This window comes from Fusibacter paucivorans (genome assembly GCF_018390735.1).
Taxonomy (GTDB): domain Bacteria; phylum Bacillota; class Clostridia; order Peptostreptococcales; family Acidaminobacteraceae; genus Fusibacter; species Fusibacter paucivorans.
Genome location: NZ_JAHBCL010000005.1, coordinates 1 through 57,671, shown reverse-complemented (window position 1 = coordinate 57,671; position 57,671 = coordinate 1). Strand labels below are relative to the sequence as shown.

Annotated in this window: 47 protein-coding genes and 2 pseudogenes (1 of these 49 running past the window's edge); 43 read left to right on the top strand and 6 right to left on the bottom strand. The window is 43.1% G+C overall.

Features of this window, described 5'->3' with window-relative positions; all coding sequences use genetic code 11:
• From flgK to hpf, 15 genes and pseudogenes are all read left to right on the top strand, one after another.
• Positions 1 to 1,481, top strand: the 3' portion of a protein-coding gene (gene flgK / locus KHM83_RS03780; RefSeq protein ID WP_213235578.1) for a flagellar hook-associated protein FlgK. 172 nt of this gene lie to the left of the window's left edge; the window shows 1,481 of its 1,653 coding nt (coding positions 173–1,653); its start codon lies beyond the left edge, outside the window; its stop codon occupies positions 1,479 to 1,481.
• A 10-nt stretch (positions 1,482 to 1,491) separates the two neighbouring features.
• Complete coding sequence (gene flgL, locus KHM83_RS03775) at positions 1,492 to 3,090, top strand: flagellar hook-associated protein FlgL (RefSeq protein WP_213235577.1); 1,599 nt, start codon at positions 1,492 to 1,494, stop codon at positions 3,088 to 3,090.
• Positions 3,091 to 3,167: 77 nt separating this feature from the next.
• Complete coding sequence (locus tag KHM83_RS03770; protein ID WP_213235576.1) at positions 3,168 to 3,737, top strand: DUF6470 family protein; 570 nt, start codon at positions 3,168 to 3,170, stop codon at positions 3,735 to 3,737.
• 11 nt (positions 3,738 to 3,748) lie between these two features.
• Positions 3,749 to 4,192 (top strand): flagellar assembly protein FliW, encoded by a 444-nt coding sequence (gene fliW, locus KHM83_RS03765; RefSeq protein ID WP_213235575.1) that lies wholly within the window; start codon positions 3,749 to 3,751, stop codon positions 4,190 to 4,192.
• Positions 4,192 to 4,416: a carbon storage regulator CsrA gene (csrA, locus tag KHM83_RS03760; protein WP_213235574.1), complete on the top strand. Its 225-nt coding sequence runs from the start codon at positions 4,192 to 4,194 to the stop codon at positions 4,414 to 4,416. Before fliW ends, csrA begins: the two co-directional genes overlap by 1 nt.
• 162 nt (positions 4,417 to 4,578) lie before the next feature.
• A pseudogene (locus tag KHM83_RS03755) lies at positions 4,579 to 4,995 on the top strand (flagellin N-terminal helical domain-containing protein); the annotation flags it as partial.
• 1,812 nt (positions 4,996 to 6,807) lie between these two features.
• Positions 6,808 to 7,107 (top strand): annotated as a pseudogene (locus KHM83_RS20005) (flagellin); the annotation flags it as partial.
• A gap of 84 nt (positions 7,108 to 7,191) precedes the next feature.
• A complete protein-coding gene (locus KHM83_RS03745) occupies positions 7,192 to 7,440 on the top strand; it encodes a hypothetical protein (protein WP_213235573.1) in 249 nt (82 codons plus the stop codon).
• A gap of 109 nt (positions 7,441 to 7,549) precedes the next feature.
• Positions 7,550 to 7,939, top strand: coding sequence for a flagellar protein FlaG (locus KHM83_RS03740; RefSeq protein ID WP_213235572.1), 390 nt, complete (start codon positions 7,550 to 7,552; stop codon positions 7,937 to 7,939).
• 35 nt (positions 7,940 to 7,974) lie between these two features.
• Positions 7,975 to 9,894: a flagellar filament capping protein FliD gene (fliD, locus tag KHM83_RS03735; protein ID WP_213235571.1), complete on the top strand. Its 1,920-nt coding sequence runs from the start codon at positions 7,975 to 7,977 to the stop codon at positions 9,892 to 9,894.
• Between the two features lie 3 nt (positions 9,895 to 9,897).
• Positions 9,898 to 10,266 carry a hypothetical protein gene (locus tag KHM83_RS03730; protein WP_213235570.1) on the top strand — a complete coding sequence of 123 codons (369 nt, stop codon included), beginning with the start codon at positions 9,898 to 9,900 and terminating at the stop codon, positions 10,264 to 10,266.
• 12 nt (positions 10,267 to 10,278) lie between these two features.
• Entirely contained in the window at positions 10,279 to 10,755 is a 477-nt protein-coding gene (gene fliS / locus KHM83_RS03725) for a flagellar export chaperone FliS (protein WP_213235569.1), read from the top strand.
• A 92-nt stretch (positions 10,756 to 10,847) separates the two neighbouring features.
• Positions 10,848 to 11,024, top strand: coding sequence for a putative motility protein (locus tag KHM83_RS03720; protein WP_213235568.1), 177 nt, complete (start codon positions 10,848 to 10,850; stop codon positions 11,022 to 11,024).
• A gap of 414 nt (positions 11,025 to 11,438) precedes the next feature.
• A complete protein-coding gene (locus KHM83_RS03715; protein WP_213235567.1) occupies positions 11,439 to 11,858 on the top strand; it encodes a hypothetical protein in 420 nt (139 codons plus the stop codon).
• Positions 11,859 to 12,008: 150 nt separating this feature from the next.
• The gene (gene hpf, locus KHM83_RS03710; protein WP_213235566.1) at positions 12,009 to 12,539 is read left to right on the top strand and encodes a ribosome hibernation-promoting factor, HPF/YfiA family; all 531 of its coding nucleotides are present in this window, start codon (positions 12,009 to 12,011) and stop codon (positions 12,537 to 12,539) included.
• 216 nt (positions 12,540 to 12,755) lie between these two features.
• On the opposite strand, the gene KHM83_RS03705 is transcribed toward hpf, so the two are convergent.
• Entirely contained in the window at positions 12,756 to 13,094 is a 339-nt protein-coding gene (locus KHM83_RS03705; protein WP_213235565.1) for a type II toxin-antitoxin system PemK/MazF family toxin, read from the bottom strand.
• The gene (locus KHM83_RS03700; protein WP_213235564.1) at positions 13,088 to 13,327 is read right to left on the bottom strand and encodes an AbrB/MazE/SpoVT family DNA-binding domain-containing protein; all 240 of its coding nucleotides are present in this window, start codon (positions 13,325 to 13,327) and stop codon (positions 13,088 to 13,090) included. The genes KHM83_RS03705 and KHM83_RS03700 overlap by 7 nt, the downstream gene beginning before the upstream one ends.
• 257 nt (positions 13,328 to 13,584) lie before the next feature.
• Here KHM83_RS03700 and KHM83_RS03695 point away from each other — a divergent pair, with 257 nt between their 5' ends.
• The 9 genes from KHM83_RS03695 to tsaD all read left to right on the top strand — a co-directional run bounded on the left by KHM83_RS03695 (position 13,585) and on the right by tsaD (position 24,663).
• Positions 13,585 to 14,175: a DUF5317 family protein gene (locus KHM83_RS03695; RefSeq protein ID WP_213235563.1), complete on the top strand. Its 591-nt coding sequence runs from the start codon at positions 13,585 to 13,587 to the stop codon at positions 14,173 to 14,175.
• Between the two features lie 198 nt (positions 14,176 to 14,373).
• Positions 14,374 to 17,121 (top strand): preprotein translocase subunit SecA, encoded by a 2,748-nt coding sequence (secA, locus tag KHM83_RS03690; RefSeq protein WP_246542854.1) that lies wholly within the window; start codon positions 14,374 to 14,376, stop codon positions 17,119 to 17,121.
• 228 nt (positions 17,122 to 17,349) lie between these two features.
• Positions 17,350 to 18,469 (top strand): peptide chain release factor 2 gene (prfB, locus tag KHM83_RS03685; RefSeq protein WP_213235562.1). Its coding sequence is split into 2 segments (ribosomal slippage): positions 17,350 to 17,424 and positions 17,426 to 18,469, totalling 1,119 coding nucleotides; the frame shifts between segments, so codons are not numbered across the junction.
• Positions 18,453 to 20,747 (top strand): Tex family protein, encoded by a 2,295-nt coding sequence (locus KHM83_RS03680; RefSeq protein WP_213235561.1) that lies wholly within the window; start codon positions 18,453 to 18,455, stop codon positions 20,745 to 20,747. Before prfB ends, KHM83_RS03680 begins: the two co-directional genes overlap by 17 nt.
• A 14-nt stretch (positions 20,748 to 20,761) precedes the next feature.
• On the top strand, positions 20,762 to 21,925 hold the full coding sequence (locus tag KHM83_RS03675) for an amidohydrolase (protein ID WP_213235560.1): 1,164 nt from the start codon (positions 20,762 to 20,764) through the stop codon (positions 21,923 to 21,925).
• Positions 21,909 to 22,481, top strand: a complete 573-nt coding sequence (tsaE, locus tag KHM83_RS03670) for a tRNA (adenosine(37)-N6)-threonylcarbamoyltransferase complex ATPase subunit type 1 TsaE (RefSeq protein WP_246542853.1) — start codon at positions 21,909 to 21,911, stop codon at positions 22,479 to 22,481. Before KHM83_RS03675 ends, tsaE begins: the two co-directional genes overlap by 17 nt.
• Positions 22,462 to 23,157 (top strand): tRNA (adenosine(37)-N6)-threonylcarbamoyltransferase complex dimerization subunit type 1 TsaB, encoded by a 696-nt coding sequence (tsaB, locus tag KHM83_RS03665; RefSeq protein ID WP_213235559.1) that lies wholly within the window; start codon positions 22,462 to 22,464, stop codon positions 23,155 to 23,157. The genes tsaE and tsaB overlap by 20 nt, the downstream gene beginning before the upstream one ends.
• Before the next feature lie 26 nt (positions 23,158 to 23,183).
• Positions 23,184 to 23,639, top strand: a complete 456-nt coding sequence (gene rimI / locus KHM83_RS03660) for a ribosomal protein S18-alanine N-acetyltransferase (protein WP_213235558.1) — start codon at positions 23,184 to 23,186, stop codon at positions 23,637 to 23,639.
• On the top strand, positions 23,632 to 24,663 hold the full coding sequence (tsaD, locus tag KHM83_RS03655; RefSeq protein ID WP_213235557.1) for a tRNA (adenosine(37)-N6)-threonylcarbamoyltransferase complex transferase subunit TsaD: 1,032 nt from the start codon (positions 23,632 to 23,634) through the stop codon (positions 24,661 to 24,663). The genes rimI and tsaD overlap by 8 nt, the downstream gene beginning before the upstream one ends.
• 532 nt (positions 24,664 to 25,195) lie before the next feature.
• On the opposite strand, the gene KHM83_RS03650 is transcribed toward tsaD, so the two are convergent.
• Both KHM83_RS03650 and abc-f read right to left on the bottom strand, forming a co-directional pair.
• Positions 25,196 to 25,429, bottom strand: coding sequence for an acyl carrier protein (locus KHM83_RS03650; RefSeq protein ID WP_213235556.1), 234 nt, complete (start codon positions 25,427 to 25,429; stop codon positions 25,196 to 25,198).
• Between the two features lie 165 nt (positions 25,430 to 25,594).
• Positions 25,595 to 27,511, bottom strand: a complete 1,917-nt coding sequence (gene abc-f / locus KHM83_RS03645) for a ribosomal protection-like ABC-F family protein (RefSeq protein ID WP_213235555.1) — start codon at positions 27,509 to 27,511, stop codon at positions 25,595 to 25,597.
• Between the two features lie 360 nt (positions 27,512 to 27,871).
• Here abc-f and KHM83_RS03640 point away from each other — a divergent pair, with 360 nt between their 5' ends.
• The 3 genes from KHM83_RS03640 to KHM83_RS03630 all read left to right on the top strand — a co-directional run bounded on the left by KHM83_RS03640 (position 27,872) and on the right by KHM83_RS03630 (position 30,347).
• Positions 27,872 to 28,498 (top strand): redox-sensing transcriptional repressor Rex, encoded by a 627-nt coding sequence (locus KHM83_RS03640; protein ID WP_213235554.1) that lies wholly within the window; start codon positions 27,872 to 27,874, stop codon positions 28,496 to 28,498.
• A 149-nt stretch (positions 28,499 to 28,647) separates the two neighbouring features.
• Positions 28,648 to 29,826 (top strand): acetyl-CoA C-acetyltransferase, encoded by a 1,179-nt coding sequence (locus KHM83_RS03635; protein ID WP_213235553.1) that lies wholly within the window; start codon positions 28,648 to 28,650, stop codon positions 29,824 to 29,826.
• Positions 29,827 to 29,870: 44 nt separating this feature from the next.
• The gene (locus KHM83_RS03630; protein ID WP_213235552.1) at positions 29,871 to 30,347 is read left to right on the top strand and encodes a MarR family winged helix-turn-helix transcriptional regulator; all 477 of its coding nucleotides are present in this window, start codon (positions 29,871 to 29,873) and stop codon (positions 30,345 to 30,347) included.
• Between the two features lie 306 nt (positions 30,348 to 30,653).
• Here the strand turns inward: KHM83_RS03630 and KHM83_RS03625 are convergent, their stop codons facing one another.
• Positions 30,654 to 30,821 (bottom strand): DUF362 domain-containing protein, encoded by a 168-nt coding sequence (locus KHM83_RS03625; RefSeq protein WP_213235660.1) that lies wholly within the window; start codon positions 30,819 to 30,821, stop codon positions 30,654 to 30,656.
• Between the two features lie 380 nt (positions 30,822 to 31,201).
• Between KHM83_RS03625 and gdhA the strand changes: the two genes are divergently transcribed.
• From gdhA to groL, 16 genes are all read left to right on the top strand, one after another.
• Complete coding sequence (gene gdhA, locus KHM83_RS03620) at positions 31,202 to 32,542, top strand: NADP-specific glutamate dehydrogenase (RefSeq protein ID WP_213235551.1); 1,341 nt, start codon at positions 31,202 to 31,204, stop codon at positions 32,540 to 32,542.
• A 236-nt stretch (positions 32,543 to 32,778) separates the two neighbouring features.
• Positions 32,779 to 35,628, top strand: a complete 2,850-nt coding sequence (locus KHM83_RS03615; RefSeq protein ID WP_213235550.1) for an MSCRAMM family adhesin SdrC — start codon at positions 32,779 to 32,781, stop codon at positions 35,626 to 35,628.
• Positions 35,629 to 35,837: 209 nt separating this feature from the next.
• Positions 35,838 to 37,457, top strand: a complete 1,620-nt coding sequence (locus KHM83_RS03610) for a PucR family transcriptional regulator (protein WP_213235549.1) — start codon at positions 35,838 to 35,840, stop codon at positions 37,455 to 37,457.
• 6 nt (positions 37,458 to 37,463) lie between these two features.
• Positions 37,464 to 39,161 carry a LytS/YhcK type 5TM receptor domain-containing protein gene (locus tag KHM83_RS03605; RefSeq protein WP_213235548.1) on the top strand — a complete coding sequence of 566 codons (1,698 nt, stop codon included), beginning with the start codon at positions 37,464 to 37,466 and terminating at the stop codon, positions 39,159 to 39,161.
• Positions 39,154 to 39,894, top strand: coding sequence for a LytR/AlgR family response regulator transcription factor (locus KHM83_RS03600; RefSeq protein ID WP_213235547.1), 741 nt, complete (start codon positions 39,154 to 39,156; stop codon positions 39,892 to 39,894). The genes KHM83_RS03605 and KHM83_RS03600 overlap by 8 nt, the downstream gene beginning before the upstream one ends.
• A gap of 207 nt (positions 39,895 to 40,101) precedes the next feature.
• Positions 40,102 to 40,617 (top strand): hypothetical protein, encoded by a 516-nt coding sequence (locus KHM83_RS03595; protein ID WP_213235546.1) that lies wholly within the window; start codon positions 40,102 to 40,104, stop codon positions 40,615 to 40,617.
• A 48-nt stretch (positions 40,618 to 40,665) separates the two neighbouring features.
• Positions 40,666 to 42,279, top strand: a complete 1,614-nt coding sequence (locus KHM83_RS03590; RefSeq protein WP_213235545.1) for a carbon starvation CstA family protein — start codon at positions 40,666 to 40,668, stop codon at positions 42,277 to 42,279.
• Between the two features lie 188 nt (positions 42,280 to 42,467).
• On the top strand, positions 42,468 to 44,510 hold the full coding sequence (locus KHM83_RS03585) for a urocanate hydratase (RefSeq protein WP_213235544.1): 2,043 nt from the start codon (positions 42,468 to 42,470) through the stop codon (positions 44,508 to 44,510).
• 24 nt (positions 44,511 to 44,534) lie between these two features.
• Positions 44,535 to 47,318, top strand: a complete 2,784-nt coding sequence (locus tag KHM83_RS03580) for a BTAD domain-containing putative transcriptional regulator (protein WP_213235543.1) — start codon at positions 44,535 to 44,537, stop codon at positions 47,316 to 47,318.
• A 409-nt stretch (positions 47,319 to 47,727) separates the two neighbouring features.
• On the top strand, positions 47,728 to 49,398 hold the full coding sequence (locus KHM83_RS03575; protein ID WP_213235542.1) for a formate--tetrahydrofolate ligase: 1,671 nt from the start codon (positions 47,728 to 47,730) through the stop codon (positions 49,396 to 49,398).
• Positions 49,399 to 49,576: 178 nt separating this feature from the next.
• Entirely contained in the window at positions 49,577 to 50,878 is a 1,302-nt protein-coding gene (locus tag KHM83_RS03570) for an NCS2 family permease (protein WP_213235541.1), read from the top strand.
• Between the two features lie 89 nt (positions 50,879 to 50,967).
• Positions 50,968 to 51,882: a putative ABC transporter permease gene (locus KHM83_RS03565; RefSeq protein WP_213235540.1), complete on the top strand. Its 915-nt coding sequence runs from the start codon at positions 50,968 to 50,970 to the stop codon at positions 51,880 to 51,882.
• A 37-nt stretch (positions 51,883 to 51,919) separates the two neighbouring features.
• Complete coding sequence (locus KHM83_RS03560; RefSeq protein WP_213235539.1) at positions 51,920 to 52,780, top strand: DNA-3-methyladenine glycosylase family protein; 861 nt, start codon at positions 51,920 to 51,922, stop codon at positions 52,778 to 52,780.
• 41 nt (positions 52,781 to 52,821) lie between these two features.
• A complete protein-coding gene (locus tag KHM83_RS03555; RefSeq protein ID WP_213235538.1) occupies positions 52,822 to 54,039 on the top strand; it encodes an EAL and HDOD domain-containing protein in 1,218 nt (405 codons plus the stop codon).
• Between the two features lie 133 nt (positions 54,040 to 54,172).
• Positions 54,173 to 54,430 carry a co-chaperone GroES gene (locus KHM83_RS03550; RefSeq protein ID WP_213235537.1) on the top strand — a complete coding sequence of 86 codons (258 nt, stop codon included), beginning with the start codon at positions 54,173 to 54,175 and terminating at the stop codon, positions 54,428 to 54,430.
• 24 nt (positions 54,431 to 54,454) lie between these two features.
• Positions 54,455 to 56,080, top strand: a complete 1,626-nt coding sequence (gene groL / locus KHM83_RS03545; protein ID WP_213235536.1) for a chaperonin GroEL — start codon at positions 54,455 to 54,457, stop codon at positions 56,078 to 56,080.
• 317 nt (positions 56,081 to 56,397) lie between these two features.
• Here groL and KHM83_RS03540 read toward each other — a convergent pair whose 3' ends face one another.
• Positions 56,398 to 57,342, bottom strand: coding sequence for a methyl-accepting chemotaxis protein (locus tag KHM83_RS03540; protein ID WP_213235535.1), 945 nt, complete (start codon positions 57,340 to 57,342; stop codon positions 56,398 to 56,400).
• Between the last annotated feature and the right edge of the window lie 329 nt (positions 57,343 to 57,671).

The following is a 57,671-nucleotide window of genomic DNA, read 5'->3' as shown; positions in this document are numbered from 1 at the left end:
CACTGGGAACGGGTGTCGACGTGACTGCCGTGAAACAAGTGAGAGATGAGTATCTCGATAACAAATACCGTGAGGAAAATTCATCACTGGCAGAATGGGAAGCGCGGGCAGATGTGTTAAAGCAGATTGAAAGCATTTTTAACGAGCCTTCTGATACCAGTATCGGTGAACTTTTAGATGGTTATTACGAGGCGCTCCAAACACTCTCAACAGAACCGGAAAACTTAACGGCAAGAACACTGGTCAGGCAGACAACCATTGCATTAACAGAGGGTGTTGGCATTATTTCACAGTCCTTAAAGGATTTGCAGTCAGAACTCAATTTTCAGTTTAAAGAGTCAGTCGATCAGGTAAACAGCTATGCTGAGCAGATCGCACAATTAAATGAGACGATTTACAAAGCAGAATTGGAAGGCGGCAGAGCCAATGACTTGCGCGACCAGCGAAATGTATTAGTTGACAAGCTTTCGGAACTGGTGCCGGTTGACTATTATGAAGATGAACAAAATCGTTTTTTCGTGCTCGTAGGCGGTCATCAACTGGTCGCCCATTATCGAGCAGACAGCATCGAAATGATTGAGCGAACAGAAAAATTACACGAAGATGATGGTGACGGTCTTGTTGATATCAAATGGGCAGATGGCAATGATGTCAACGTTGATACCGGTAAGGTAGCGGGTCTATTGAGTATTCGAGATAATGTCGAAGGCGACAATAAGGGGATTCCTTATTATCTTGATCGATTAAATGAATTTGTCGACGTCTTGTCCAATACGATGAATGAAATTCACGAAACGGGCTTTGGACTTGACGGCTCGACCGGGAATTACATGTTTACCATTGACAATATGAGTACAGCGGAATATCAGCAGTATTTATTAACAGATGGCCTTAACGGCGGCGCGGCGCTTGACATTACCTCGTCGGTGATGGATGGTGTTGCCGCGTTAAATGAAGATGAACAGCAAAGTGCCATCAATGCGAACATCAAAGCCATTTTAGCGAATAACCCTGATTATAAGGATAAATCTGTTAAGCTCATCAATGGCAATTATTATGTGACAGATCGCGTTAAGGCAACTGAGATTACCATTGCTTCGGATTTAGAGGATTTAAATAAAATCTCAGCATCGGCAGATATTGAAGACATTCCAGGTGGGACGGATAAAATTCTCGAAATGGTCGCAACGCGTTATAACACGAGCCTCTATGATTGGGGGGCGCCGGAAGATTTTGTTAAATCGCTCGTCTCAAACTTAGGGGTCGATGCGGCACAGGCTAACAGAATGTTAAAGAATCAAGAATCCCTTGTGAATGAATATGAAACTTCCAGACAATCGGTACAAGGCGTTTCGCTGGATGAAGAAATGGCAAACATGATCAAGTTTCAATCGGCGTACAATGCAAATGCCAGAATGGTCAATGTTTACGATGAGATGCTGGATTTGATTGTCAACAGACTCGGAACATCGGGCAGATAGGAGTAATCGCATGAGAATAACAAATAGTATGATGATTTCAGACATGCTTTGGAACTCAAATCGCAATTTAAATTCACTTTCAAAATATCAAAATCAACTCTCATCAGGACAGCAGATTTCCAGACCGTCTGATGATCCGGTGGGGATTACTAAAGTGCTGAAGTATAAAACAGACATTCGCGCTGCAGAGCAGTACAGTGATAATATTACAACATCACTTGGCTGGCTGGAAGTCTCTGAGAGTTCCACGGACGATGTGAAGGAAATTCTTCAGCGCGTTAGAGAGCTTACTGTACAGGCGGCCAATGGCACCAACACGGATGAAGACACACAGAAGATTATGACAGAAGTAGAACAGCTAAGAGAAGAAATTATATCGCTGGGGAATTCCACGATCGCAGGCCGCTACATTTTTTCGGGACTGGAAACAGACGAACCGCTTTTTAATGATGATGGTACTTACAATATTGCAATGACATCACAGCGCGTCAAAGAGAAAAGCACCGTTAATTTTGAAGTTTATGTCAATGAAGTTATGGATGTTGCAACTTATCCAACCGACATCTTTGGCATAGGGGAAGATACGAGTTTTTATAATGGCCTTATTTCCTATGGCAGTGCAGAAACTACAGCCTCTACACGGAGTAAAATGGCTTTAAATGTTGATCTCACAAATGATTATGAAGTCGTTGGTGAAAAAATAGATATTGATATAAACAGTACAACCTATAGTGTGGATATGACATTGCTCGCACAGTCGCAAAATGATCCATTGACAAAGTCAGATATGCTCGCGGCAGTTCAAGGTGCTTCAGATGGCAGTGGCGGGGTTCTTTCAGATGTAGCAACGATTTATTATGACAATAATGATAAATTGGTCATTGAAGCGAAAGCTTACGGCAGTACCACGACAATAACGGATTTGAGTGCTTCAGCGGGTGTTACCGTTTCAGGCAACGTTACTGGTTTTGATGAAGGCATCAGTGTCTTTACAAGCGATGTCGCGTTGCACGATACGGATATCGCCAATGCGGAGGATGTCAGTACGCTTATGCTGACACTTAATGGCGAGCAAAAAGCGATCAGTGTTGATTTTTCATCACTTTCAACAGTGGCTGACTATGCTATAGCACTTCAAGCGGAAATTGATTCGCAATTTCCATCAAATGGAGTAACAGTAGCAGGTACAAATGGCAGCAACTTAACGCTTACCGTCGATGGTGCCGCAGATGGTTCCGTTAATACCTTGGAGGTTGATTATGTTGTTTCCAATGAAAGCAGTCTCATCAATGACTTGGATGAGCTGATTACAGCACTCGAAGCCGATGATTCAGATGCTCTTAGCAATATGATTGGCAAAATGGATGATAACTTAGATCAAGTCTTAACCGCTTTAGGTGATGTCGGTGGTAAGACAAATCGTATTGAATTCATCAGTTCCAGAGTTAAAGATAATATTATTACATTTACATCGTTGTTAAGTGATGTGCAGGACGTCGATATGGCACAGGCCATTATGTGGTACAAAAACCTTGAAAATGTTTATAAAGCCTCTTTATCGGTTGGTGCACAGGTCATCCAGCCTTCTTTAGTAGACTTTATTTCTTAAAAACGATAAGATAAGATTAAGGTTTATGTATGTGGGTATTTGCATGAATGCCATTTCGCTTGAAAGGAAGTGAAAGAATGCCTATTCAAATACAATCGACAAGAGCTCAGCTATCAGTTCAAACGGTCAATGCGTCACTTGAGATGCAAGGGAATGGCGGCCAAGTGCTAGCACTTGACACAGAGCGGGGATCGCTAGAAATGGAATCGACATCACCAGAAATTGAGATTGATCAAACGGCGTGCTTTGCAGAGTGTGGATTAAAAAATATTAAAGACTTCATGGCAGATTCTGTCGCATACGGACAACAAAAGTTTCAAGAAGGTGTTGCGAGAATTGTTGAAGATGGCAATCAGATGGCTTCGATCGAAAATAAAGCAGATCCCATTCCGGATCAGGCTATTCAGAATGCCTATACCATGTTTGAGCACGAGTTTAATTATGATGCCATTCCGAAATCGAGACCGAGTATTACCTTAAAAGAAGGGGATGTCAATTATCAGTATCAGCCAGCTAGGGTGAATAACCGTACGGTTTCGCGAAAAGTTGAAAATAATTTTACGCCGGGAAAGGTTGAAATCGCTGTTGCCGAGTATGGTAAAGTGACGATTTCATATGACTCATCCAGTCTTAGTTATCATATATAGGAGGGCTTGAAATGGAGATGAAAACAACACATTTGGGTACGATTCAATACGATGAGAGCAATGTTATCGTTTTTGAAGATGGAATCCCAGGGTTTGAAGATGAAAAGGATTTTATCATTGTTTTATCCAATGATCCGGAATTACCCTTTCACTATTTGCAGTCGATTAAAAGAGAGGCGATCTCATTTATGATCACGAACCCCTTTATATTTGTCAACCCGTATGACTTTGAATTGACAAGTGAGGTCGTAGAGCAGCTCGAGATTAAGAAACCGTCTGATATCTCGATTTACTCGATTGTTACAATACCAGAGGATCTGGAACGGACATCTATTAACCTCGTCGCACCTGTTGTTGTCAATAATACGAACAATAAGGCCAAACAAGTGGTTTTGCAGGATTATCCGATCTTTAAATATTTTATTTTTAAGGCTGATGGAAAGGATGAGATGTAATGCTGATCCTAACGCGTAAAAAAAACGAGAGTATCATAATCAATAACAATATTGAGATTCAAATTATCAGCATTGAAGAAGGTAAAGTGAAAATTGGCATTAACGCACCAAAAGAAGTGGCAATTCACAGGAGTGAAATTTTTGATAAAATAATGGAAAGCAATAAAGAAGCCATTGTCTCAAAAGATGCGAGATCGCTGTTGGCTGAAAAAATGAAAAAATAATGATAAAAAAGTAATTGTTTTTTTATGTTTAAGATAAAGTTTTTTCGGTAAATATCCGATAACTTATTTAGATAACCTTCTTGGAGGCGGCGGCCGCGTCTTCGAGGTTATACAATAAACCGGAAAGGATTCCGGACACATTTTTTCAAGGAGGAAAAAATTATGAGAATTAATAACAACTTGATGGCAATGAATACCCATCGACAATTAGGCATCAATTCAGAGGCAAGCTCGAAATCTATCGAAAAATTATCATCAGGCTACAGAATTAACCGTGCCGGCGATGACGCAGCAGGTCTTGCGATCTCTGAAAAAATGAGAGCTCAGATTAGAGGTCTCGACCAAGCTTCAAGAAACTCACAAGATGCAATTTCACTGGTTCAAACAGCTGAAGGCGCATTAAACGAATCACAAGCGATTCTTCAACGTATGCGTGAACTTGCAGTACAATCTGCAAATGACACCAATGAAGATGAAGACCGTACAGCGATTCAAAGTGAAATCGATCAATTGACTTCAGAACTCAACAGAATTTCTGAAACAACTGAATTCAACAAGAAAAAACTCTTAAATGGTGACTTGGCGATTACGGGTGATGGTAAAGCAGAAAAATCAGGATCAACAACCTTAGATACGGGTGTGACAGCGTTAGGTATTGAGAGCGATTCAAGTGCGTCAACAGGAGTTTACAATGTCGAAGTTACATCGTCAACTGTTGCACAGATTGAAGGAAGTATTTTAAATGGTGTTCATGCTGATGTTTCAGTTACTGCTGGTGCAACCGTTGATTTAGCTGGTGGTGCATACAAAGTAGCGATTACTGAAGATGTTGCTAAAACAATTTCTGCAGCTGTCGACACAAATAGTATTTATGATACTAGTGGCAACAATACGGCGGTTACCATTGAAGCTAATTCTGGCTTAGCAAATGAAGCTCATACACTAAGTGTCGTTAAAAGGCAAACGTCATCAGATAGTCTTAGTGGTTCTATTGCATTAGATGTATCGGGTGCTAAACTTGATGGTTATGATTCAGGTAGCTATACAGTTACATCAAGTAGAACATTTGACAATACAAAAGTTTCCGATAATTTAGCAGGTACTGGCGGCGGTAACCTTGACAATGATAATATAATTACCAACTTCCAAGTAGCTGATGGTGCAACGGCAGCTCAAGCGGATGCTTTAAACAATGGTTTTGATTTATCCGTTTCTATTGCTGATGATGGTACTACAAGTGGTATAGCCGAAATTACTTTTACAAACAGTGATACGGGTAATACCGTAATGATTACTACTGATAACCTTTCAAATGGAGCACAGACTATACAGCTAGATGGTATGAAGTTTGATGTGGATGTAGATAATTTGTTGAATGGGACTACTGGTGTTGGCACTGCAGGTGCAGTTGTCGTTGCTGCAGCTGATTATGATGGGGCATCATTAACCATCGCGTCAGATGCAGTTGAAGACGTAATTACTGTCTCTGATGGAACGAATACAGGAACTGCTTCTGCACTATCGGATAATACAGCAGGACAAGCGCTTAGTGTAACTGTGGGTACAGAAACGCTAGACTTTGTAATTGATCAATCAACTTTAACTTCTGGAGAAGTGTTATCTACGACAATTCAGAGTGAGTTTACAATTAGTCTAAGTGATACTTCAGGTCCGGCGCAAATTGGTAGTGACTTTGTAGTTACTGAGCTTGAACTTGCGGATCCATCTAGTGTGTCAAATATTTCTTTCGGCGCATCTGGTTTGCTGGTGGATTTAGATGCTACAGGGCTTTTAGCTCTATCATCTCAAGCTGCTTCATATGACCAAACGATCACGGTGGGTGAAAGTACCGAATACACAGCTCAATTACAAAATGCTGATGGTTCGACAATTGTAGGTGCTGGACAATTCGCTTTAACGGGTACTGGTGACGATGTTACAATTGATTTGGGCAAGGATGTTGTTTTAACTTATGATGAAGCTGACTTAGCTGAAGGTGATATTTTCTTTGGTGTTAATGACAACGTGACTGAATTTACATTTGATTTAACTGGTGCGGGCACAGCGTCTACGACTATTCAAGCTGGAGAAACAGCTGATTTTGGCAATGGTATTACTATGGATACAGATGATACTTTAGCTACATCAGCAGGTACAATAACATTTGAAGTTGAAAATACTACTTTAGATAATTCTGTCAACATGCAAATCGGTGCTAATACTGGTCAAAAGATTTCGATCGCGATTGATGATGTTGGTTCTGTTGCCCTTGGTGTTAGTGCTTCTACAGCAAGTGCTACCAATGCATTTACAGTAGACGGTAAAAACTATGTAGCGAACTTTAAAGCGGCGGCAACTGTCGAAGCTGATGGTGACGTTACAGAGTTTTCACTTGATATTTCAAGTTACGAAAACGCGACAGCAGCTGTGCATATTATTGATACTGCATTAACTTCAATTTCTGACCAACGTGCTAAACTTGGTGCAGTCCAAAACAGATTGGAACATACCATCAAGAACTTAGACACTTCATCAGAAAACTTGCAAGCTTCTGAATCTCGTATTCGCGACGTCGACATGGCAAAAGAAATGATGGAATACACGAAAAACAATATCTTGCAACAAGCTGCTCAGGCAATGCTTGCACAAGCAAACCAAGCACCTCAAGGTGTACTCCAATTATTAAGATAGTATATGTTTTAATACTACTAGGGGTCAGAGTCTTTTCTCTGACCCTTTTTATATCAAATGATTTAATTTTAGAAGAATAGCTGAATGTCTACAGGAAAGCGGGCCATATTGATGGAAGATCTTCAAAAACTTGAGCAATTACTTGAAGCAATAAAATTAAAACAGGCAATGTTAGATGCGCTGGAAGTGCGTCTTGTTGAAGCTAGAAATCTGGCAGTAATGGCAACAGCACCAGAGATGATAGAGATTGAAAGAATGAAGCTTCAAAAAGCATTTAACCAATTGATTGAAGAGATCAAACTTTTAGAAGCAGAGGCAACACGATATCAATAATGCAATTAAAGAATTATTGCATTAAATACATAAAGTTTTTTGAAGAATGTGACGATATTCTAGATAACAAGTGAAATGAGCTCAAGGAAGAGCGAAGGGAGTGAGCGTCATGAAAATCAATGGCATATCGACAGCACAGAGTATGAGCACGGAAGCGATTTCAAAGGATAGTAGAGCTGTCAGCCCAACTGAAAATGCCAATATTGAATCTGTGAATCCATCGGCAGATTCAATGATGCCGATTAAAGTGTCAGGAAATGAAGACGGTGGGATTAACGAGGATCTGCTGCAGAAGTCAGTTGATCAGGCAAATAAAAATTTACAGCAATATAACCGCTTTATTGAGCGGGAAGTTCATGAAGTCACTCATACGGTGATGTATAAATTGGTAGACAGTACTACCAATGAAGTGATCAGTGAATTTCCACCTAAGAAAATTGAGGATATGATCGCGAAAATGTGGGAACTTGCAGGTCTTTTTGTAGATGAGAAAGCTTAACCAGTGTTATCGACATTAGAAGGAAGTGAGTAAAAATGTCATCAGCTAATCGTGTATTAGGAATTGTTTCGGGTTTTGATACAGAAACACTCGTTAACGATCTAATGGAAGTTGAAAATCTAAAACTCGAAAAGTTAGAAAAAGAAAAGCAATATGAACAGTGGAAACAAGAGGGGTACCAAGAAATTGTGAGCATGCTCACTGAATTTCAATCGACATATTTTGACGTTTTAAATTCGGATACCAACATTACTTCTTCGTCTTCATTTGCTGAATTTGAATACAGCGTTCTCATGAATAATGAGCATACAAATATTGTTAATGTAACGGCTAATGGTGATTTGGCAGCGAGTCATCATACCATTAACAGTATTTCTCAGTTGGCGACAAATGATACATGGGCAGGCAATAAAGCATACTTAACGGGAATTATGTCTTCGGGATTTGATTTTAATAATATTGACACAGATCCTGGTGCCGAAGACTTAACTTTTTCACTTACCATTGGCAGGTCGACGAAAACGGTAACCATTGCCGGCACCGATGTTGAAAGTATGACTTCTTCCAGTGATCTGGTAGATGAACTCAATGCCTCCATTAAAAGTGCATTTGGTGATGATTATACAGATATCGTGAGCTTGACCGATACTGGGGAACTCTATTTTAATTTGCCTGCTAATCAACTGACGATTCTTGAAGGTGATTCTGCTAGTACATTGACGACACTTGGTATTACCAGCGGGCAGAGTTCGAATGATTATAAAGAAAAAAGCATGGGAGAACTCTTTGGATTTTCTGATGCGGCATTATCTGCTATTGAGATAAATGGTGTCAGCATAACGCTTGAAGCGGACGATACCATTAAAGAAGCATTAACAAAGATAAATGATTCAGATGCAGGCGTTGAGGTAAGATTTGACACGTTGCAGGATCAGTTTATCATGACGGCGAATAATGAAGGGACTGCCAATAATATCAGTATTGAAGATGGCTCCACAGCAGAGGTGTTCTTTAAATCATTATTTTCGGTGGATACGGATCTCGTAGATACTGATGGAAACGTTTCGAATATTGACTATACTGCCGGTCAAAATGCGAAATTGACACTTGATGGTGTTGATATCGTCATGTCAAGCAATTCATTTACGTATGAAGGTGTTTCATATGAGCTCAATGATACAACGACTGACCCAATTGATATTGAAATCGAACCAAACACTGATGCACTTGCTGAAAAAATGCAAAATTTTATTACGGATTATAATAATATTTTAGATCATATTGAAACAAAACTCAGTGAAAAGAAATATTATGATTATGAACCGCTCACTGCAGAGGAAAAAGATTCGATGAGTGACGAAGAAGTCGCGATGTGGGAATCAAGAGCGAAATCGGGCAGTTTAAGAGGTGCTTCAGAACTTCAAACCATGTTGACAAACTTCCGGAATGCTTTTATTGACAAGGTATCGGGAACGGAATTAACGCTTAATGATGTTGGAATCAGTACAACGGAATATTCAGATAAAGGGAAGCTCACGCTGGATAAAGATAAGTTTACAAAAGCACTCGAAGAAAACTATGATGAAGTGGTTAATTTATTCACGCAGAAGTCGGATTATGCATATACGGATTCTGATAATCGCGCTGGTCGTTATAATGAGAATGGATTAGGAAAGCGGTTGGAAGATACACTTAAAGACAATATTAGAACGACAAGGGACACTGAAGGGTATAAAGGCATCCTAATTGAAAAAGTTGGGATTGAAAACGACAGCAGTTACTTTGAGAATTACTTTACCCTTTCCTTGAACGATTATGACAAACGTATTGATGACATGATGGATTACTTGGCGGATAAGGAAGACCATTACTACGTGATGTTTGCCAACATGGAAGCGGCACTCTCAAAAATGCAGTCTTCTTATAACTCGCTTTTAAGTTCATTAGGGAGCTAATGTATGACAGCTGAAGAAGCACTAAAAAAAATTGTCAATCAGACCAAGTTGGCTCGTCGGGCACTTGCAGCTGATAAACTGGAAATAGCACTAGATGTTTTGGCTGAAAGACAGGCGGCAATTGAGACATTTACAGCTGAGAAACATGAAAAAACAGAAGCTGTTATGGCAGTATTAGAATTGTTTCGCGTTGAAAATGAAGCTTGTATGGCAGATATGATAGCGATGAAGCAAAAACAGGAAAGCATGATGATGAAGACAAAAGTGCAAAAACGAGATGTCCATTATGCCAACAAGGTTAATCAAAAGTATAAAATGGCAGAAGCATTTCTGGTTGGCAACACATTTGATTCATACAAGAAGAGGTATTAAGGAGGCTTTAAAATGGCAATTATGAACCCCTACAATTATGCAAAGCCGCGGCATTTCATACGATTGGAAAAAGAAGAAAAAGAGGAGAAAAAGCCAACGCCTTCTGTTGCCCACAGCACGGCAGCACAGGATCGAAGCGGACAATACATTGAAAACAAAGTGATGTCGGCAAAGCCTGAGGAGCTGACGTATATGCTCTATGAAGGTCTCGTCAAATTCATCAAGAAAGCCGTGATGTACCTTGAGATGAAGCGAATGGAAGACGTCAATTACAATGCACAGCGTGCGCAAGCCATTATTGATGAACTCAGATCGACACTTAACAAGGACATACCAATCAGCGACAGCCTTGACCAGCTCTATGAATACATGAGCTTTAAACTTGTCGAAGCCAATGTAGACAAGAATGAAATGGCATTTAAAGAAGCACTGGAAATTGCAGAAAACTTTAAGGAGACTTGGCGACAGGCGTTTGACCTTAAGGGTTAAGTTCAATGTTTATGAAAAGTTAACAATAAACAACTGTTTAATGTGGCGGTGTTGAGGTATAATAGTACTATACGGTAAGAGGAGGGATGATCATGAACAGCATAACTTCATATCAAACCCAGTACTTGAGTAGCTTAAAACAAGCGCTTAATATTTCGATGATGCAAAAGGCCATGAGCCGTGATGCCGAATCCGTTCAGAGTACCATTAAGGCAATGGAAGCGGCCACAGAACCTGGCAAGGGTCAGCATTTGGATTTGAAAATATAGTGAGTTTTGGATTTGAAAACAGTATTATTAATGCACATAACCGCGAATCTCTAAGGAGAAATTCGCGGTTTTTTATATGCAGAGAAAATGTGCTTAAAGCGATTGATCTTAGTCATTAAGTCAATCATATCACTTAAATCTTGCCTTTTGTTACCATAAGAGTATTTGATTGAAATTCAGTATATTGCAGCGAAGGATCAACTTAAGGTGGCGATGTCATCACTTTCGTCGTAAGGATTACTTGAGGTGTGAAACGTTTTTATATTTCCATGGTATAATGAGCATAATAATCACAAATATTTTCATGGACTTGGCTTCATAAGCTAATCTATTGTAATCGTAATACTCTAATTTGAATAATGCAATTTCCCCAAATAAGAGAAGCACCAAAGAAATCATGAGTGGAGGCAGAATATGTCAATTGATGTGCTGGAAGAAGTGCTGATACAAAAAATCGCTTTATTGGAGTCGACCATCAAAAATGTACATCAAGTCATCAAAGCGCAGGCTGAAGGTGAAGATGCGGAGGTTTTAATGACACAGGTTGAAGCCATCAAAGCGGCTCGCAAGCAAATTCATCAGCTGGATCTTGTTTTCCTGACGGCTTATGAACGCTTTTTGAAATCCGCTGAAGTTGATGCGCCTGAAAAGCTGCCAAAAGAGATTAAGCAGCAGTTTAAAAAGGCACAGCAGTCTATCGTACATATTCAAGATTTAACAGCGATTTTTTCATCAATGGAAGCATCATATGATGCGGCGGCAGAGGATATTCAAAAGACAGTAGCACAGCAGCGAAAGTTCGACAGTGCACAAAGAGCCTATCGACATAAGTAGATTTTACGGAAAAGGCTTAGAAGCCGCGAAAACAAAGGGTGTCAAAAACTGGCGCTTCATAAATTGTTCACAAAATCGCCACTAAATTTGATGTTATGTCCTCTCCCTTTCGGGTATAATGCTAATATCAATTTATAAGGGGATGAGTTTATGAAAGTAATCGTGACAGGAAGAAATTTAGTAATTACCGACGCAATAAGAAAACAAGTTACCGACAAGCTCAACAAATTCGATAAGTACTTTAAAAGCGATGTCGAGGCCCACGCTACTTTTACCACTCAAAAAAACAAACATATCGTAGAAGTAACCATACCGCTGAAAAACGGAACGCTGTTCCGAGCAGAAAGTGCAACAGATGACATGTATGGTTCAATTGATGAAGCGATTGATAAAATTGCCAGACAGATGAAAAAACATAAAACGAAAATTGAAAGACGTTTTAAAGGACATGAATCTATTAAATTCGAGTCAATTCCGGATGATAAGGACTTCAAAGATGAAGCTTCTATTGTCAAGACAAAACGCTTCCCTGTGAAACCAATGGTACCGGAGGAAGCTGTTCTACAAATGGAACTGCTCGGCCATGACTTTTTCGTATTCCTCAATGGTGATACCGAAGAAGTTAATGTGGTTTACAGGCGCAGAGACGGCGATTATGGTTTAATTGAGCCGTATCTGTAAAGCATAAAGCATTTGTCTCAAATCGGGTATTTTGAAAAAACGGTAAATTAAGAATTGAATATGGATTGAATCATAAGAGCAGGTGCAGATGCGCCTGCTCTTTTAGGTGCGTTTTTTCGCATCGCATAGGAATAATGTGTGACAGGAGCTATCGCTTTTTATTCCCCCATAAGACAGCAATTGGTCAAGTGCTGTGAAGTGTGGTTCAACATATTGTCACAATCGTTCGTTTTCAAACATTGCGTCTGCAATGTTAAGGATATTTTTCAGAAAGTCATCGCTGACAGTGTCACATAACGTATAGGCTCTGGCATTGAGATCAACAGACCGGATATGTTCCGTTAATATAAATCCTTTAATCGCCAAGTTGTCTTCAATTTTGATGTGAAGCGGAAAGCCGTTATCTGAACTTGAAATCGGTGCAACAATTGCAAAACCATTTGTATAGTGGATGAATTTCGAATTGCTTAATACAAGTGCCGGACGACGCCCGCTCTGTTCGGAACCACGTGTTGGGGAGAAATTTAACCAAATAATATCACCTTGTTTTACCATATCTCACGCCCTAGGGATTTGCCCCAGTCAATTTCAGTTGGTTTATAATTACCTGTGTAGTCACTGAATAGGGTATCAATAGACATGGTCTTTTTCACTTTGGTAAGAATCAACTTATCTTCTTCAATCTCTACATTGAGTTCATCATTTTCGCAAAGATTTAAAGCTTCTAAAATATCTTTTCTTAATATGATGCCTTTGCTGTTTCCCATTTTTTTTATGATAATAGACATACATCGGCCTCCTTCCGTACATACATGTATATACTTATTATACCATGAAAAAGCTCACACGGTATCTGTTTTTCATCATATTTCGCAAAGAAAATGATAATCCGCAGGTACGATGTGGGTTATCATCATGTGAAATGAAGTGAGACTTATTTATCAAATGGAATGTTACGCAAGGATGCTTATTTATGATAAAATATAATAGGGTATGATTTAGTTGAAGATTTTAATGTTGTGTGCATAAGGGAAGGGAGCACTACATGATTATAGAGGCAATACTCATTGGCTTTTTACTCGGTTTTTTTCGCAATGGACGACTAAATAATTTTGCAGATATGCGCTTTAAAGGAAGCGTGCTCATCGTGCTGAGTTTTTTTGTCTATATATCGCCGTTTGCACTGCGCATGATGCAGATAGATATGGCAATGCCTCAAATTCTGCCGTTTGCAGCGGGGATTATCGCGATGGTTGTGGCGCTTGTCAATCACGAAAAAGGTGGTGTCAAGCTCATTATGCTCGGCGGTGTCATCAACCTGCTCATTATGGGTATGAATCAATTTCGCATGCCGGTTCCCGTGTCTCGAATGGCGTCATCTGGTTTAGCAAGTTTGGCGGAATCCGTTGGTGCGGGCAGTGTTATCAATTATGTAGATATGGCAAACGCAAGTTTTTTAGCCCCTTATCTTGGCAAGATTATCGTCATGCCGGCTTGGTATCCGCTCAATCAGCTGATTAGCATTGGCGATATCATTATGAGTATTGGCATTATTCTGTTGGTGCAGGGGGAAATGATGATGTTTTCCTCAAAGCGGGGTGCCATGGTAACCTTCCAATATCATGTGAATAAATAGTGAAAAACCTTTTAAATGTGTTGCAAAACACCGCATAAAAATCAGCCCATCGCCTCGTGCGACAGTATCAAGGCTGATTTTGCTATGTGAAAGCATTGATTTACAATTTGTTTGAAAATTATCAAATAAGAGTGTGATATAATATGAATTAGAGCAAAATTCAGAAAAATCACTTCAACTGAAAGGATGTTATAGATTATGAGTCTGCTTAAACTCGTCTTCGGAGATCTCAACGAGAAAGAAGTTAAGAAAATCAGTAAGCGTGTCGATGCCATTGAAGCTTTGGAACCAAAATATCAAGCGATGGATGAAGAGACACTTAAAGCACAGACGCAGGTATTAAGAGACCGCCTCCAAAATGGCGAAACACTCGATGATATTTTGTATGATGCTTTTGCCGTTGTCAGAGAAGCGGCGAAACGTGTATTGGGGCTTAGAGCCTTTAAAGTACAGCTGCTCGGCGGTATCGTATTGCATCAGGGACGTATCGCAGAGATGAAAACCGGTGAAGGTAAAACCCTCGTCGCAACATTTCCCGTATACCTCAACGCCCTTGAGGGCAAAGGTGTTCACGTTGTCACAGTCAATGATTACTTGGCACAGCGTGATATGGCTTGGATGGGGAAAGTGTACCGCTACTTGGGATTGACAATAGGCTGTGTTGTTCATGGTGTTGAAGGTGAAGAACGTAAAAATGCTTATTTAGCAGATGTTACTTACGGCACAAACAATGAATTTGGTTTTGATTATTTGCGTGACAATATGGTTATGAATCAAGAGCGATTGATGCAGCGTCCGCTGAATTTCGGTATTGTCGATGAGGTCGACAGTATTCTCGTCGATGAAGCGAGGACCCCGCTTATTATTTCCGGTGAAAGTGCCAAATCAACAGATATGTACCGTGTTGCCGATATGTTTGCCAAAACGCTCAATGCAGAAGAAGATTTTGTAACCGATGAAAAGGCAAAGAGCATTAACTTAACAGATGGTTTAGTGGTCGATAAATACGGGCAGCAGGAAGAGGGCAGTGAAAATCGGAATGGGGTTGCTAAAGCAGAAAAATACTTTGGCCTCGATAATCTTTCCGATCCTAAGAATATGGAGTATTTGCATCACATCAATCAGGCAATCCGTGCGCGTTTCCTCATGAGACGTGATGTTGACTACATCGTTAAAGACGGTGAAGTGATTATCGTCGATGAGTTTACAGGTCGTTTGATGTACGGTAGACGCTATTCAAATGGTTTGCATCAGGCAATTGAAGCCAAAGAGGGAATCGAAGTCCGAAAAGAATCCCAGACTCTGGCGACGATTACCCTTCAAAACTATTTCAGAATGTATAAAAAACTTGCCGGCATGACGGGTACTGCCAAAACAGAGGAAGAAGAATTCCGCCATATTTACAATATGGACGTCGTCGTGGTACCGACCAATCGCCCAATCCAGAGACAGGATTTGGACGATGGGATTTATAAAAACCTCAATGGCAAATTTAACGCCGTGATTGAAGATATTGAAGCCAAACACAGTGAAGGACGCCCAGTACTCGTGGGGACTATCAGTATTGAAACATCGGAATACATTGCCGGGCTCTTAAAGAAAAGGGGCATTAGACATGAAATACTCAATGCCAAACAGCATGAGCGCGAAGCTGAAATTGTCGCTCAGGCAGGGCGATTGGGCGCGGTTACCATTGCGACCAATATGGCGGGTCGCGGTACTGACATTATGCTCGGCGGTAATCCCGAATTCATGGCAAAACGTGAGCTGACAAAAAAAGGCTATGATGAGTTTGTCGTCAACAGTGTAACGAGTCCTGTTTTGCCGGATGTTCCGGATATTGAAGAGGCTAAGGCACTTTACGATGAACTCTATGCCAAATTTAAAATAACGACAGATGAAGAAAGCGACAAGGTAAAAGCTGCCGGCGGTCTTCATATCATTGGTACAGAGCGTCATGAATCAAGGCGTATTGACAATCAGTTGCGCGGTCGGGCCGGCCGCCAGGGAGACCCGGGCTCATCTCAGTTTTACATTTCTTTTGAAGATGATCTCATGAGACTCTTCGTGAGTGACCGTGCGAAATCCATCGTCGAATCGCTTGGTATGGAAGAAGATATGCAGCTTGAAAACAAGATGCTCTCCAAAGCCATTGAAAATGCACAGAAAAAGGTAGAAGGCCGTAACTTCGGTATTCGTAAACACGTTCTTCAATATGATGACGTTATGAATAAACAGCGTGAAATCATCTATGGTGAGCGCAACAGGGTGCTCCATGGCGACAATATTAAAGAGAATATTGTCAGTATGATTGACAAAGTCATTGAACGTGCGATTCCAATGTATACAGATGGTTATAAATACCCTGAAGAATGGGATCTTGAAGGGCTCTTTACGTATCTCGCGGCAATTTTCCTGCCAAAAGGTGACGTTGTCATCGATAATATCGAAACAATGACAGTGGAAAAACTTCATGAAATACTTTCGGAAAAAGCACAGGAACTCTATGCTGTCAAGGAGACGGAAATTGGCCCTGAGCGGATGCGGGAAGTGGAACGCGCTATCCTGCTCAGAGTTGTCGATATGCACTGGATTGATCACATTGACGCCATGGATGACTTAAAGCAGGGGATTGGCCTGAGAGCGATCGGTCAGCAAGACCCGGTTATTGCTTATAAGATGGAAGGTTTTGAAATGTTTGACGAAATGATTGCCAACATTCAGCAGGAAACCATCAAAGCACTCTTCCACGCGACGCTTCAAACGGATACCGAACGTAAACGCGTTGCTGTTATTACAGGGACTTCCGGCGGTGATCAAGCGCAGTCAGGCGGAAAAAAACCGTTTAAAGCAGATAAAAAAGTGGGCAGAAATGATCCTTGTCCATGTGGCAGTGGCAAGAAGTACAAAAAATGTCACGGCATGTACCCAGACGCTAACGAATAACAACAAAAGGTCAGCATGCTGACCTTTTTTTAGGTCATTCGTCAAATTTTTTTAAACCATTCGGTCAAAAATAGAGGCGGCGATCCTATAACAAGCGATCATGACCACATAGAAACAACATAGAATCAACATGGAATCAACCGTTAATGAACATTCATTAACAGGAAATTAATCATAAACAACATGGTACAAGCAACTCACCATAATTTTTATCCATAAGGGGGCAATATGATTATATTAGAGCGGCTTTCCCGCGAGATCAAAACAATAAAGACGAAAATCGTCGAGCTCGAGGTGTCTCTTTGACATCGCTAAAATGAAGCGATACCTAGAGGAAATCGAATTTAAAATTGCGGCACCCGACTTTTGGGATGACAATGAAAAGGCGCAGGGACTCTTAAAACAGCAGAAGAGCTATACACAGGAAATTGAAAATTACCAACATTTGTTTAACCAAGTCGAAGACCTTGAGGGGCTTTGTGAAATGGCGATGATGGATGAAGATGATTCGCTGGAACAAGAGCTTATGCAAACCTATGAAGTGATATCCGAAACCTATGAAAGTCTTTATCTAAAAACACTCTTAACCGGTGAGTTTGATCACAATAATGCGATCGTTGCCATTCATGCGGGTTCCGGCGGGACAGATGCTCAGGACTGGGCAGAAATGCTGCTGAGAATGTACACGCGTTGGGCTGAACAGCACGATTACACGGTAAAGGTTTTAGACTTGCAAGATGATACCACTGCGGGGATTAAAAGTGCAACGCTAATGATTGAAGGCGTCAATGCCTATGGTTTTCTGAAATCGGAAAAGGGTGTACACCGCATTGTGCGCATATCACCTTTTGACGCATCCGGTAAACGCCACACTTCTTTTGCGTCGCTGGATGTTATGCCGGAACTCGATGACAGTGTTGAAATTGACATCAATCCGGTGGATTTAAAAATTGACACCTACCGTTCATCCGGCGCTGGCGGCCAGCACGTCAACACGACGGATTCGGCTGTGCGCATCACCCATATGCCGACAGGTGTCGTGGTTCAGTGTCAAAATGAGCGTTCTCAGATTTCCAACCGGGCAACTGCGATGAAAATGCTCATGGCCAAGCTCATTGAACTGAAAGAGCGCGAACAAAAAGATCGCGTTGAAGACCTTGCAGGTGACTATTCTCAAATAACATGGGGCAGTCAAATACGCTCGTATGTTTTTCATCCGTATAACATGGTCAAGGACCATCGTACCGGCGCGGAAGTCGGAAATATTCAGGCGGTTATGGACGGCGATTTAGACTTGTTCATCGAAGCCTACTTGAAAGGAAGTCGAAAAGATGACACAGATCTATAGTCAGCTCGCCACTGAACTCAAATTAAGTTTAAAACAGGTTGAAGCAACTGTTGGCCTGATTGATGAAGGCAATACCATTCCCTTTATCGCCAGATACCGCAAGGAAGTGACCGGTGGAATCAGCGATGAAGTCCTGCGCGATTTTGATGATCGTCTGAAATACCTCAGAGGCCTTGAAACGCGAAAAGATGAAATCATTAAGATCATTGACGAACAGGGTAAATTAACGGAAGCACTTGAAGCTGAAATTAGGAAAGCCACCGTATTACAGCGCGTTGAAGATTTATATCGTCCTTATAAACAGAAAAAGAGTACGCGTGCTTCAAAAGCTGTGGAAAGAGGATTAGAGCCGCTCGCCGATATTATTTGGGAACAAACGTGTGAGACGACAGATCTCGATGCAGTGGCGGCACCCTATATTAATGCAGAAAAAGGCGTTGAGACGACAGCTGATGCATGGGCAGGCGCCATGGATATTATTGCCGAACGCATTTCAGACAATCCGGATCATCGCGAAGCGATTCGATCGCTGAACATGGTGCATGGCGTTCTGACCTCCGAACACATTGACGGTGTTGAAGACACCGTTTTTGAAATGTACTATGATTACAGCGAGGGCGTTTCCAAAGTGGCGAATCATCGAATCTTGGCCCTTAACCGTGGTGAAAAGGAAAAAGTGCTTCGCGTTAAACTCATGAGCCCAGACGAACAGATTATCACTTATCTAAAAGATGCCGTTATTGCCTCAGAGCAAGCTACGACTTCAGTATACCTTCACCGCGCCGTGGAAGATGCTTATAAACGGCTGATCAGTCCATCCGTTGAGCGTGAAGTTCGCAATAGCCTGACGGAACGCGCAGAAGAAGAAGCCATTCAGGTGTTTGGCAAGAATACAAAATCACTGTTGCTCATTGCACCGGTGAAAGATGTGCGCATTCTCGCCATTGACCCAAGTTTTCGAACGGGCTGTAAGCTTGCGGTACTCGATGAGACGGGCAAACTGTTGGAATATGCAACGGTGTACCCAAATGAACCGCAGAATAAAGTCGCTGAAGCGCAAAAGAAAATGCGTACACTTATTGAAAAGTATGATGTCAACATTATTCCAATCGGCAACGGCACTGCTTCTAGAGAAACGGAAAAAGTGGTTGCAGATATGATTGCCGAAATGGATCGTGAAGTTTACTATACCATTGTCAGCGAAGCAGGGGCTTCTGTTTATTCAGCGTCAAAGCTCGCAACAGAAGAATATCCGGATATTGACGTCTCCATCAGAGGGGCTATTTCCATCGGCAGACGCCTACAGGATCCGCTCGCCGAATTGGTGAAGATCGATCCGAAGAGTATCGGCGTTGGACAGTACCAGCATGATGTCAATCAAAAACGACTGGAAGCACAGCTTGGCAGTGTCGTTGAAGACTGTGTCAACAGCGTCGGTGTCGACCTCAATACGGCAACGCCTTCATTGCTCAGCTATGTATCCGGCATCAATGGAACACTGGCTAAGAATATCGTTGCCTACAGAGATGAAACCGGTAAATTTACGGCGCGCGCTGAACTGTTAAAAGTGAAGCGACTCGGTGATAAAGTGTTTGAACAGTGTGCTGGTTTTCTGCGTATTTCAAAAGGGGCGCACCCGCTTGACAATACGGCGGTGCATCCGGAGAGTTATGATGCGACCATGCAGTTGTTAAAAACGCTTAACATTGATCTTACTGCGATAGCAGAAGGGGGTGCAGCTAATATTGAGGAGCGCATTGTCGAAATGGGCGAAGCACCTGCGCCGAAAGCGACGTTGAAAGGACGGCATCAGGGATTTGAAGCGCTTAAAGCACTTAAACAGCCTGAGCGTTCGGATGCACAAGTCAGAGGCGCTCGCCTGAAAGATGGCTATGAAAAGCTGTCTAAAGCGTTGGGAATCGGCATACCTTCTCTCCGCGATATTGTAGAAGAGTTGAAAAAGCCGGGACGTGACCCAAGGGAAGATATGCCGAAACCGATCTTTCGATCCGATGTCCTCAAAATGGAAGACTTGAGACCAGATATGGTATTAACGGGAACCGTGAGAAATGTCGTCGATTTCGGTGCATTTGTCGATATCGGTGTCAAACAGGATGGGCTCGTGCACATTTCTGAAATCTGTGACCGCTTTATTAAACATCCGATGCAGGTACTCTCCGTTGGTGATACTGTAACGGTTAAAATTTTAAAAGTTGACCTGGTGAGACAAAAGATTTCCTTAACCATGAAAAATGTTGCCGGAGCAAAGCAATCATAAAGGAGGCTTGTACAATGCTCGTCATTCAAAATGCCACCATCTATACCATGGTTGGCGATATTATCCAAAACGGTACAATCTGCATAGCAGACGGTAAAATTACGGATATAGGCACACAATGTGAGTATCCGGCAGATTCAGAGATTATCAACGCTGAAGGGAAAATGGTTTTTCCTGGATTTATAGATGCCCACTGCCATATTGGCATGTGGGAAGAGGGGATTGGCTTTGAAGGTGCTGACGGCAATGAAAAAACCGATCCAATAACGCCGCATCTTCGGGCGGAAGATTCCATTAATCCCCGTGATGAAGCGTTTCGCAATGCGGTCTGCGGCGGTGTAACCACTGCGGCAACTGGACCGGGTAGTGCCAACGTCGTGGGCGGAACCTTTGTCGTAATGAAGCTTCACGGCGATCGCGTCGATGATATGATTATAAAATCGCCGCTGGCGATGAAATGTGCCTTTGGCGAAAATCCAAAGCGGAATTATAACGAGCGCCATCAGACCCCCATGACGCGCATGGGAATTGCAGCTGTACTCAGAGAATTGCTGGCAAAGACGAAAGCATATGAAGCAAAAATAGAGGCAGCACAGGGTGATCTAAGTAAAATGCCTGCCTATGATATGAAACTCGAGGCGATGCGTCCGGTCATTCGCAAAGAAATGCCTTTAAAAGCACATGCACATCGTGCGGATGATCTTTTCACGGCGATTCGCATTGCGAAAGAGTTTGATTTGGATTTGACTCTGGAGCACTGTACCGAAGGGCATCTCATTGCATCACATTTGGCGAAGGAGGGTTACCCGGCGATTGTCGGTCCTTCTTTTGGCAATAAGTCAAAATTTGAGCTGAATCAAAAAACTTTTGAAACAGCAGATGCGCTTTATCGTGCAGGTGTTAAGATCGCCATCATGACAGACAGTCCTGTAACACCGCTGGAGTCGCTTCCGATGTGTGCGGCACTTGCGCATAAGGCTGGATTGCCGATGATGGAAGCGCTGAAGTGTATCACCATTAATCCTGCGGAGATTTTGGGCGTTTCAGATCGCGTGGGGTCTATCGAAATAGGAAAGGATGCCGATGTCGTCATTTGGGACGGACATCCGTTTGATTTACAGGCGTCGGTAGCATATACGATTATCAATGGTAAGATTGTCTATGAACAAACAAAATGAGTATAAAGAACAAAAAGGAAACAACGGCCATAAGGAGCATAACAAGCATAACAAACAGGAAGATCATGATAAAAGCAAAATGTGCCCCGAGTGCAACGAGATTACGATAACGGTCGATACACTTGAAAAGACTGTTGAGCTGGCGTCGATTTTTGCTGAGACGATAAAACCGGGGGATATTCTGTGTCTTTCAGGTGATCTCGGCGCCGGCAAGACGACTTTTACACAGGCACTTTGCAAAGCACTCGGTGTGACGGAACATGTCACCAGTCCGACGTTCAATATCATGAATCAATATGAAGGCAGGCTGCCGATTTATCATTTTGATGTCTATCGCATAGCGGAACCGGATGAAATGTATGAAATCGGTTTTGACGAGTATTTAAATGGCATGGGAGTAAGCATTATTGAATGGGCGCCGCTCGTTGAAGTGCTGATTCCCGAAGATGCCGTTTGGATGATTATAAAGACGACGGGTGAAACATCGCGAACGATTTGCTTAAGGGGACCGTCTGAAAAACTGGGGAGGCTGACGCATGAAGTTATTGGGCATTGATACATCGACACAGACGGCGAGTGTCGCCATCTTTGAAAATGGCAACATATTAGGTGAAATGCTGCTCAATACGCCACTGACGCACTCTCAGAAGCTAATGCCGATGGTGGAGAGCTTGATGGCGCAGCTGTCGCTTAAAATAAAGGACCTTGACGGTTATTATGTGACGACGGGGCCGGGTTCCTTTACGGGTGTTCGGATTGGTGTGAGTACTGTAAAAGCATTTGCACAGGCGCACCAAAAGCCCATTGTCACCATGAGCAGCACAGCGCTTTTGGCACTGGGCAACCTTCAACACGAAGGCATTATCGTATCACTGTTAGATGCTAAACGTGAAAATGTATACGGTGGTATTTATCGCTCTGACGGCACTGAACTCGAAACCGTGTACGAGGGCATAGCCACACTGGCAGAAGTCCATCAGATGCTTGAGACGGATTTTTCTGCCGAACGCATTCTCATCGTCGGTGAGGCGACGTCTATTTACCCTGATTTTTTTGATACGATGATCAGTATGTGGAATAAGAACAATTATTTATTTGGTAAACAGCGCCATAATATTATCAATGCAACGAGTTTTTGCCATCTGGCGTTTGAAACGGCAGAACATCATACTTATCTTGATATTACGGCAAATTATATGAAAAAATCTCAGGCTGAGCGTGATTTAAAATAGTTTATAAAGAATTTGGTGAACGTGTTATGAAAATTGAAATTAGAAGAATGGCCTATGAAGATCTTGACGAAATTATGGAGATGGAAGTTAAGTCATTCAGTACACCATGGTCGCGGAAGGCCTTTGAAAATGAACTCGTCAACAATATGCTGGCAGTCTACTATGTAGCAACCTATGAAGGCAAGTGCATCGGCTATGCCGGCATGTGGCATGTCATGGATGAACTCCATATTACCAATGTCGCCGTCCATCCAGACTATCGGGGACATCATATTGCCAATTTGCTGATGGAGGCATTGATTGCATTTGGCGATTCAGATGCCTATGTCGGCATGACGCTGGAAGTGCGCGTCGGCAATTATGTGGCCATACACTTATATGAAAAATATGGATTTACAAAGCTGGGCATTCGAAAGGGTTACTATCAAGATAACGGCGAGGATGCAATGGTAATGTGGAAGGAGCTCAAGAAAAATGCCTAAAGAAATTTATACACTGGCAATTGAAACGAGTTGTGACGAAACGGCATGTGCCATTTTAAAAAACGGTCGAGAAGTAGTTGCGGGAACTGTTTATACGCAAATTGAGCTGCACCGAACCTTTGGCGGTGTCGTTCCGGAGGTCGCATCCAGGAACCATCTTGAAAAAATAGCACAGGTGATTGATCAATGCCTTGAAAAGGCGGATATGGCGTTACAAGAGGTTGATCATATAGCGGTTACTTATGGACCGGGGCTCGTCGGTGCGCTGCTCGTAGGGCTTTCAACAGCCAAGGCGCTGGCTTTTGCGCTGGAAAAGCCGCTTATACCCGTACATCATATTGAAGGGCATATAGCGGCGAACTATATTGCACATCCTGCACTGGAACCACCATTTATCAGTCTGGTGGTATCGGGGGGGCATACGCACCTAGTCGAAGTAACGGACTACACAACGTTTAACGTGATCGGACAAACGCGTGATGATGCGGCGGGGGAAGCATTTGACAAAGTAGCGAGGACATTGGGGCTTGGCTACCCCGGCGGACCGGAGATTGACCGCGTGGCACGCGAAGGCAATGCGCAGGCGATTGATTTTCCGAGGGCAATGCTGGAAAGCGGCAGTCTGGATTTTAGTTTCAGCGGACTCAAGTCGGCAGTCTTAAATTATTTAAACAGCTGCCGTATGAAAGGGGAAGCAATAAACGTACCGGATGTGGCAGCCAGTTTTCAGGCGGCAGTAACGGAAATTTTAACAATCAAGGCGATGGAAGCGTTGAAAGAAACAGGTCATAAACAATTGGTGCTCGCAGGCGGCGTTGCTGCCAACAGCGATTTACGCCAGAGACTGTCTGCTGCATTGCAGAAAAAAGGATATGCCTTTTATTATCCGCCGCTCAATTTGTGCACGGACAATGCTGAGATGATTGGCTGTGCCGGCTATTACAATGCCATGGCGGGTGTACGAGGTGATATGTATATTAATGCAGTCCCGAATCTTAAAATAGGGAGTAAAATGGGGCAGTAGCCCCATTTACTTTTTTAGGTGAAAAAACAGGATAATCGATAAAAAATGATGTTATGTAAAGCAGTCTTAAAATGGCAAGAAGCTGTTCAAAGAATGATACAATTGTGCATAACTCTGTGGATAGTGTGGAATATTCTGAATTTTTGGGCATCTAAATTCACAGGCAATGTGGATAAACTGATGAAAAGTTGTGGATAAGCAGCATGTTTTGTTGATAATGCTGTATACGTGTGTATATCTTTTCCAGATTACGGCTTTGACAAAGGGTTACATAATTTATGGCTTGATTTTGTATAAAAATAGATGGGGTGCATAGATGTGACAATCGTATGATGAATAGCTGTAACTGTGGCAGTTGAGAGATGAGGCGATTGTCACGATCAATAGCGGTATAACAACGACATAGCAGCGGCATAACAGCGGCATAAAAAAAGAATCCCGGCAATGGGATTCTTTTGAATTGTTCACATATGCTTGATGATGCTTATAAAAGCGCACCGATGTTTACAGTAAAGAACTACGCTGATAAGTATTAGGCGTCAACACCTTCGCCGCTGAGGTAGTTGATAATGTCTGCAATGCAGTTGAAAGATTCTGCGATTTCATCGGGAATGTTTACTTCAAATTCATCTTCAATCGCCATGATGATATCCACCGCATCAATTGAATCAATATCCATGCTGTCAAAAGCCGAGTCCATTGTGACTTCACTTGGCTCTATGACTCCAAGTTGTTCGACAATGATGGCTTTTATTCTTTTAAACATAAGAACCTCCTAAATAAGTAAAGATTGTGATATTAAAGCGCACATAGGACACTTTCCCCTAGAAAATAATTGTATAATGTCGGTCGTCAATTTTAATTATAAAGAAAATCGCAGATTTGTCTATAATATTTTTAGGATATGTGACCTAGAAAAATGATGAAAGGTTTACTCATTTTCTTCAAGCAGCTGCTCCAGATCCTGATAGAGTGCTTCAATTTGGACTGTTTGATTGGCGATATCGTCATTGACGGCTTTCGCCTTGTCACTGTCTGAAAAGACGGCTTCATCACATAGTGCGAGCTGTAATTCGTGTAGGTGCTCTTCTGCTTCATGAATAGCTTCTTCAAGCGCTTCAAGTGCCTTTCGCTGTGCCTTTGCCTCTGATTTTTTTGCCTTTTCACGACGGGCGATTTCACGCTGTTTTGTTTTGGTGATTTGCGGTTCGGGAGTGGGTTCTTTAGACAGCCATGCCGCTTCTTCAAGCTTTTCCAGATAATAATCATAGTTGCCCCAATAGCTGTTAATCCCATCAGGGGTTAAGTCAAAGATTTTCGTGCAGATTTTATTGAGAAAATAGCGGTCATGGGAAATGGCAAAAAGTGTGCCGTCATACGCAGTGAGGGCATCTTCCAGTGCTTCTTTGGCCATTAAGTCCAAGTGGTTGGTAGGCTCATCGAGCAATAAGAGGTTATCGCCGCTCAACATGAGCTTTAAAAGTGAAAGCCTGCTCTTTTCGCCGCCGCTAAGGTCGGGAACGCGCTTTTCAATATCGTCACCACTAAAGAGAAAGGCGCCGAGCAGTGTTCGGGCTTCAGTTAGCGAAAGCTGTGGATAGGCATCATGAATTTCACTGAGAACCGATGAATCGTTTGACAGGTTGCGAAGTTCTTGATCATAGTAACCCGGAACGACGTGATGCCCCATTGTGATTGCACCTGTATCTGCTTCGAGCTGTCCTAACAGGATTCGAAAAAGTGTGGTTTTGCCAACGCCGTTAGGACCGATGAGTCCAATCTTTTCACCGCGGTATATTTCAAAGGACGCATTTTGAAAGATTTGGTGTTCGCCGTATGATTTGGCGATGTTTTCTGCAATCAGTACTTCGCGTCCGCTTTGCGTATTGCTTTGCAGATGGATGGTAAAGTGTGACCTAAGCAGGAGGGGGCGATCAACGCGCTCGACATGTGCGAGCCTTTTTTCTCTGGATCGGGCGCGCTTTGCGAGCTTTTCCGTGCCGCGTTCTTTATAGCTCTTGATTAGCGCTTCTTGCTTTTGAACGGCTTTTGTCTGCTGTTCATACTTTTTTAATGCCGCTTCGTAGTTGCTTTGTTTAACCTTGAGGAACTGAGAGTAATTGCCGGTATACTCATAGAGCTGCTTGAATTCGATTTCATATATTTTGGTCGTGACTTGATCCAGAAAATAACGGTCATGGGATATGATAATCACAGTGCCGTCGTATTCTTTTAAATAGGTCTCAAGCCATTTGATTGCCTGAATATCCAAGTGGTTGGTCGGTTCGTCAAGCAGTAGAATATCAGGCTGTTTTAACAGCAGTCTGGCGATACCGACACGGGATTTCTGACCGCCGCTGAGCTGGTTGACGGATTTGTGATGTGATTCCAGTTCAAAACCAAGGCCGTTGAGAACACCGTGAATCCGGCTGTCGACTTCATAACCCGATGCCTGGTCAAAAGCTTCCTGAAGTGCGGCGTACTGTTTGAGCAGTGCATCTGAATCATTTGGTGTAGCAGCCGCCAGTTCCTTTTCAAGTGTACGCATTTGGCGTTCGATATTGAGAACATCTTTGAAGACTTCGAGACAATATTCAAAGGCGGAAAGATGCATGTCAATCGTCGTGTTTTGCGCCAGATAGCCGATGGTCATCTCTTTCGAAATAAAGAGATCGCCGCTGTCTCGTGAAGACTCTCCGGTTAAGATGCGCATAAGCGTTGTCTTGCCAGCACCGTTGGCACCAATTAAACCGATGCGATCGCCTTTAGAGGCGGTAAACGATATATCTTCTAAGATGGTATCAATACCATATGATTTCGATATGTTTGTACAGGATAGTGCGATCATAAGCACCTCATTTCTATTTAAAATGGATAAATAATGAAAAAAAGATAAATAACGATAAATGACGAAAAACGGTAAAAGCCTTATCGTCGTAAACCTGCAAAGGCAGAGGGCAACGCGTTTTTCCAGAGCGCCGTGCCTTGTAAAAGGGGGCAATCAACTGCAAATGACCGTGCTGCGCTCATGGTGTCTAGAAGTATTATAACAGACGAATCCCAGTAAAGGCAAAGGGAGAAGCGATTGTTCGAAAAGATGTACATTTAGTGCGCAATACCTTGTTATTAATTTGACATATTTTTTCTTGAAATGTATAATCTTATCAAAAGCTTGTGAGGATCGACAAGTTGAATCAAGAGGTGGTTTATGAAGGAAAAGAATATCTCTTTGGCCGTTATTCGGCGTTTGCCGAAATACCATCGGTACTTGAAAGAGATGCTAGACAATGACATTAAGCGTATTTCATCAAAAGAACTGAGTAAGGTGATTGGTTTTACAGCCTCCCAAATTCGACAGGACCTCAATAATTTTGGTGGCTTCGGCCAGCAAGGCTACGGCTACAACGTCGAAGACCTCTATGAGGAAATCGGCAAAATATTGGGCCTGACCAGAGACTATAATGTTATCATCGTAGGTGCCGGCAACTTGGGCCAGGCACTTGCCAATTACTCAAGTTTCGGAAGACTGGGCTTTAAGCTCAAGGCAATGTTTGATATCAATCCAAAGATTGTCGGATTGACCATCAAGGACATTCAGGTTCTGGATATGGATACATTTGAAACATTTGTGAACGAGAACAATGTTGAAATCGTTTACATATGCACAAATAGGGATGGTGCGCAGGATGTGGCGGACCGTATATCAAAGACGAATGTCAAAGCAATATGGAATTTTGCGCCAGTCGATTTAAAGGTGCCTGAAGACGTGGTCGTGGAGAATGTGCACTTAATTGACAATTTACTGACGCTCTCCTATTTTTTAAAGGAGAACTAAGGCATTAAAAATACGTGTACTTTTAAGACAAGGGATTGCCTTGTCTTTCTTTTTTGTTTTTGGTAAAATAAAATTAGGGATTGTCACACTATATTAAGTGATCATAAAAAGATAAAAGCGATCACACTAAAATTGGGAGGTAAAACACAATGAAAGAAGTTGTAATTGTAAGTGCTGTTAGAACCGCACTCGGTACATTTGGTGGTTCACTGAAAGGTGTTAAGCCGGCTGACTTGGGTTCAATCGTTATGAAAGAAGCGCTTGAAAGAGCAAAAGTAGCACCGGATCAAGTTGACGAAGTCATCTTTGGCTCAGTGCTCCAAGCAGGCTATGGCCAAGGTGTTGCACGTCAAGCCTGGGTTAACAACGGTTTTCCGGTTGAAGTACCTTGTACAACGATTAACATGATTTGCGGTTCAGGTCTTAAAGCGATTTCTATGGCAGCTCAAACGATTATTGCAGGCGATAACGATGTTGTTATCTGCGGCGGTACTGAAAACATGAGTATGGCGCCATACCTCGTACCATCTGGCCGTTGGGGTCAAAGAATGGGCGACGGCAAATTCTATGATGTTATGGTCAACGATGGCTTGACAGATGTTTTCAACAACTACCACATGGGTATTACAGCTGAGAACGTTGCTGAAAAATACAATGTAACACGTGAAGATCAAGATGCTTTTGCTTACGAATCACAAAGAAGAGCGATTGCAGCTAGAGATAATGGCAGATTTAAAGATGAAATCGTACCAGTTGTCATCCCGCAAAGAAAAGGCGATCCTGTCGTTTTCGAAGTGGATGAACATATGAAAGATACAACACCTGAAAAATTGGCAAAACTCAGACCTGCTTTCAAAAAAGAGGGGACTGTTACAGCCGGTAATGCATCAGGTATTAATGACGGTGCGTCATGCGTACTCGTTATGAGCAAAGAAAAAGCTGAAGAACTCGGCGTTAAACCATTATGTACAATCGTATCATTTGCTTCTGCGGGGGTTGATCCTTCAATCATGGGGATTGGTCCAATTCCTGCATCTACGAAAGCGCTTGAAAAAGCGGGTCTTAAAGCAAGCGACATGGACCTCGTTGAAGCAAACGAAGCATTTGCTGCTCAGGCAATTGCGGTTGTTAGAGAAATGGGATGGGATCCTGCAATTGTCAACGTCAATGGCGGTGCGATTGCATTAGGTCATCCAATTGGCGCTTCAGGAAACCGTATCTTTGTTACATTGCTCCATGAAATGATTAAGAGAGATTCTAAATTAGGATTGGCAACACTCTGTATCGGCGGCGGTATGGGTGAAGCGTTAATCGTTAAGAGAGACTAACACATCGAATTGATGCGTTTATATCTCACAGAGGCAAGCGTTTAATGGCAAATTATCGAAAAGAAATTGCACATATGCTCGACCGGATGCTAATCAAAGTGCTTCACCAAGATAAAGCGGGATTTTATAAGAAAGCATTGAGTGTTAAACTCAATCTGCTTGATTTGCTTATTTTGAGACGGCTTGATGAAATTGGTATGATGAAACTCAGCGATATGGTTAGCTATTTGGAAGTTGATCGCAACGTTTTGACCACCTCTTTAAAGCGACTGCAAAGTGTTAATCTGATCTGTAAACGAACGGATACTGTAGACGGCAGAGGTCAGATTATCGCACTTTCTGAATATGGAGAGCAATTTGTCAAAGCGCTCAGCGAAGCCTCTCAGTCAGAGATGGATTTTGTCCTGCGGGACATCACTGTTAACGAAGAAAAGGCAATCCTAAAGTTCTTGAGTAAAATCGTACAGTATCATACAGATAAGTATGAGCTCGACGTATTTGATACAAAACAAAAATATTGAATCACAACGACGGTATCTTGGATACCGTCGTATTTTTATGAGCGAATGTCAGAATGTGAATATATATACGACCACGATAAGCCGGTCAAAACAATCGGGAATCAAGTGCAAGATCAATAGTTATTCGAATTTAGCGTGTGAAATAGAGAAAAATTGAGAATCGATATAAAAATTTTAAAAAAAAAGTGATGATAAAACTGAAGGGACAATGACTTACGGTGCCAATTATCTGTCAATAATACAGTATGTTTATGCAAAAAAATAACCTGACATGCATAAACATGCCAGGTTATCTAGTTTTTAGTCTTATTCTGCTTGAGGTGCATCTACTGGGCAAACATTTGCACAAGCACCACAATCGATACATTCGCTACTAATTACATAAATGCCATCGCCAGCTGAGATTGCACCTACGGGGCATTCAGCTTCACAAGCGCCACATGAAATACAAGAATCTTTAATTACGTACATGATAGTTCCTCCTTTATTGATTTGCAGTTCCTAAGAACTTATTTATAAATCTATGATACTCAAAAAAAATGCGAAACAAAACTTTATTTGTTAAAATATTCTCGAAAAATGCTAAATTAGAATGATAATCATTATTAATGTTCAAAGTTAAGAAAAAAACCGTAGAATTGAAGAAAAATTGCATCTAAATGAAATAAAACTTGCATGATGGGTTAGTATAAGAATTATTTATTGCAATTGTGTCGAAAAATATATACAATTTTGTTCAGATTTGCGTTACACTATAGTTGAAGAACGGTTAGTATTGACGTTTGAGCGGAACCATAAAAAGATGTCAATTGGAATCGTTCTAACAGGGCAGATCATTAAAGGAGATGTATGAGATGAATTACATTGAGACGGTATTTGAACAAGTTAAGCAACGCAATGCTAACGAACCTGAGTTTATCCAAGCAGTTGAGGAAGTATTCAAATCTCTGGTACCGGTAATTGAAAAACATCCGGAATACGTAGAAGCCAATATACTGGCGCGTATTGTCGAACCTGAGCGTCAGATTATTTTCCGAGTGCCTTGGGTAGATCGCAATGGCAAGCTCCAAGTGAACAGAGGCTTTCGCGTTCAGTTCAACGGCGCCATCGGTCCTTACAAAGGTGGCCTTCGCTTTCACAAATCCGTTTATATTGGCATCATCAAATTTTTAGGATTTGAACAAACGTTCAAAAATTCACTGACCGGCTTGCCAATCGGTGGCGGCAAAGGCGGCTCCGACTTCGATCCAAATGGCAAAACAGATGTAGAAGTACTGCGTTTCTGCCAAAGTTTTATGACGGAGCTCTATCGTCACATTGGACCAAATGTAGATGTTCCGGCTGGGGATATCGGTTGCGGCGGTCGTGAAATCGGCTATTTATTCGGACAGTATCGACGTATTCGCGGTGCTTTCGAAAATGGTGTTTTAACCGGTAAAGGGCTGTCTTATGGCGGGTCATTGATTAGACCGGAAGCAACAGGTTTTGGCGTCACCTATTTCACACGTGAAATGCTGAAAGCCAATGGCGAATCTTTTGAAGGCAAAACAGTTGCACTCTCTGGGTTCGGTAATGTTACTTGGGGAACAGCACGTAAAGTAACGGAGCTAGGTGGTAAAGTCATTACAATTTCAGGACCGGATGGTTATATTTTGGATGAAGACGGTGTCGTCGGCGAAAAAATTGACTATCTCGTAACCCTTCGAAACAGCGGTCAAGATATTGTTGAGCCATATGCTGAAAAGTTCGGTGCTAAATTCTTTAAGGGCGAGCGACCTTGGGGCGTAAAAGCAGATATCATGATTCCGTGTGCGACGCAAAACGAAATTCACTTGTCGCATGCTGAACAAATCGTTGCCAATGGCGTTAAATTTGTCTGTGAAGCTTCCAATATGCCTTGCACCAATGAAGCGGTTGCCTATCTTCAGGCAAACGGCGTCATCGTAGGGCCTTCAAAGGCAGCAAATGCAGGCGGTGTTGCAACATCCGCACTGGAAATGAGCCAAAACTCCATGCGCCTTTCTTGGACAGAAGCAGAAGTGGATGAAAAACTCGATCAAATTATGACGAATATTCATAAAATGGCATCTGAGACAGCTGCAGCATATGGTTTAGGCTACGATCTTGTCGCAGGCGCCAATATCGCCGGTTTCTTAAAAGTGGCTGATGCAATGTATGCACAAGGTGATTATTAGGCATTTAAGTGTGCGAAGCAATTTAATAAGAAATAACAAATAACTTTTAAGGGTTGTTGTGCTGCTGGAAAAAGCGGTGCAGCAGCCCTTTTTTAGGATAAGGATTCATCGAATCATGATAAAGACATGGCATTTGCCACAAATACAGCTTAAAACATGGTAAAATAGGACCAATTAATTGTATGCACAATAAAATAAGGCAATTGCCTTAAAGATCAAAAGGGGAGGGTTTTAACATGTTTAAGATGAAGCGACGTTTGGGCATTATGTTGCTGATATTCACATTGGTTGCCACAGGTTGCAGCACGACGACTTCAAAGACAACAGACAAAACACCCACTGATGAGACATCAATAGAACAGACAACGGGAACCATGATGGAAAATGTCGTACAAGTTGATTATTTTAGTGATTTATTTGCTTTGGATGACATGTCGAATGCAGATATTGCTGAGATGCTGGCATCCGAGTCGTATGAGGATTTGATTGCGGCAAGTCCATTCTACACATCGACGATTTTCAGCATGCAGTTTGAAGATCGGCAGTATTTTGAGATGCGAAATGCAGCAATTGATGAGACGATTGATACCGGCAATCACATGTATGAAGCCGGACAAAAGTTGACGCCAACCGTAGAGGTAGCGCAAGAAATAGTTATGGAAGCCTATGCCGATAAAGCAGAGGGTGAACCGGTAATCGCTGCGTATTACGAGACGATGCTGAATGATTACAGCGATGAAATGCTTTATTTATCACTGTTAAAGTCTCAGATTGACGGATTGGATACGACATCGGATGATCCTTATACAGATGCGTGGCTTTCATATATGCGGTTAACCAAACAAAATGATTTTATCACACGTGAAATTGCATGGATCGCGCGAATTGTTCAGGATGCTGTCCTCCTGCGTGATGCTTATCCAAATGAACTGCATGATCTTGAAGACGAATTGGTTTCGCTAAGTGCCAAAGAATCGGCTATTACGACACTAATGGATCAGCTCGATGAGATATTATCGCGATTGGATGCACTGGATAAGGCAGACGCTTATGCGACGATTTCACTGCTTAAATATTTGGAAAATTATAATGTCACTATTCAGCCGTCAATTAGGGCGCTGACGCCTAGGGAAGGGCTTGATGCAGACGCCGTTGAACTGGCGGTTTCGACAAATGATTATATGATCGAGAGTATTCGACTGATGGGGGCAACACTCGTCGATCACTATCAGCTAGACGAGCGGTATGCGACAGGTAAGAAGCAGACTGGGATGGGTGCGGCTTCACTGACAAGTGCTGTGTTTATGGCGGCAACAAGTGAAGATGCGACTTCTGAAAGTGCGCTTGACGATGCAAAAGCGACACTTAAAAAAGCGCCTAAAAAAACAGAGCCCCCGGGATTTTTCAACGTGATGTACAATGCGATCCGCAGAGTGCCCGGCATATTAATCGAAAAAACGAGTACCGCGGTCTATAAGCAGGCGTTGAGTTACTATGCGGATGATTATGGCCTCGATGAAAGTGTTTTTGATGAAGATAAAGTGAGAGCAGATAAAGAAGCTTATCAACGCATTCAAAACGGAACAGCCGGTTCAGAGTCGATTCATAGTGCACAGCAGTACATTACCAGTGCAGAAGAGAGTGTTGGCAAGCTGTCAGATGCCATGCTGGGAAAAGACAGTACACTTTCTAAAGTGATTAAAGGCAGCTCGAAATTTGCCATCGGCTGTTTTACAGGCGCCTCAAAATCAATGTTGACGCTGATGGATCCAACGGCATCAGCTGGAGATCTCGCGAAAGCTTCTGTCGATGTGACACTTGCTGCAGCAGGCAGTTCAAAGACTGTTGAGAAAATTTTTAAGGCGGGCAAGAGCAAGGTGCTGTCATTCTTTGGCTTTAAAGCATCAACGGCGACAGCTGTCAAAGAAACGACGAAAACACTGCTTGGCAAAGCGTCTAGCTTTCTCTCTAAAGCCAAAAATACGGCGGGGAATTTCATCGAATCCGCGATTGGCAGCGTCAATAAGACATCTAAGTTTGGGAAGTTTATTTCAGGTGCCGGCGAAATCTTGTCAAAAGCGACGACAACAGTCGCCGAGAGCAGCAAGAAGCTCTTTACGAGTATGGTAGACAGTACGAGCAAAATCTACAAAACTTTTACCGGCAAGATGGGAACACTGGCACAGAAAACCGTTGAAAATGAGAGCTTGATTGGCAAGGCCGTCGGCAGCAGTTACGGCGAAGTCCTCGAAGGTTATGTGAAGGGTTCCGTCTACGATAAAATACCGACATTCGTCAATTCGACGCTATCGTGGGTGAAATCAGAGACAGAAGCGGCTTCCGCAGCTGATGCTGTGAAAAGCGATGATTCGAGCCTAAGTGATGCCGCAGAAGCTGCTGCAATGGATGCTTTAGAAGCGATGGCGTCAGATGCAGCTGAGGCAACGTCAGAATCAGTCGAGGCAAACGATACTGTGGATGATACAATTTCAGAAGAAGGTGTGATATCGGAAGCGGGTGATTCGGGTACTGTGGCTGACGAAAATCCAGAAGGCGAAAATCCAGATGTTGAAGAGAGCAATGCAGAAGACGCGGATGCCGATAATCGGGAAGAGGAGGATGCTGCCGCATCAGACGCAGATGAATCAACTGATGCTGATTCAACGGAAGATTCAACGGAAGATTCAACGGAAGATTCTCAGGCGGCAGATAACAGCTCGGTCGATGATTCGACAGGCGATGCAAGTCTTTACTATGGAACCTATCAGGGAGCCTTTCAGCCGTCGAATATTGCAGGGATGGCCTTTGACTTCAATGCCTCTAATTCATCTTTTACCATGACGGTTGCCGAAAACAAAATTACCATTACCACAGCGTTTGACAGTCCGATGTTGGAAGGCGACACGATGACGTTCAGCCAATACAGCATTAACCCGACTGGCAAGATGACATTAACGCGCATTGATGATGAAGGCGATAAACAAGTCATCAATGTTCAGTTTTCAGATGGGCATAAAATCGCCGGTACAGTGACGCTTTACGATGGCAGTGCCGCAATGGGTGACCTTAAATTCAGCGGTCAGTGATTTTTAAGAAAATCAATAGAAAATCAAAAAAACGCGTATTTGCAAATGATGATTTTAATTAGATTGAAAAGCCAGTGTACGACGCTGTCATAGAGCGTGTGTAGGCTGGCTTTCTTTGTGTAATAAGCACAAAGGACAAATGTCAGTTGTTAAAATTTCACACAGAATGTATAATGTGATTATAAAAAAGTAATAAAGAGGGATCCGTTTTGAAGAATGAAACCATAGTTTACTTAAACGAAATTCTCGCGTTGCCGCTCTTTGAGCATTGCCGAGTCGTCACAAAAGAAGCGCCGCTTTCTCAGTGTGCAACCTCCATTAATGTCATGCTTGACAAAGAAATTGTCGAATGGCTCGGCAAGGATCAAATCCTGCTGACAACGGGTAAGGTGGTCGAAAAGCTTTCTGCTGAAGAACAGATTGAATTGTTTCGCGCCATAAGGAGCAAATCGGTCAGCGCTGTTTTCATCAAAATTTCACCTTACTTGCCCGCATTGCCGGGATCGGTGATCGAAACCTGTAATGAGATCGGTCTCGTCATCGTTGACCTCGATTACGATGTCACATTCACGAATATTTTTTCTCACGTCTACGAGCTGATGTTCAATAAGCAGTCGGCCGTTTTAAAACGTGTCGAAAACCTGCATCAAGACACCATGCAGGTCGTTGTCAGCGGCGGTGGTATTGAAGATGTTTTGCGAAGCGTCCATAAGACCATCAGCGTTCCCGTCTTCGTCAGAGATTATTATTTTGAGAATACTTATTTCGTGAAATCAGCATTTGCCGATGATTATACGCTATTGTACGAAAACATTGAAAACGTCCACTTTGAGGGTAAGAACGGCAAGCTTATACACGATACCGTACCCTATCGGGGACGTGAGATTGAACGGCTTATGGTGCCGATTGTCGTTAAGAATCAGGTGTATGGTCATCTAGTCGCTTATGGGACCAATCAGAGTATTTCAAATTATGATCAGCTCGGTCTCGAATCGACATCACACATTGTCGCGCTTGATTTCCTAAAAAAAATATCCGTCCACGAAGTCGAAAATAAATATAAACTCGAGTTCTTTGATGATCTTATTTCGCTTGACGAAGACCGTCGCGCCAAGGCGATAGAACGTGCTGGGAATTTTCGTTTTGTTGAAAATGCGCAGTACGCCATGCTCTGTCTCCGACTCGTCGGCAAGAATCAAACGGAAGATCAAATGCGCGTCGTCTATCTACTGGAATTAATCTGTAAAGACATGGGTCACGCTTACCTCATTTTGAATAAAAGCGAGTGCATCTATGTCCTGGTCATGCTCAAGGAAGGTGAAGGCGTTGCGCTGACAAAGCGTTATGCAACTTATATTTATGATGTTCTAAAAGGAAAGATGAAAAAACATCAAATAAAAATCGGCGTCGGTAGAATTGTCAAAGGTCTGCTCAATGCTCATAAGAGCAAAGTTGATGCCTATAAGGCGCTGGAGGCAGCGGCAAATTATATGCCGAAGGATGTCGTCTTTTTCGAAGAAATGGGCGTCTATAAAATTTTGTCTCAAAGCAGCATTAGGCAGGAGCTCGAACATTTTGCCGAAGAAGTTTTGGGTAAGCTCGTCGCTTATGATCAGCGTAGGGATACAGAACTCATCAAAACGCTCGAAGTTTATTTTACCTGCAACGGCAATTTGAAGAAAATGTCTGAATCGCTCTATACACACTATAATACGATCCTCTACCGCCTCAACCGCATACAGGAAATCATCGAATTGAGCCTCGATAATGAAGAACATCGCTTTGCGATTCAAACAGCACTAAAAGTTAATCTCATATTAAAGGAGTAACCGGTCATGTTAAACCTTCTAATGGCATTGATTTATCGCGTTGGCCTAATCATTATGATAGGACTCGTTTTTTCTAGGGCAAAATCCTTTGTTAATATACTTGAAAAGAAAGCTTTGACGCTGAGAGATAAGTTGACCATCTCTATTTTATTTGCCCTTTTGAGTGTGCTGGGAACGTATACGGGGATTAAATACAATGGTTCGATTGTCAATACGCGCGTTGTTGGCGTCGCAGTTGGCGGCCTTTTAGGCGGCCCATTCGTCGGGATGCTGGCAGGCCTTATTTCCGGCGGACATCGTTACTTGATTGATATCGGCGGCTTTACAGCGCTTTCATGTGGTATTTCGACACTTACGGAAGGTTTTATTGCGGGACTCTTAAGCAAGGCATTTCAAAATTCACATAAAAAGATCGCATTTGCACTGGTAACGGGGATTGTTTTAGAGGCGCTGCAAATGCTGATTGTCATTCTCGTTGCGAGGCCAATAGATGCGGCGGTGGAACTCGTTCGCGTCATTAGCTTTCCAATGATTCTCGTTAATTCGATTGGCATTGCCCTCTTTCTCATGATTATAACCAATATTCAAAGTATCAATACACTGCAAGCTAGGTATCGTTCACGCCAGGCATTACTCATTGCCGATAAGACGACAGAGGCGCTGCGCGCAGGTCTTAATGAGTCAACTGCGCAGGTTACAGCAGAATATATCTTAAGTTCAACTGATTTTGATGCCGTCTCTATTACAGACCGTTACAAAGCATTGGCGCATGTTGGCAAGGAAAGTGATCACCACTATGCGGGCAGAGAGATTATGACGCAGATTACGAAAAATGTTCTGAGAACCGGTGAAATTATGACGGCTTATTCAAAAGAGGAAATCGGATGTCCTCAAAAGAATTGTCATTTGCAGTCTGCGGTCATTGCACCGCTGAAAGACGGCGAAATTATTCTCGGCACCTTAAAGTTCTATCGTGTGACGCAAGGGCTTTCAGATGTCGATGTTGAAATTGCCAGAGGATTGTCCAATCTACTCTCGACACAGCTTCGCGTGACAACGCTGGAGGCGCAGTCGAAACTCGCACTCAGTGCAGAGATTAAAGCCCTTCAGGCTCAAATTAGCCCACACTTCTTTTTTAATACACTCAATGTGATCAGTTCGCTTATTCGAACGAATCCGATGCGCGCCCGTGAAGTTCTCATGGATCTCAGCAGTTATCTCCGAAATAATATGCAGTCGCTCAAAGGCGAAATTTACCTGCGCGATGAAATTATGCATACAGAAAAATTTCTGAAAATAATTCAAGCGCGTTTCGGTGACGGCATCGTTTTTGAATCGGATATTCAAGTGAATACAGAGATAAAAATTTTGCCGTTAATTATTCAGCCGATTGTTGAAAATGCTGTTTTACACGGTATTATTCCGAAAGGGAGCGTGGGAAAAGTGACGCTCAGCGTCTATCGGCAGCAGGAAGATCTTATTATCAATATTGCCGATAACGGCATTGGGATGCCGGAAGAGAAACTACATGAAATTCAAAGAGAGGGTGTTCAGGACTCCATTGGGATCAACAATGTCAAACAGCGCATCAAAAAGCACTTTGGAGATCGAGGACACTTTCAGATCGACAGCCATCTGGGTGATGGTACTGTTGTGACGTTGACTTTCCCATATCAACAGGAAATGGAGGTAAAACATGCTTAAATGCATCGTCATTGATGACGAAAAACCGGCCGCGGACGAGATGGTCTACATGCTGTCGCAATTTGAAGATGTAGAGGTCGTCGAAACGTTTACAGATTGTATGACATTTGTTTCGGCCATCGAGAAGTACAGGGGACATATTTTATTTTTGGATATCAATATGCCTAAAATATCAGGTTTGCTCATTGCCGACCACATTATTAAAAACAACATCCCCATTCGAATTGTCTTTGTTACGGCTTATGATACATACGCCATTAAGGCTTTTGAGGTCAATGCGGTTGATTACCTGCTTAAACCCGTTGAAAAAGAACGGTTGGCACAAACAATTGCCAGATTGGCAGAAGGTGTCAGCGAAGACACGGTGAATCTAAAAGCCATGGTTAAAGATTACAAGCAGCACCAACAAGTAATGAGCCTCTATCGGGACGGTATTTTGAAGCCGATTAAGTACGAAGATATTTCGCTCATCTATTTTGAAGATCGAACGACGCATTTTATTACCAAGCATGGGCTGTATTCGTGTAAGAAAAATCTGTCTGAGCTTGAAGATATTCTTTCGGAGAATTTTTTCAGATGTCACCGAGCTTATATTATCAATCTGGATTGTATTGAATCCATTGAGCCGTGGTTCAACAATACGTTTATGGTCGTCGTCCGAGGACATAAAGAACAAGTACCGATCAGCCGAGGGAATGTCAATGCGTTTAAGGAAAAGATGCACATCTTTTAGGCGCTAAAAGCGAACCTTTTGTGATAAACAAGCTTCATTGGGTATCATTCGTTTGAATGCCGTTTCTTAGGCACGCATAATGCATTTCAAACGTGAATATTTACAATTTGTTCATAAAAGGGCCTATTTTTTGACCCATACGATAAGATGACCTTAGATAGGCATCGTGTCTGCCAACAATCAGTTAGAGAGATAGGAGTGATGGTTTTGACCTATACGGAGATCAGCTTTGGCGCATATTTGCGTGACAAGCTCGAGGCCTACTATAATCTGTTCGATGAAGCGCCAATGGCGTGCGACTTCATGGCTGTCTATAACCAGCGCAATGCAGCATTTGCACTGAAAAAAGAATTTGAATACTATGCCTTTGAGAACAACGAAGTCATTTTGTATACCGAATGTGACGACATGCAGTCAGTTGATATCGACATTTTATCAGCTCAGATTGATGCAACACACCACGAAATGGTCGGACGCAATGAAGACCACATGTCTTCAAGTATTTATCTGGTTTACACCGTTAAGGCGTTTCCGGATGAAGAGATGCTTAAAAAAATCAAGCGTTTTCGGTATTATAAAAGCTTCAGGTGGGGGCTTGAAGGGTGGCTGAATGTTGGGCTGATCGTCATTAATGAAGTTTCTGGAGAGGGCATTTCCAATCGCTTTGGTAAGAAGGAAATGAAGCGTTTGCTGAACCTATTCGGGAAATTCAAACAAAATTGATTGAATGCCAAATGGCTTCAATAATAAATTTTGGGGAGGAATAATGAAATGAATGCAATTTTTCTAATCCTTATTTCCGTGGTCTTATTCTTAATCGCTTACACTACTTATGGCGCAAGTCTCGCTAAAAAATGGGGTATTGATGAATCCATCAAAACACCTGCTCACCGCTTAGGTGACGGCGTTGACTACGTACCGGCAAAAGCACCCGTACTCTTAGGGCATCACTTTTCATCCATTGCCGGTGCAGGCCCAATCGCAGGCCCAATCCAAGCTGCAATCTTTGGCTGGGTGCCTGTATTCCTTTGGATCATCATCGGTTCCATCTTCTTTGGTGGCGTGCATGACATGGGGGCGCTTTTCGCTTCTGTCAGAAACGATGGGAAATCCATTGGTGAAGTTATCCATGCAACGATCGGTGACAAAGGGAAAAAATTATTTGCCGTATTTGCATGGTTGACACTGTTGCTCGTCGTTGCAGCATTTACCAATATCGTTGCCAATACTTTTGCAACGGTTCCGGCAGCGGCAACATCTTCACTGCTTTTCATTTTACTCGCAATCGTATTCGGTTATTTTGTTTACCGAAAAGGCGTTAGCCTTGCTATTGGTTCTGTAGTCGGTGTTGTTGCACTTTTTGCATGTATTATGCTTGGCAACATGTTCCCGATTTCATTATCAAAAGAAGCGTGGATGCTGATTATGCTCGTCTATATCTTTATCGCTTCTGTTACACCGGTTTGGATTTTACTTCAACCGAGAGATTACTTAAACAGCTACTTGCTTTATGCAATGCTCGCAGGTGGTTTAATCGGGATCGTAATCATGCGACCTTCATTGCAGCTCGCGCCTGTTACGAGCTTTACGGTTAACAATTCAACACTGTTCCCAATTCTTTTCGTAACCGTTGCATGTGGTGCGATTTCAGGGTTCCACTCATTGGTTGGCTCCGGAACGACGTCGAAACAAATTGATTCAGAAAGAGATATTCGACTCATTGGCTACGGCTCAATGCTTATCGAAGGCGTTCTCGCCGTTATCGCGATTATCACTGCCGGCTATATCGGCGCCGATAAATTAACAGAGCTCCTTGCTAATGGCGGTCCCGTTAACGTGTTCTCTGATGGACTCGGTACTTTCATGACATCATTTGGTTTGCCTTTCGCAACGGCTAAAAACTTTACAGCACTTGCAATCTCAGCATTTGCATTAACTTCGCTGGATACGGCAACACGTCTTGCCAGATTTATCTTCCAAGAGTTCTTCTCAAAAGAAGGCGAACCTGCAAGTGAAAAAGGACTCCAAAACCGATATGTTTCTACAGCGATTACCGTTGTACTCGGTGGTGGTTTAGCATTCTACGGTTACTTGAAAATTTGGCCGCTCTTTGGTTCAGCGAACCAATTACTTGCAGCACTTGCACTCTTAGCACTTGCTGTATGGCTGAAAGATATGGGCAAAGAGTACAAACAAGTTCTGATCCCAATGTTCTTTATGTTTGCCGTTACACTGGTTGCATTAATCCAGCTCATCATGGCAAACCTTTCAAATTACGTTTTATTGTTCTTTGCCGTCGCACTGTTCATTCTTGCGCTCGTCTTGATCAGCCAAGCATTTAAGGCATTCAAAGGCGACAATAAAATTAATCAAGCAGGCAAATAATCACATACTAACCTATAAAATCATGGAAATGGGATTGAGTCGAAAGATTCAGTCTCATTTCTTTTTTTGAGGAACATAGATGAGCGATCCAGTGAATCACGGGCTGCATCAAAAATGAAAAGTATGGACTTAAAATAGACGGCTTTTGGGTATGTTTAGGATAGCAGAATAGGGACAGGAGGTTTTAGATGATGAACAACGAGATTATTTCGTCAGCGATGCAAGTTAAACTTGAAGATATTTTTGAAACACTTCCACCATACCCAGACTTTGAAACCGGGATACGTAGGGCGCCAAAGCGTGATTTCACGCTCAATAAAGCAGAGACGGCACTGGCATTAAAAAATGCACTTCGGTATATCCCCGAAAAGTGGCATGATGTATTGGCACCGGAATTTTTAGAGGAACTTTTAACGCATGGACGTATTTACGGCTATCGTTTTAGGCCGGTGGGGCGCATCTATGGCAAAGCAATTGACGCGTATAAAGGCAATATCGTTGAAGGCAAAGCGATTCAGGTGATGATTGACAATAATCTCGATTTTGAAATCGCCCTTTATCCATATGAACTCGTAACCTATGGTGAAACCGGCAGTGTCTGCCAGAACTGGATGCAGTATCACCTCATTAAGGCTTACCTTGAAAAACTGACAGATGAACAGACGCTCGTCATGCATTCAGGTCACCCGCTGGGGCTGTTCCATTCGCCAAAGCTCGCCCCACGCGTTATGATTACAAACGGGCTGATGATCGGTATGTTTGATACATTGCCGCACTGGAACCGAGCAGCGGCGCTGGGTGTTGCCTCCTACGGTCAAATGACGGCAGGCGGGTGGATGTATATTGGGCCGCAGGGTATTGTCCACGGGACGTATTCGACATTGCTCAATGCCGGCAGAATGAAACTGGGACTTGATGATTCGGCTGATCTAAAGGGCAAGCTCTTTGTTTCATCAGGCCTTGGCGGCATGAGTGGCGCACAGGGCAAAGCCGTGGAAATCGCAGGCGGTGTCGGTATTATTGCAGAAGTTGACCCATCGCGCATTGAAACGCGCTATCGACAGGGATGGGTTTCTGAAGTTGCCAAAGACCCAGAAACGTGTTTCAAACGCGCAAAAGTGCTTCAAGCGGAAGGGACAGCAGCCGCCATTGCCTTTGAGGGCAATATTGTCACCCTGCTGGAATATGCCGTTCAAAATCATATTCACATTGATTTACTGTCAGATCAAACGTCATGTCATAATGTCTACGAGGGCGGTTATTGTCCGGTGAATATGACCTTTGACAGGCGAACAGAAATGCTGGCGCATGATAAAGAAACGTTTAAGACACGTGTGGATGAGACGTTAAAGCGTCATTACGAAGCCATTAAAGCACTGACGGCAAATGGCGTATACTTCTTTGACTATGGCAACAGCTTTATGAAGGCTATACTGGATGCAGGGGTTGCTGCGATCTGTAAAAATGGTGTGGATGCGTTGGACGGCTTTATTTGGCCATCATATGTTGAAGACATTATGGGGCCGGTACTCTTTGACTATGGCTATGGACCGTTTCGATGGGTGTGTCTGTCCGGTGACCCGGAGGATCTCCGCAAAACAGACCATGCGGCCATGGCGTGCATTGATCCCGAAAGGCGTTTTCAAGATCGTGATAATTACGTGTGGATCAGAGATGCTGAAAAAAATGCACTCGTCGTGGGCACGCAGGCGCGCATTCTCTATCAGGATGCAATGGGCAGGCTTAAAATCGCCCTCAAATTTAATGAAATGGTACGCAATGGCGACATAGGCCCAGTTATGCTGGGGCGCGACCATCACGACACGGGTGGCACGGATTCGCCGTTCCGCGAAACATCCAATATCAAAGACGGCTCTAATATTATGGCAGATATGGCAACGCATATCTTTGCCGGCAATGCTGCGCGCGGAATGAGTATGATCGCACTGCACAATGGCGGCGGTGTCGGTATTGGCAAAGCCATAAACGGCGGTTTTGGCATGGTGCTCGACGGCAGTCATCGCGTTGACGAAATTCTGATGCAGGCAATGCCTTGGGATGTTATGGGCGGCGTAGCAAGGCGCGCATGGGCACGCAACGAACACGCCATTGAAACGGTGGTTGCCTATAATCAATCACAGCCAAAAGATCATTTAACGCTGCCATATCTAACCGATGAAGCGTGGATTGAAACACTGGTTGACAAACACTATCATAAGGGTGGAAAATAAGAGAAAACGCTTGGAGGCACAGGCATGCTCCATATCAGGCTGTTTGACAAGCCGCGTGTGACAAAAGATGATGAGGTACTGGCGATATCGCTGAAAAAAAGTGAAGCGGTTCTCTACTATATCATCTATCAGGGTCGTGCAACACGTGATGAACTCATTGACCTCATTTGGCAGGAAGTTGATGTAGCGACGGCAAAGAAAAACTTAAGAAATTGTCTTTATCGGCTGAAGCGCGATTTGGGAATAGATATTTTCAGGACACCTGGAAAAAATATCATTACGCTCAATGCATCGCTTGTGGCAACGGACCGGGATGATGCGCAGGCTTTTTTGGAGACGTATCAAGGCAGTTTTCTGGACAGCTTTATCCTCAGTGACAGTCCAGGATTCGAACAGTGGGTGAGACAGACAAATCAGTCGCTTCAGCAGCGTTATATGCAAATGGGCAAACAGCTTGTGGAGCAGCTTTTGTCACCAAATAACGTTTTGTCAGCGGATGAAGCAGCGCGTGCGAGACACATCGCGAAGACGATGTGTGCGATAGATCCTTTTGACGAAAGCAATGTACGACTTATGATGCGTGTCTACCAAGGCATGGGGCATTATCATGCGGCGATTGATGTCTATGAATCGGCAAAGACACTGCTTGCTGATGAATTGGGGATTACACCGGAGCGTGAGACGACGGCATGCTTTTACCAAGTTGTTAATTCGAGGAATGCCGCCGAATCCGAAAAACGACTTTATGGTCGAAAAAAAGAACTCGAACGAATGCTTCAGGCGACGGGACATGTGATTGTCGTTGGTGAAGCTGGCGTTGGCAAAACGGCATTGGTGACGGCATACTGTCACCATTTAGAAGTCGACAATGAAATTTTAATGACGACATGCTACCAGATGGAGACAGCTTTTAATCTTAAACCTTGGGATGAGCTGCTGCATCAAATTTATGAACGCTATGCCGCGAAGCTTATGTTGAAGCAGCCAGTGATGCAGGTACTGTCGAGAACGTTCCCAAGCTTTCTCGCCTATGTTGACACAACACAAATGGAACATTTCTCATCGCTGAGTTTTGCATTCGTCGAGAAAATCGTCTGCGATATGCTGGAACGCATTGCATCACAGGTTCACCTCATGCTGTATTTTGAAGATCTTCAGTGGATGGATGATGCAAGTATGCGCCTGATGACGACAGTTGCATTGAAATGCAGCAGTCTTCGTATCATTGGAACAATGCGCAATGAGTACAGCAATGCTTTTGATCAGATGCGAAAGACACTGTTAGCGTACAAGAAATTGACGATTTTGCCGCTGGAACGGTTTAACAGGGTACAGAGCTATGATTTCATCGATTATCGTGCCTCGGATCAAGTGCGTGAAGCTGTTAAGAGCAGGATTTTTGAAGAAAGTGAAGGCAATGCTTTTTTCATAGTGGAAATGCTTCGACTGGCGCCTGAACAGTTGAACGATACGCATCTTGGCGATATGTTGGGCGCAAGGTTTCTCGGCCTGCCGCCGGAAGCTGAAAAGGTCATGTATCTGATAACCCCCTTTTTCGATTATGCGTCTTATGAGATGCTAAAGCGGCTATACGCAGGTGATGAAGAAAATTTGATTGAAGCGATTCAAGTGTTGAAAAACCGCTTTATCATCAAAGAGACATTAAAAGACGGCGACTTACAGTATGCCTTTACCCATCATAAATTGAGAACCTATTTATATGATTCAATGCCTGCATTAAAGCGCAGAAGACTGCATCTGCATATTGCGGAAGCATGGACTGAACAGCCGCGAAATGATGTGGCAGTCTTGCAGCGGCTGGTTTATCACTATCAGGCAGCGGACGATATCGTTGGACATCTCACATATTATCTGGCGTACCTTGAAACCTATTTCGACTTTAGTCATGAACTCTATCCTGAGATGACAGGTTATAAGATGGAACCTTTTGATGATCGTCCTGAGCTGAGCTTTAATACTTTAAAGCGCCTGATTGACAAAGCGCATGCCAAAGGGATGACGATTGCATCGCTTGAATCAAAATACCATCTTATGTACGGACGCTATCTCATTCGTCAGGGATACTACGATGTCGGTTTGAGGGAAATTGACCAATTGATTCAAAGTGCGTCGGCAGTCGGTGACGCGTCGCTGATCTTTAAAGGCTATGTTCAGCGCATGTATCATGCCATTCAAGTTGGTGATGAAAGCTGTATGACAGATGCGATTGATCAAATGTCGGCGATGTCGCCGGAAGGAAAATCAAAAGCGATATTAGTGCGCTTTCAAGGTGTTCATGCCATGCTGCTCGGCGCCAATAAGCAGGCGAGACATTATTTCAAAGAATCCATTGCACGTTTTGAAAGTTTGCCTTCACCGGAACGCTATCGGCTCAACATTGCAGCAGCCTACAACTATATATCGGAAACGTATCGTAATGAAACGCGTTATGAGGCGGCACTGCAATCAGCTCAGAAGGCGATTGCGATGTGTGAGCAGGGCAGTATTTTAAGAGGGCTGTCAATTTTTAATGCCAACGCAGGCATAGCGGCATTTATGATGGCTGATGAAGAACGTGCCAAAGCACATTTCGAAGCGGCACTGCAAAACTACGAGCAAATTGACACACTGTGGCGAAGAAGTGATACGGAAGCCTATTTAGGCCTCATCTACAGCCGTTCCGGCGACTTGCCAATGGCAGCCAAAATGTTGGTACAGGCTGAAAAGCACGCACATCCCATTGATAACCCCAGTACGGCAAATGTCATTGAACAGCTGAGGGCAGCAATGGCTGAAAAGGTTGGATAACCTAGAGAGAGCTAAGCAAATCACGGTAGGTAAAAGTAGCCTAAAGCAGATCAAAGTAAATCTAAGAGTAGATCAAAGTAATACTTAAGTAGATTAAAGTGAATCTAAATTAGATTAAAGTAATCTAAATCGACCAAAGTAAATCTAAGGTAGATTAAAGTATTTTAAATCGACCAAAGTGAGCAATAGAAGTGCCCACGTTATAACGTGATATTGAGATAGCACGATATACGAAGCGCACTGGGCACCAATGGACATTAAGAATGCCGAGAAGACATGGCAGTAAGGAGAAAACAGTTGGCAATACGGACATTTTTTGATAGATACCTTGAAAAGTTCATTCAATAACGCTATGATGAAAACGACGCGACGTCTTTTGACCGCATAAATGTGAAGGGAGATATGTAAGATGAAAACAGATGTTCAAATTGCTCAAGAAGCTAACATGAAGCCTATTAAGGCGATTGCATCCATCGTGGATATACCTGAAGACGCACTTGAATTGTACGGTAATTATAAGGCGAAAGTCAATGTTGATGCCATTGAGAAGCTTTCTGAAAAGCCCGACGGCAAACTGGTCCTCGTTACAGCAATCAATCCAACAGCGGCGGGCGAAGGGAAGACCACAGTTAATGTCGGTCTGAGCATGGGGCTCAATAAAATCGGCAAAAAAACATTTACGGCACTTAGAGAGCCATCGCTGGGCCCTTGCTTCGGTGTCAAAGGCGGTGCAGCAGGCGGCGGATACGCACAAGTGCTGCCAATGGAAGATATTAATCTTCACTTTACAGGTGATATTCACGCGGTGACAACGGCGAATAACCTGCTCGCCGCAATGATCGACAACCATTTACATCAGGGAAATGCCCTCAACATAGATCCAAAACAAATTACATGGCGACGCTGTCTCGACATTAATGACCGCGCACTGCGCAATACGGCGATTGGCCTTGGTGCCAAGAGCGACGGGGTAACGCGTGAGGACGGGTTTGACATTTCCGTTGCTTCTGAAATTATGGCGATTTTATGTCTTGCAAATGACTTAAAAGATTTAAAAGTACGCCTTGCCAAAATGATTGTTGGTTATACGTATGATAAAAAGCCGGTCTATGCATCACAGCTCGAAGCCGTAGGCGCACTGGCGCTGCTGCTGAAAGATGCCATTAAACCAAATTTAGTCCAAACGATTGAAAATACGCCGGCATTTATTCACGGCGGTCCCTTTGCGAATATTGCACATGGCTGCAACTCTGTCATTGCAACAAAGACGGCGTTAAAACTGGCGGACTATGTGGTAACGGAAGCCGGATTCGGCGCTGATCTTGGGGCTGAAAAGTTCTTCAACATCAAATGCCGTGCAGCAGACTTAAAGCCGGATGCCGTCGTTGTTGTCGGAACGGTAAAAGCGCTGAAAAAGCATGGCGGCGTGGCAAAGGATGCACTGACGCAAGAAGACTTGAAAGCGTTGGAAGACGGTTTTGGCAACTTGCAGCGACATGTTGAGAATGTTAGAAAATTCGGCGTGCCCGTTGTCGTTGCCATTAATGAGTTCCCGACGGATACACCGGCAGAAGTATCGCTGCTCACATCGCTCTGTGAAAAAATTGATGTACCCGTGATTTTGACACAAGTCTGGGCGAAAGGCGGCGAGGGCGCCATTGCACTTGCGAATAAAGTAGTCGAACTCGCTGAATCGGGAACGGCGGACTTTAAACCGCTCTATCCGTTGGATTTGCCAATTAAAGCAAAAATTGAAACCATCGCGAAAGAAATTTACCGTGCGGACGGTGTGGAATTCTCATCGAAAGCACTTAAGAATATTCAAAAATTTGAAGCTGACGGCTTGGGTGCATTGCCGATTTGCATGGCAAAAACACAATACTCTTTCTCTGACGATCAAAAGCTGCTCGGCGCACCGACTGGTTTTAAGATCACAATCAAGGATGTAAAAATCTCAGCTGGTGCCGGCTTTATTATTCCGCTTGCCGGAGATATCATGCGGATGCCGGGTCTTCCTAAAGTACCTGCGGCAAACCGAATAGACATCTTGGAAGATGGCGAAATCGTCGGGTTGTTCTAGTGGATCATACGAACTGAGAATCTGAAAAGTGCTGTTGCGAATCTATGATGTTAGAGGCGCGGCAGCACTTTTTTATATTCTCAACTGTGATTGTGTTACAGTTCTTTAAAATTGAATTTTAAAGGAAGCTCTGTTACACTGTTAAAGTAATCATTCTTTTATATGGAGGCATTTGTAGATGGAACAAAAAATGGGTTTTTTTGAAAAAACCTTTAAACTCAAGGCACACGGCACGGATGTTAGAACGGAAGTTATCGCGGGGTTTACGACCTTTATGACCATGGCTTATATCCTGATCGTCAACCCTGTTTACCTGGAACCTGCCGGGATGGACTTTTTAAAAGTGTTCACGGCAACGGCGCTGTCCGCAATTATTGCGACGCTCATTATGGGGCTTTATGCGAACTTGCCCTTTGCACTGGCGCCGGGGATGGGGCTCAACGCCTATTTTACGTACACCGTTGTCATTGGGATGCACAAGTCGTTTGAATTTGCGTTAACGGCTGTTTTTCTGGAGGGCATTGTCTTCTTGCTGCTGACATTCTTTAATGTGCGCGAAGCGATTATCAATGCCATCCCCATAAACATCAAGAAGGCGATTTCAGTGGGGATTGGGCTCTTTATTGCGTTTATCGGCCTTGCCAATGCCGGGGTGATCGTTCATGGTGATACGATTTTGGAGCTGGGTGACATTACATCGGGTGAACCGCTTCTCGTGATCATCGGATTGGTTATTGCGGGATTCTTGTTGGCAAAGGGCATTAAAGGTGCACTTTTTATTGCCATTCTCCTGACGACGATTATCGGTATTCCAATGGGGATTACGACGATGCCGACAGCGGTGGCACAAATGCCGACAGCGCCTTATTTCTTCAATTTTGCATGGCAGGATATCTTTTCCCTTGATATGTTGACGGTTTTATTCGTTTTTCTCTTTGTGGACATGTTTGATACCGTTGGCACGCTGGTAGGGGTTTCGACTAAATCAGGGATGCTGACGCCGGATGGCAAAGTACCGAATGCAAAGCGTGCGCTCTTTGCCGATGCAGTGGGTACCACACTTGGTGCCATTTTGGGAACGAGTACCGTGACCACTTACGTAGAATCGGCGTCCGGTGTTGCGGAAGGCGGTCGAACGGGGCTTACCAGTGTGACCACGGCGGCACTCTTTGGTGTGGCGCTGTTCTTGTCGCCGCTCTTTATTATGATTCCTTCTGCGGCAACAGCACCGGCACTGATTATGGTGGGGCTCTTTATGATGAGTCCGATCAAAGAGATAGACTTTGAAGATTTTACAGAAGCGATTCCGGCATTTTTCACATTCCTGATGATGCCGCTCGCCTATTCCATTTCGGAAGGGATTGTCTTTGGTATTTTGAGTTTTGTCATTTTAAAGGCGCTAACGGGACGTGCGAAGGAAGTAACGCCGTTTACCTGGGTGATTGCCTTGCTCTTTTTATTGAAATTCTTTGTATCGTAAAGTGTTAAGCTGTTCGTGTCTTAATGTTTAATCGTAAGATTACGGACAGCTTTGCTTTATTTGCATTGAGGTGTACAGGAGGGCCGTCAATGGTCGAACTCATTCATAATTATGGACTGCTGTTTTTTGTTTATGCGCATTTAGGCTGGCTGATGGAAGTTGCTTATGCGTATTCAAAGCAGGGGAAATATGTTAATCGGGGCTTTATGTACGGCCCATTTTGTCCCATATACGGCACAGGTGCTATTGTGATCATCTCTTTTGCAGCGGCGATTAACTTGATGATTGCACCGTCACCATACGCGCACGTGCTCGTCGTCCTTTCAATTGTTTTGTTGACGACGGCAATTGAGCTCGTGACAGGCGGTGTGCTGGAGAAGCTCTTTCACATTAAATGGTGGGATTATTCCACGCGGCGATTCAATTACAAGGGGTATATATGTCTGCAGTTCTCACTTATCTGGGGAGCGGTAGGCGCCCTGCTCGTCTACGTGATCAACCCATGGGTATACGCGCATCTTTCCATAATTCCGATGGCGTGGCAATATATCATTGAAGCGCTGCTGGCAGGCTATTTTATCTGGGATGCAACGCGGACGGTTATGGGACTCATCAACCTACGGAAACTCATTATGGAGTTCGAAGCAGTCTCGTCGCAGATCCGCAAAACATGGCGCACAGCACTTGAGACTGAACTTGCAGAGCTTAGCAGAGGACTTGAGACTGAGCTTGCAGAATTTAGCCGGGAATTTGAGGCTGATCTAGATGAAGCGCGGCGACGCTTTCGAGAAGAACTTCAGGAGCATCGCGTTGATGTGGTCATGAAACAGCTTGAAAAAGGCCTTGGTCAAAGACGCCGTCAGCTGAGAACACGCATTTTAAAAGCGCGTCAATTCAATGCTTTTCCGGAATTCAAGATGTTTGAACTACCGGATTTACCTGAAAACACATTGATCGAAAAAATTCATCAGAGAATTCAGACTAAAATTGATAATAAAGACTGAACTATCAACGGATAAACGGTATAATAAAGGAGAGAGCATGTCAAAACTGTGGCTGAGTGCAGCGACTTTTCATCCGGTTCACACATTTGAAAACGGCCAGTGTTTTAGGTGGCGCGCAGAAGGTGATGCTTATGTTGGCGTTATTGATGCTGCTGTCGTTTGTGTGACACAAGCTGACGACGGTAAAGGCTATTGGGCGGATGTTGTCTTGGGAACGCTTTCAGAAGCGCGATTAAAAGACTATTTTGACGAGGCGACAGATTATGAGACGATCATGTCGTCACTTCGTGAGCAGGACGAATGGCTCCAAAAGGCAGTTGATTATGGCTGCGGGCTGAGACTGTTGCGGCAAAATTCCTTTGAGATGCTGCTGTCTTTCATTATTTCCAGCAATAACAATATTCCGAAGATAAGAATGTCAATTGAAGATCTCTGTCAGAAGTATGGGCTGCTGCTTGGCAGTTTTCACGACAAAGATTATTATGCATTTCCGACACTTGAGGTGTTGGCGAATTTGGAAGAGGAGGCATTTTCGGTAAAAGCTGTCGGCTATCGTTCGAAAGCGCTGTTTCAAACCGTGAGAAAGCTGTCTGATGAGGCGCTTGATCTTGACGTGCCATCACATATGACATTAGAGGAAGCTACGGCGTGGCTTAGACAGTTCTATGGCGTAGGGGAGAAGGTTGCACACTGCATATTGCTCTTTGGCTACTATCAGACGGATGCTTATCCAATTGATACATGGGTGAAGCAGCTTTTGACGACGCTCTATGGTGTCGAAGCAAATGCAAATGCATACAAAGCTTTTATTGAAAACTATTTTGTGATGTATCGAGGTTATGCACAGCAAATGCTTTTTTACTACATGCGATCGTGCTATTCGAAATCTAAATCTTAGATGCCGGGGGGCTTCTAAGGACATACAGCGGGGGAAAAGAGATGGACGTGTTTTTGGCCAGACAACCCATTTTTAATCGTGATAAAAAGGTTGTCGCTTACGAAATTTTATATCGTGAAAGCGTAAGGAATGTTTATGACCCCAATTATGACGGGGATATGGCGACGACATCTGTTATTTCAGATACGTTGATTAACTTTGGTATTGAAGGATTGACCAAGAGCAAACGCGCCTTTATTAATTTTACGCGCAATTTATTAATGGAGGATATGCCGTTCCTCATCAACCCAGATCAACTCATCGTTGAGATTCTCGAAAACGTCGATATTGATGAAAAAGTGATCGAAAAGTGTCAAAAACTAAAAGATGCCGGCTATTCAATCGCGCTTGATGATTTTGTGGACAATGAAAAATACCTGCCGATTATTGATTACGTAGATATTATCAAAGTGGATTTTCTGGTTCTGAAATCAGAGGGGAGACGTCTGGTCGCAGATAAATATAAGCCGATGGGACTACTCTTACTCGCCGAGAAAGTAGAAACTTACGCTGACTATGAAGAAGCATTGGCACTCGGCTATGATTTTTTTCAGGGTTTTTTCTTTGAAAAACCGGTGGTATGCAAGACAAAGGGAATCAATGTTTCAACTTTTCGCTATCTGGAAATCATTAAAGAAACGGTTAGCGATGTGCCGGATTTTTCGAAACTGACGGATATTGTCAAGAATGATCTGTCGTTAACATACAAGCTCTTACGGCTCATTAATTCACCAGCTTTTTATCGACATACGGAAATCACATCGGTAAATCAAGCGCTGACGCTCTTGGGGATCAATGAAATCAGAAAGTGGATTACACTGATTATGCTCAGAGATGTAAGTTCTGATCAACCTGATGAAGTCATTAAAGTGTCGCTAAACAGAGCGTTCTTTGCAGAACGGGCCGCTGCTTATTTTGATTTGGATGAACGCACCAATGAAGCTTTCTTAGTAGGGCTCTTTTCAATGATTGATGCAATTATGGAAAAACCGCTCTTTGAAATATTAGATGAACTGCCGTTAAAAGAAGATGTTAAAAGCGCCCTTTTAGGTATGCGAAATCCTTTTCATGAATTGCTGCGCCTCGTGCGTTTTTATGAAAAAGGTAATTGGGAAATGATTGTAAAAGTGGCTGAAATGTATGGTATTGATTGTAAAGAACTCAATGAAATCTATGTCAGTACGGCGATTACGGCAACAGATCTCCTAACGGATGTGTAACTGTTAGCACTCATTAAAAATGAGTGCTAAAAAAATGTTGATTTTTGATGGGGTTTGTATTATATTAGTTATGTAAGGCATCGAAAACAATGGCAATGCCACTATTATATTAAAAATACGAGGAGGTCTTGAAATGCTTAAACCAATTGGAAAACGCGTTATTATCAAAAAGGTAGAGGCTGAAGAGAAGACGGCGAGTGGGATCGTTTTACCGTCTCAAGCAGTAGAAAAACCTCAAATTGCAGAAGTGGTTTCAGTTGGCGCTGAAGTGACAGAGGTTAAAGAAGGCGATAAAGTTGTCTTTAAAAAGTATGTAGGTACAGAAATTAAAGTAGATGGTGAAGAACTCACAATTTGTGAAGTTGCCGATATCTTAGCAATAATGGCATAATAATCGTGTAGGAGGTTAGTAATCATGGCAAAGGAAATAATGTTTTCAGAAGACGTCCGCAAAAAACTCGAAGCGGGCGTTGATAAACTTGCAAACACAGTAAAAGTTACTTTAGGTCCTAAAGGCCGCAATGTTATTTTAGATAAAAAATTTGGTTCGCCGCTCATTACCAATGACGGTGTGACAATTGCCCGTGAAATTGAGCTTGAGGATGCCTATGAAAATATGGGTGCTCAACTCGTTAAAGAAGTTGCGACAAAGACCAATGATGTTGCAGGTGACGGTACGACGACAGCAACGCTCTTAGCACAGGCGATTATTCGCGAAGGCGTCAAGAATGTAACGGCGGGTGCGAACCCGATGATTCTTAAAACTGGTATTGAAAAAGCTGTCAGCGTAGCCGTTGATGTTTTAAAATCAGAAAGCGTTCTTATTGAAGATAAAAAAGATATTGCAGATGTTGCCTCTATTTCAGCAGCAGACCGAGCAATTGGCGAATTGATTTCAGAAGCGATGGAAAAAGTCGGTAAAGATGGCGTTATCACTGTTGAAGAATCAAAAACATTTGGTACGCAGCTTGAAGTCGTTGAAGGGATGCAGTTCGACAGAGGCTATGTATCACATTATATGGTAACAGATCCTGAAAAAATGGAAGCGGTATTGGAAGACCCATATATTCTCATTACCGATAAAAAGATTTCAAATATTCAAGAAATTTTGCCGGTACTCGAAAAAATTGTACAATCAGGCGGAAAACTTTTGATTATTGCTGAAGATATCGAAGGGGAAGCATTGACAACACTCGTCGTCAATAAACTCAGAGGTACGTTTGAATGTATCGCCGTTAAAGCACCAGGATTTGGCGATCGCAGAAAAGCAATGCTTCAAGATATTGCCATCCTCACTGGCGGCGTCGTGATTTCTGATGAACTTGGCTATGAACTCAAATCTGCTGAAATGGATATGCTCGGCCGTGCAAAATCGGTTAAAATTGATAAAGACAATACAACCATTATCAATGGTGCCGGTGAAAAAGAACAAATCGACGAACGCGTTCGTCAAATTAGAATGCAAATCGAAGATACAACATCAGACTTTGACCGTGAAAAACTGCAAGAACGCCTTGCAAAACTTTCCGGTGGTGTCGCCGTGATCCAAGTTGGTGCAGCGACAGAAGTCGAAATGAAAGAAAAGAAACTTCGCATTGAAGATGCACTGAATGCAACGAGAGCCGCTGTTGAAGAAGGCATTGTACCTGGTGGTGGAACAGCACTTGTCGGTGTTATTGCAAAAGTACTTGAAGTCGTTGAAGAACTCGAAGGCGATGAAAAAACAGGTGCTAGCATTATCGCACGTGCGCTTGAAGAGCCTGTTCGACAAATTGCAATTAATGCTGGTCTCGAAGGTTCAGTCGTCGTGGAAAAACTTAAAAACAGCGAATACGGTATGGGTTTTGACGCATTAAAAGGCACTTATGTCAACATGATCCAAGCTGGTATCGTCGATCCAACCAAAGTGACGAGAAGTGCACTTCAAAACGCAGCCTCAATTTCTGCAATGTTCTTAACAACAGAAGCAGCAGTCGTCGACATCGAGTCAGATGAACCGCCAATGCCTCCAATGGGCGGCGGGATGCCAGGCATGATGTAGTCAATCGCTTTAAGGGCGTTTGCTCGTCGAATACGCAGTATACAATACAGCTTAACACACAACACACACATAAAATCAAAAAGTCCCCGTGGTGCGAAAGTGCTTCGGGGGCTTTTGATATGAATAAGCAACTGATTAAATAAATAACTGCGGCGGTTAATCGACCGTATAAAAGGAGGTGTTGCCCATCTAATTTCTTAGATTTGCAACACCTCCTTTGTGGTTCGCAGATATGACCATAGAAATGTCCTAAACTTAGGATCAGTGACAATACAATTAAACAAAACGGGCATATGCCGGAGTAGTATCTCTATCGTTTAGAATTTGAACTCGTGGGCTTTATCGGTTAAGGCGATGGCATGATCGGCAAGGAGTTCCACTTGTGACGAAGTTTCTTGAACGACGGCGACTTGTCGATTGATAAAATCGCTGATGGTGTGTACCGTTTCAGAGCTCTCCACAGAGGACTTAGAAATCTCATCCATGGCTTTGGCCATATCTTCTGAGGTTGAAGATTGCTGTTCGATGGCGAGACTGATTTTATCAATCTGTTCGAAAATTTCAGAGACGGATTCGAGAATCTTTTTAAAGACGGCCTGTGTCAGTTCGATTTTGGAAACACCTGTCTGGATACTGGTTTGCTCAAGCTCTGCATTGGCAATCGCACGAGCTGAAGCCTGACCGATTTCGCTGACGTTATTTGAAATTTGTTCTGTTGATACTTTTGTTTCTTCCGCGAGCTTACGGATTTCCTCGGCGACGACGGCAAATCCTCTTCCGGCTTCACCGGCTCTGGCAGCTTCAATGGATGCGTTCAAGGCGAGGAGGTTGACACGGCTTGAGATCCCTAAAATGATTTCAACAATGTCCTCGATTTTTCGCGTTGTGGTGTCAAGCGCTGTAAGGGCAGATTTCAGTGCATCTGAATTGTCTGAGATAATGCCCATGGCGTTTACAGCTTCTTCGAGTGTCTTTTGACCGTCTTGTGAAGATTGATAATATTGGTGTGTAATCTCTTTTACGTTGCGCGCATTTTCGCTAATGATATGCGAGCCGCTGGCGATTTCTTCAATGGAAGCAGTTGCTTCTTCTGTGGAACTGGCATTGGCCTGGATCATATCGGAGAGCTGCATCACTTTTATGGAAATTTGTTCAAGTTCTTCTGAGGCTTGTTTCATGGCACTGTTAATGTCATTGGAACTGTTTTCAAATGATTTTGATTCACTCGCTACGTTGCCGACGAGTACCTGAATGCGCTCCATTGAGAGATTGTAATTATCGCAGAGTATTCGTAGTTCATCTTTTGTATTAACGCTGAGTCGCTTGGTGAGATCACCTTCGCCGGTTGCGATAGTGTTTTAGTCCACGTGATTTGACTTTGCCTTGCTCTTTGTCTTTGTCAATGCCACGATGAAATAGCTCCCTTGTTTTGCCGTAGTCATTTGTTACAATACATATAGCATATATGTATTGAGGTGATAGAAAAAGCATCACTAGACGACTGACCTTCCAGCAAGATTGTTCATCGTCATAGTGATGCTCCCAAAAACATGATTATTGTAGCACGTTATGACGTAAAACTCAACGAAAT

What these genes read in the sequence shown, in the direction of transcription:
- flgL (WP_213235577.1), top strand. Translation starts at nt 1,492, where the DNA reads ATGAGAATAACAAATAGTATGATGATTTCAGACATGCTTTGGAACTCA.
- KHM83_RS03770 (WP_213235576.1), top strand. Translation starts at nt 3,168, where the DNA reads ATGCCTATTCAAATACAATCGACAAGAGCTCAGCTATCAGTTCAAACG.
- fliW (WP_213235575.1), top strand. Translation starts at nt 3,749, where the DNA reads ATGGAGATGAAAACAACACATTTGGGTACGATTCAATACGATGAGAGC.
- csrA (WP_213235574.1), top strand. Translation starts at nt 4,192, where the DNA reads ATGCTGATCCTAACGCGTAAAAAAAACGAGAGTATCATAATCAATAAC.
- KHM83_RS03745 (WP_213235573.1), top strand. Translation starts at nt 7,192, where the DNA reads ATGTCTACAGGAAAGCGGGCCATATTGATGGAAGATCTTCAAAAACTT.
- KHM83_RS03740 (WP_213235572.1), top strand. Translation starts at nt 7,550, where the DNA reads ATGAAAATCAATGGCATATCGACAGCACAGAGTATGAGCACGGAAGCG.
- fliD (WP_213235571.1), top strand. Translation starts at nt 7,975, where the DNA reads ATGTCATCAGCTAATCGTGTATTAGGAATTGTTTCGGGTTTTGATACA.
- KHM83_RS03730 (WP_213235570.1), top strand. Translation starts at nt 9,898, where the DNA reads ATGACAGCTGAAGAAGCACTAAAAAAAATTGTCAATCAGACCAAGTTG.
- fliS (WP_213235569.1), top strand. Translation starts at nt 10,279, where the DNA reads ATGGCAATTATGAACCCCTACAATTATGCAAAGCCGCGGCATTTCATA.
- KHM83_RS03720 (WP_213235568.1), top strand. Translation starts at nt 10,848, where the DNA reads ATGAACAGCATAACTTCATATCAAACCCAGTACTTGAGTAGCTTAAAA.
- KHM83_RS03715 (WP_213235567.1), top strand. Translation starts at nt 11,439, where the DNA reads ATGTCAATTGATGTGCTGGAAGAAGTGCTGATACAAAAAATCGCTTTA.
- hpf (WP_213235566.1), top strand. Translation starts at nt 12,009, where the DNA reads ATGAAAGTAATCGTGACAGGAAGAAATTTAGTAATTACCGACGCAATA.
- KHM83_RS03705 (WP_213235565.1), bottom strand. Translation starts at nt 13,094, where the DNA reads ATGGTAAAACAAGGTGATATTATTTGGTTAAATTTCTCCCCAACACGT.
- KHM83_RS03700 (WP_213235564.1), bottom strand. Translation starts at nt 13,327, where the DNA reads ATGTCTATTATCATAAAAAAAATGGGAAACAGCAAAGGCATCATATTA.
- KHM83_RS03695 (WP_213235563.1), top strand. Translation starts at nt 13,585, where the DNA reads ATGATTATAGAGGCAATACTCATTGGCTTTTTACTCGGTTTTTTTCGC.
- secA (WP_246542854.1), top strand. Translation starts at nt 14,374, where the DNA reads ATGAGTCTGCTTAAACTCGTCTTCGGAGATCTCAACGAGAAAGAAGTT.
- KHM83_RS03680 (WP_213235561.1), top strand. Translation starts at nt 18,453, where the DNA reads ATGACACAGATCTATAGTCAGCTCGCCACTGAACTCAAATTAAGTTTA.
- KHM83_RS03675 (WP_213235560.1), top strand. Translation starts at nt 20,762, where the DNA reads ATGCTCGTCATTCAAAATGCCACCATCTATACCATGGTTGGCGATATT.
- tsaE (WP_246542853.1), top strand. Translation starts at nt 21,909, where the DNA reads ATGAACAAACAAAATGAGTATAAAGAACAAAAAGGAAACAACGGCCAT.
- tsaB (WP_213235559.1), top strand. Translation starts at nt 22,462, where the DNA reads ATGAAGTTATTGGGCATTGATACATCGACACAGACGGCGAGTGTCGCC.
- rimI (WP_213235558.1), top strand. Translation starts at nt 23,184, where the DNA reads ATGAAAATTGAAATTAGAAGAATGGCCTATGAAGATCTTGACGAAATT.
- tsaD (WP_213235557.1), top strand. Translation starts at nt 23,632, where the DNA reads ATGCCTAAAGAAATTTATACACTGGCAATTGAAACGAGTTGTGACGAA.
- KHM83_RS03650 (WP_213235556.1), bottom strand. Translation starts at nt 25,429, where the DNA reads ATGTTTAAAAGAATAAAAGCCATCATTGTCGAACAACTTGGAGTCATA.
- abc-f (WP_213235555.1), bottom strand. Translation starts at nt 27,511, where the DNA reads ATGATCGCACTATCCTGTACAAACATATCGAAATCATATGGTATTGAT.
- KHM83_RS03640 (WP_213235554.1), top strand. Translation starts at nt 27,872, where the DNA reads ATGAAGGAAAAGAATATCTCTTTGGCCGTTATTCGGCGTTTGCCGAAA.
- KHM83_RS03635 (WP_213235553.1), top strand. Translation starts at nt 28,648, where the DNA reads ATGAAAGAAGTTGTAATTGTAAGTGCTGTTAGAACCGCACTCGGTACA.
- KHM83_RS03630 (WP_213235552.1), top strand. Translation starts at nt 29,871, where the DNA reads ATGGCAAATTATCGAAAAGAAATTGCACATATGCTCGACCGGATGCTA.
- gdhA (WP_213235551.1), top strand. Translation starts at nt 31,202, where the DNA reads ATGAATTACATTGAGACGGTATTTGAACAAGTTAAGCAACGCAATGCT.
- KHM83_RS03615 (WP_213235550.1), top strand. Translation starts at nt 32,779, where the DNA reads ATGTTTAAGATGAAGCGACGTTTGGGCATTATGTTGCTGATATTCACA.
- KHM83_RS03605 (WP_213235548.1), top strand. Translation starts at nt 37,464, where the DNA reads ATGTTAAACCTTCTAATGGCATTGATTTATCGCGTTGGCCTAATCATT.
- KHM83_RS03600 (WP_213235547.1), top strand. Translation starts at nt 39,154, where the DNA reads ATGCTTAAATGCATCGTCATTGATGACGAAAAACCGGCCGCGGACGAG.
- KHM83_RS03590 (WP_213235545.1), top strand. Translation starts at nt 40,666, where the DNA reads ATGAATGCAATTTTTCTAATCCTTATTTCCGTGGTCTTATTCTTAATC.
- KHM83_RS03585 (WP_213235544.1), top strand. Translation starts at nt 42,468, where the DNA reads ATGATGAACAACGAGATTATTTCGTCAGCGATGCAAGTTAAACTTGAA.
- KHM83_RS03580 (WP_213235543.1), top strand. Translation starts at nt 44,535, where the DNA reads ATGCTCCATATCAGGCTGTTTGACAAGCCGCGTGTGACAAAAGATGAT.
- KHM83_RS03575 (WP_213235542.1), top strand. Translation starts at nt 47,728, where the DNA reads ATGAAAACAGATGTTCAAATTGCTCAAGAAGCTAACATGAAGCCTATT.
- KHM83_RS03570 (WP_213235541.1), top strand. Translation starts at nt 49,577, where the DNA reads ATGGAACAAAAAATGGGTTTTTTTGAAAAAACCTTTAAACTCAAGGCA.
- KHM83_RS03565 (WP_213235540.1), top strand. Translation starts at nt 50,968, where the DNA reads ATGGTCGAACTCATTCATAATTATGGACTGCTGTTTTTTGTTTATGCG.
- KHM83_RS03560 (WP_213235539.1), top strand. Translation starts at nt 51,920, where the DNA reads ATGTCAAAACTGTGGCTGAGTGCAGCGACTTTTCATCCGGTTCACACA.
- KHM83_RS03555 (WP_213235538.1), top strand. Translation starts at nt 52,822, where the DNA reads ATGGACGTGTTTTTGGCCAGACAACCCATTTTTAATCGTGATAAAAAG.
- KHM83_RS03550 (WP_213235537.1), top strand. Translation starts at nt 54,173, where the DNA reads ATGCTTAAACCAATTGGAAAACGCGTTATTATCAAAAAGGTAGAGGCT.
- groL (WP_213235536.1), top strand. Translation starts at nt 54,455, where the DNA reads ATGGCAAAGGAAATAATGTTTTCAGAAGACGTCCGCAAAAAACTCGAA.
- KHM83_RS03540 (WP_213235535.1), bottom strand. Translation starts at nt 57,342, where the DNA reads ATGGAGCGCATTCAGGTACTCGTCGGCAACGTAGCGAGTGAATCAAAA.